The organism is Cryobacterium sp. Y62 (assembly GCF_002929785.1).
Lineage (GTDB): Bacteria > Actinomycetota > Actinomycetes > Actinomycetales > Microbacteriaceae > Cryobacterium.
On the sequence record NZ_PJJK01000116.1, the window covers coordinates 112,933 to 164,049 of the forward strand.

General features: G+C 62.9%; 59 protein-coding genes, 1 tRNA gene and 1 other RNA gene. 33 read left to right on the plus strand and 28 right to left on the minus strand.

Translation table 11 applies throughout. The annotated features are described in order from the left end of the window. Positions 1–43: 43 nt before the first annotated feature. The 17 genes from CXY71_RS15510 to CXY71_RS15580 form a co-directional block, all read right to left on the minus strand. Positions 44–544, minus strand: coding sequence for a single-stranded DNA-binding protein (locus CXY71_RS15510; protein ID WP_104137275.1), 501 nt, complete (start codon positions 542–544; stop codon positions 44–46). A gap of 2 nt (positions 545–546) precedes the next feature. After that, entirely contained in the window at positions 547–1,026 is a 480-nt protein-coding gene (locus CXY71_RS15515; protein ID WP_104137278.1) for a hypothetical protein, read from the minus strand. Then, complete coding sequence (locus tag CXY71_RS15520; RefSeq protein ID WP_104137281.1) at positions 1,023–1,208, minus strand: hypothetical protein; 186 nt, start codon at positions 1,206–1,208, stop codon at positions 1,023–1,025. The genes CXY71_RS15515 and CXY71_RS15520 overlap by 4 nt, the downstream gene beginning before the upstream one ends. A 183-nt stretch (positions 1,209–1,391) precedes the next feature. After that, the gene (locus CXY71_RS22160; RefSeq protein ID WP_104137284.1) at positions 1,392–1,754 is read right to left on the minus strand and encodes a hypothetical protein; all 363 of its coding nucleotides are present in this window, start codon (positions 1,752–1,754) and stop codon (positions 1,392–1,394) included. Continuing rightward, positions 1,735–2,181 carry an HNH endonuclease gene (locus tag CXY71_RS15530; protein WP_104137287.1) on the minus strand — a complete coding sequence of 149 codons (447 nt, stop codon included), beginning with the start codon at positions 2,179–2,181 and terminating at the stop codon, positions 1,735–1,737. Before CXY71_RS15530 ends, CXY71_RS22160 begins: the two co-directional genes overlap by 20 nt. Beyond that, complete coding sequence (locus tag CXY71_RS15535) at positions 2,178–2,588, minus strand: hypothetical protein (RefSeq protein ID WP_104137290.1); 411 nt, start codon at positions 2,586–2,588, stop codon at positions 2,178–2,180. The genes CXY71_RS15530 and CXY71_RS15535 overlap by 4 nt, the downstream gene beginning before the upstream one ends. Then, positions 2,585–3,181 carry a hypothetical protein gene (locus CXY71_RS20755; protein ID WP_146072852.1) on the minus strand — a complete coding sequence of 199 codons (597 nt, stop codon included), beginning with the start codon at positions 3,179–3,181 and terminating at the stop codon, positions 2,585–2,587. Before CXY71_RS20755 ends, CXY71_RS15535 begins: the two co-directional genes overlap by 4 nt. Beyond that, the gene (locus CXY71_RS15540; protein WP_104137293.1) at positions 3,178–3,543 is read right to left on the minus strand and encodes a hypothetical protein; all 366 of its coding nucleotides are present in this window, start codon (positions 3,541–3,543) and stop codon (positions 3,178–3,180) included. The genes CXY71_RS20755 and CXY71_RS15540 overlap by 4 nt, the downstream gene beginning before the upstream one ends. Further along, positions 3,536–4,576, minus strand: a complete 1,041-nt coding sequence (locus CXY71_RS15545) for a hypothetical protein (protein WP_104137296.1) — start codon at positions 4,574–4,576, stop codon at positions 3,536–3,538. The genes CXY71_RS15540 and CXY71_RS15545 overlap by 8 nt, the downstream gene beginning before the upstream one ends. Beyond that, positions 4,573–5,244 (minus strand): hypothetical protein, encoded by a 672-nt coding sequence (locus tag CXY71_RS15550; protein ID WP_146072853.1) that lies wholly within the window; start codon positions 5,242–5,244, stop codon positions 4,573–4,575. The genes CXY71_RS15545 and CXY71_RS15550 overlap by 4 nt, the downstream gene beginning before the upstream one ends. A gap of 157 nt (positions 5,245–5,401) precedes the next feature. Further along, positions 5,402–5,725: a hypothetical protein gene (locus CXY71_RS15555; protein ID WP_104137303.1), complete on the minus strand. Its 324-nt coding sequence runs from the start codon at positions 5,723–5,725 to the stop codon at positions 5,402–5,404. Continuing rightward, entirely contained in the window at positions 5,722–6,978 is a 1,257-nt protein-coding gene (locus CXY71_RS15560; RefSeq protein WP_104137306.1) for a hypothetical protein, read from the minus strand. The genes CXY71_RS15555 and CXY71_RS15560 overlap by 4 nt, the downstream gene beginning before the upstream one ends. Then, positions 6,975–7,136: a hypothetical protein gene (locus CXY71_RS21205; protein ID WP_158253129.1), complete on the minus strand. Its 162-nt coding sequence runs from the start codon at positions 7,134–7,136 to the stop codon at positions 6,975–6,977. Before CXY71_RS21205 ends, CXY71_RS15560 begins: the two co-directional genes overlap by 4 nt. Before the next feature lie 159 nt (positions 7,137–7,295). Further along, positions 7,296–7,562 (minus strand): hypothetical protein, encoded by a 267-nt coding sequence (locus CXY71_RS15565; RefSeq protein ID WP_104137308.1) that lies wholly within the window; start codon positions 7,560–7,562, stop codon positions 7,296–7,298. 405 nt (positions 7,563–7,967) lie between these two features. Continuing rightward, the gene (locus CXY71_RS15570; protein WP_104137312.1) at positions 7,968–8,723 is read right to left on the minus strand and encodes a phage antirepressor KilAC domain-containing protein; all 756 of its coding nucleotides are present in this window, start codon (positions 8,721–8,723) and stop codon (positions 7,968–7,970) included. Then, positions 8,720–8,914: a helix-turn-helix domain-containing protein gene (locus CXY71_RS15575; protein ID WP_104137315.1), complete on the minus strand. Its 195-nt coding sequence runs from the start codon at positions 8,912–8,914 to the stop codon at positions 8,720–8,722. The genes CXY71_RS15570 and CXY71_RS15575 overlap by 4 nt, the downstream gene beginning before the upstream one ends. Then, positions 8,914–9,150, minus strand: a complete 237-nt coding sequence (locus CXY71_RS15580; protein WP_104137318.1) for a helix-turn-helix domain-containing protein — start codon at positions 9,148–9,150, stop codon at positions 8,914–8,916. The genes CXY71_RS15575 and CXY71_RS15580 overlap by 1 nt, the downstream gene beginning before the upstream one ends. A gap of 95 nt (positions 9,151–9,245) precedes the next feature. Here CXY71_RS15580 and CXY71_RS15585 point away from each other — a divergent pair, with 95 nt between their 5' ends. Next, positions 9,246–9,488 (plus strand): hypothetical protein, encoded by a 243-nt coding sequence (locus CXY71_RS15585; RefSeq protein ID WP_146072854.1) that lies wholly within the window; start codon positions 9,246–9,248, stop codon positions 9,486–9,488. Between the two features lie 159 nt (positions 9,489–9,647). After that, entirely contained in the window at positions 9,648–10,781 is a 1,134-nt protein-coding gene (locus CXY71_RS15590; protein ID WP_104137324.1) for a tyrosine-type recombinase/integrase, read from the plus strand. 80 nt (positions 10,782–10,861) lie between these two features. On the opposite strand, the gene CXY71_RS15595 is transcribed toward CXY71_RS15590, so the two are convergent. After that, positions 10,862–10,934: transfer RNA gene (locus CXY71_RS15595), tRNA-Lys, on the minus strand. 125 nt (positions 10,935–11,059) lie between these two features. Here CXY71_RS15595 and CXY71_RS15600 point away from each other — a divergent pair. Then, on the plus strand, positions 11,060–11,884 hold the full coding sequence (locus tag CXY71_RS15600) for an inositol monophosphatase family protein (protein ID WP_104137327.1): 825 nt from the start codon (positions 11,060–11,062) through the stop codon (positions 11,882–11,884). 131 nt (positions 11,885–12,015) lie between these two features. Here the strand turns inward: CXY71_RS15600 and CXY71_RS15605 are convergent, their stop codons facing one another. After that, the gene (locus CXY71_RS15605) at positions 12,016–12,759 is read right to left on the minus strand and encodes a trimeric intracellular cation channel family protein (protein WP_233198408.1); all 744 of its coding nucleotides are present in this window, start codon (positions 12,757–12,759) and stop codon (positions 12,016–12,018) included. 52 nt (positions 12,760–12,811) lie between these two features. Here CXY71_RS15605 and CXY71_RS15610 point away from each other — a divergent pair, with 52 nt between their 5' ends. The 13 genes from CXY71_RS15610 to CXY71_RS15670 all read left to right on the plus strand — a co-directional run bounded on the left by CXY71_RS15610 (position 12,812) and on the right by CXY71_RS15670 (position 27,721). Continuing rightward, entirely contained in the window at positions 12,812–13,255 is a 444-nt protein-coding gene (locus CXY71_RS15610; RefSeq protein ID WP_104137333.1) for an Rrf2 family transcriptional regulator, read from the plus strand. 114 nt (positions 13,256–13,369) lie between these two features. Beyond that, on the plus strand, positions 13,370–14,533 hold the full coding sequence (locus tag CXY71_RS15615) for a globin domain-containing protein (RefSeq protein WP_104137336.1): 1,164 nt from the start codon (positions 13,370–13,372) through the stop codon (positions 14,531–14,533). Positions 14,534–14,572: 39 nt separating this feature from the next. After that, positions 14,573–16,099, plus strand: a complete 1,527-nt coding sequence (locus CXY71_RS15620; RefSeq protein WP_104137339.1) for a CYTH and CHAD domain-containing protein — start codon at positions 14,573–14,575, stop codon at positions 16,097–16,099. Positions 16,100–16,224: 125 nt separating this feature from the next. Further along, positions 16,225–17,412 carry a TerC family protein gene (locus CXY71_RS15625; RefSeq protein WP_104137341.1) on the plus strand — a complete coding sequence of 396 codons (1,188 nt, stop codon included), beginning with the start codon at positions 16,225–16,227 and terminating at the stop codon, positions 17,410–17,412. Positions 17,413–17,544: 132 nt separating this feature from the next. Continuing rightward, positions 17,545–18,447 carry a xanthine dehydrogenase family protein subunit M gene (locus CXY71_RS15630; protein WP_104137344.1) on the plus strand — a complete coding sequence of 301 codons (903 nt, stop codon included), beginning with the start codon at positions 17,545–17,547 and terminating at the stop codon, positions 18,445–18,447. A gap of 12 nt (positions 18,448–18,459) precedes the next feature. Continuing rightward, positions 18,460–18,975, plus strand: coding sequence for a (2Fe-2S)-binding protein (locus CXY71_RS15635; RefSeq protein WP_104137347.1), 516 nt, complete (start codon positions 18,460–18,462; stop codon positions 18,973–18,975). Continuing rightward, positions 18,972–21,365 carry an aerobic carbon-monoxide dehydrogenase large subunit gene (locus CXY71_RS15640; RefSeq protein ID WP_104137350.1) on the plus strand — a complete coding sequence of 798 codons (2,394 nt, stop codon included), beginning with the start codon at positions 18,972–18,974 and terminating at the stop codon, positions 21,363–21,365. Before CXY71_RS15635 ends, CXY71_RS15640 begins: the two co-directional genes overlap by 4 nt. A 1-nt stretch (position 21,366) precedes the next feature. Next, positions 21,367–22,356, plus strand: a complete 990-nt coding sequence (locus CXY71_RS15645) for an XdhC family protein (protein WP_104137354.1) — start codon at positions 21,367–21,369, stop codon at positions 22,354–22,356. 48 nt (positions 22,357–22,404) lie between these two features. Next, positions 22,405–23,244: a MoxR family ATPase gene (locus CXY71_RS15650; RefSeq protein ID WP_233204666.1), complete on the plus strand. Its 840-nt coding sequence runs from the start codon at positions 22,405–22,407 to the stop codon at positions 23,242–23,244. Next, the gene (locus CXY71_RS15655; RefSeq protein ID WP_233198406.1) at positions 23,237–24,571 is read left to right on the plus strand and encodes a VWA domain-containing protein; all 1,335 of its coding nucleotides are present in this window, start codon (positions 23,237–23,239) and stop codon (positions 24,569–24,571) included. Before CXY71_RS15650 ends, CXY71_RS15655 begins: the two co-directional genes overlap by 8 nt. Before the next feature lie 19 nt (positions 24,572–24,590). Then, a complete protein-coding gene (locus tag CXY71_RS15660) occupies positions 24,591–25,460 on the plus strand; it encodes an SRPBCC family protein (protein ID WP_104137361.1) in 870 nt (289 codons plus the stop codon). 29 nt (positions 25,461–25,489) lie between these two features. Beyond that, the gene (locus CXY71_RS15665; protein ID WP_104137364.1) at positions 25,490–26,722 is read left to right on the plus strand and encodes an XdhC/CoxI family protein; all 1,233 of its coding nucleotides are present in this window, start codon (positions 25,490–25,492) and stop codon (positions 26,720–26,722) included. A 267-nt stretch (positions 26,723–26,989) separates the two neighbouring features. After that, on the plus strand, positions 26,990–27,721 hold the full coding sequence (locus CXY71_RS15670; protein ID WP_104137366.1) for a PIG-L family deacetylase: 732 nt from the start codon (positions 26,990–26,992) through the stop codon (positions 27,719–27,721). A gap of 78 nt (positions 27,722–27,799) precedes the next feature. Here the strand turns inward: CXY71_RS15670 and ssrA are convergent. From ssrA to prfB, 5 genes are all read right to left on the minus strand, one after another. Then, positions 27,800–28,174, minus strand: a transfer-messenger RNA (tmRNA) gene (gene ssrA / locus CXY71_RS15675). Between the two features lie 124 nt (positions 28,175–28,298). Then, positions 28,299–28,775: an SsrA-binding protein SmpB gene (smpB, locus tag CXY71_RS15680; protein WP_104137369.1), complete on the minus strand. Its 477-nt coding sequence runs from the start codon at positions 28,773–28,775 to the stop codon at positions 28,299–28,301. Between the two features lie 125 nt (positions 28,776–28,900). Next, a complete protein-coding gene (gene ftsX, locus CXY71_RS15685) occupies positions 28,901–29,815 on the minus strand; it encodes a permease-like cell division protein FtsX (RefSeq protein WP_104137372.1) in 915 nt (304 codons plus the stop codon). Then, complete coding sequence (gene ftsE / locus CXY71_RS15690) at positions 29,812–30,963, minus strand: cell division ATP-binding protein FtsE (RefSeq protein ID WP_104137375.1); 1,152 nt, start codon at positions 30,961–30,963, stop codon at positions 29,812–29,814. The genes ftsX and ftsE overlap by 4 nt, the downstream gene beginning before the upstream one ends. Before the next feature lie 76 nt (positions 30,964–31,039). Beyond that, positions 31,040–32,152: a peptide chain release factor 2 gene (gene prfB, locus CXY71_RS15695; RefSeq protein ID WP_104137378.1), complete on the minus strand. Its 1,113-nt coding sequence runs from the start codon at positions 32,150–32,152 to the stop codon at positions 31,040–31,042. Between the two features lie 116 nt (positions 32,153–32,268). Between prfB and CXY71_RS15700 the strand changes: the two genes are divergently transcribed. From CXY71_RS15700 to CXY71_RS15710, 3 genes are all read left to right on the plus strand, one after another. Further along, entirely contained in the window at positions 32,269–33,558 is a 1,290-nt protein-coding gene (locus tag CXY71_RS15700) for an MFS transporter (RefSeq protein WP_104137381.1), read from the plus strand. A 55-nt stretch (positions 33,559–33,613) separates the two neighbouring features. After that, complete coding sequence (locus CXY71_RS15705; RefSeq protein WP_104137384.1) at positions 33,614–34,048, plus strand: nitroreductase family deazaflavin-dependent oxidoreductase; 435 nt, start codon at positions 33,614–33,616, stop codon at positions 34,046–34,048. Between the two features lie 178 nt (positions 34,049–34,226). Continuing rightward, positions 34,227–34,709 carry a pentapeptide repeat-containing protein gene (locus CXY71_RS15710; protein ID WP_104137390.1) on the plus strand — a complete coding sequence of 161 codons (483 nt, stop codon included), beginning with the start codon at positions 34,227–34,229 and terminating at the stop codon, positions 34,707–34,709. Between the two features lie 97 nt (positions 34,710–34,806). Here the strand turns inward: CXY71_RS15710 and CXY71_RS15715 are convergent, their stop codons facing one another. The 4 genes from CXY71_RS15715 to CXY71_RS15730 form a co-directional block, all read right to left on the minus strand. After that, on the minus strand, positions 34,807–35,691 hold the full coding sequence (locus CXY71_RS15715; protein WP_104137392.1) for a DMT family transporter: 885 nt from the start codon (positions 35,689–35,691) through the stop codon (positions 34,807–34,809). Between the two features lie 653 nt (positions 35,692–36,344). Next, positions 36,345–36,791 carry a pilus assembly protein TadG-related protein gene (locus CXY71_RS15720; RefSeq protein ID WP_104137395.1) on the minus strand — a complete coding sequence of 149 codons (447 nt, stop codon included), beginning with the start codon at positions 36,789–36,791 and terminating at the stop codon, positions 36,345–36,347. Continuing rightward, entirely contained in the window at positions 36,788–37,261 is a 474-nt protein-coding gene (locus CXY71_RS15725) for a hypothetical protein (protein ID WP_104137398.1), read from the minus strand. Before CXY71_RS15725 ends, CXY71_RS15720 begins: the two co-directional genes overlap by 4 nt. Beyond that, complete coding sequence (locus CXY71_RS15730) at positions 37,236–37,658, minus strand: TadE/TadG family type IV pilus assembly protein (protein ID WP_368665894.1); 423 nt, start codon at positions 37,656–37,658, stop codon at positions 37,236–37,238. Before CXY71_RS15730 ends, CXY71_RS15725 begins: the two co-directional genes overlap by 26 nt. Positions 37,659–37,779: 121 nt before the next feature. Here CXY71_RS15730 and CXY71_RS15740 point away from each other — a divergent pair, with 121 nt between their 5' ends. The 14 genes from CXY71_RS15740 to CXY71_RS15805 all read left to right on the plus strand — a co-directional run bounded on the left by CXY71_RS15740 (position 37,780) and on the right by CXY71_RS15805 (position 51,040). Further along, the gene (locus CXY71_RS15740; protein ID WP_104137404.1) at positions 37,780–39,135 is read left to right on the plus strand and encodes a recombinase family protein; all 1,356 of its coding nucleotides are present in this window, start codon (positions 37,780–37,782) and stop codon (positions 39,133–39,135) included. Between the two features lie 82 nt (positions 39,136–39,217). Beyond that, positions 39,218–39,574 (plus strand): hypothetical protein, encoded by a 357-nt coding sequence (locus tag CXY71_RS15745; RefSeq protein ID WP_146072855.1) that lies wholly within the window; start codon positions 39,218–39,220, stop codon positions 39,572–39,574. A 528-nt stretch (positions 39,575–40,102) separates the two neighbouring features. Next, positions 40,103–40,324, plus strand: coding sequence for a hypothetical protein (locus CXY71_RS15750; RefSeq protein WP_104137410.1), 222 nt, complete (start codon positions 40,103–40,105; stop codon positions 40,322–40,324). Next, on the plus strand, positions 40,324–40,737 hold the full coding sequence (locus CXY71_RS15755) for a hypothetical protein (protein WP_104137413.1): 414 nt from the start codon (positions 40,324–40,326) through the stop codon (positions 40,735–40,737). Before CXY71_RS15750 ends, CXY71_RS15755 begins: the two co-directional genes overlap by 1 nt. Beyond that, positions 40,734–42,074, plus strand: a complete 1,341-nt coding sequence (locus CXY71_RS15760) for a DUF3631 domain-containing protein (RefSeq protein WP_104137416.1) — start codon at positions 40,734–40,736, stop codon at positions 42,072–42,074. Before CXY71_RS15755 ends, CXY71_RS15760 begins: the two co-directional genes overlap by 4 nt. Beyond that, positions 42,071–42,325: a hypothetical protein gene (locus CXY71_RS15765; RefSeq protein ID WP_104137419.1), complete on the plus strand. Its 255-nt coding sequence runs from the start codon at positions 42,071–42,073 to the stop codon at positions 42,323–42,325. The genes CXY71_RS15760 and CXY71_RS15765 overlap by 4 nt, the downstream gene beginning before the upstream one ends. A 2-nt stretch (positions 42,326–42,327) precedes the next feature. Further along, positions 42,328–42,852: a hypothetical protein gene (locus CXY71_RS15770; protein WP_104137422.1), complete on the plus strand. Its 525-nt coding sequence runs from the start codon at positions 42,328–42,330 to the stop codon at positions 42,850–42,852. Continuing rightward, positions 42,849–43,136, plus strand: a complete 288-nt coding sequence (locus CXY71_RS15775) for a hypothetical protein (protein WP_104137425.1) — start codon at positions 42,849–42,851, stop codon at positions 43,134–43,136. Before CXY71_RS15770 ends, CXY71_RS15775 begins: the two co-directional genes overlap by 4 nt. 194 nt (positions 43,137–43,330) lie before the next feature. Then, complete coding sequence (locus CXY71_RS22710; RefSeq protein ID WP_368665896.1) at positions 43,331–43,546, plus strand: helix-turn-helix domain-containing protein; 216 nt, start codon at positions 43,331–43,333, stop codon at positions 43,544–43,546. Positions 43,547–43,575: 29 nt separating this feature from the next. Then, positions 43,576–44,850, plus strand: a complete 1,275-nt coding sequence (locus CXY71_RS15785) for a phage major capsid protein (RefSeq protein WP_104137431.1) — start codon at positions 43,576–43,578, stop codon at positions 44,848–44,850. Between the two features lie 554 nt (positions 44,851–45,404). Beyond that, positions 45,405–45,767 carry an HIRAN domain-containing protein gene (locus CXY71_RS15790; protein WP_104137434.1) on the plus strand — a complete coding sequence of 121 codons (363 nt, stop codon included), beginning with the start codon at positions 45,405–45,407 and terminating at the stop codon, positions 45,765–45,767. A 1,280-nt stretch (positions 45,768–47,047) separates the two neighbouring features. Beyond that, complete coding sequence (locus tag CXY71_RS15795) at positions 47,048–47,659, plus strand: tyrosine-type recombinase/integrase (RefSeq protein ID WP_368665895.1); 612 nt, start codon at positions 47,048–47,050, stop codon at positions 47,657–47,659. A gap of 388 nt (positions 47,660–48,047) precedes the next feature. Further along, positions 48,048–49,433 carry a hypothetical protein gene (locus tag CXY71_RS21210; RefSeq protein WP_233204667.1) on the plus strand — a complete coding sequence of 462 codons (1,386 nt, stop codon included), beginning with the start codon at positions 48,048–48,050 and terminating at the stop codon, positions 49,431–49,433. Further along, entirely contained in the window at positions 49,430–51,040 is a 1,611-nt protein-coding gene (locus CXY71_RS15805) for a tyrosine-type recombinase/integrase (protein WP_104137444.1), read from the plus strand. The genes CXY71_RS21210 and CXY71_RS15805 overlap by 4 nt, the downstream gene beginning before the upstream one ends. The last annotated feature ends 77 nt before the right edge of the window (positions 51,041–51,117 follow it).

Below are 51,117 nucleotides of genomic sequence, written 5' to 3' on the forward strand. Positions count from 1 at the left end.
CATGGTGTCCCTTTCGTCTGCGTGGTGGTGGATGGGCGGCTGGTCAAAATGGTGTCTCGTCGCTGAAGTTGCCCGGGGAATTCCAGACATCGCCACCGGTGGCCGGTGCGTTCGTTGGCGCGGTCGGCGCCCAGGGCTCGTCATTTCCCGCCCCGCTCGATGTGGGAGCACGGTTACCGAACTGAGCGCGGGTCACGGCAGCAGTCGCATAGCGCAGATCCGGGCCGATGGCTTCGATCTGCAGTTCCATGCTCGAGCGCTTCTCGCCCTCTTTCGTTTCGTACTGGCGCTGTTTGAGCGCGCCCGAAGCGATCACTCGACTGCCCTTCGTGAGGCTGCCCGCGATGTGCTCAGCAAATTCGCGCCAGGCACTCGCTCGCATGAATACCGGGTCGCCGTCCTTCATCGCGTTGGTCTGCTTATCAAAGACCTTCGGGGTGCTCGCAATGGTGAAGTTCACGACCGCCAGGCCGTTCTGGGTGTACCTGAGCTCAGGATCTGCCGTGAGGTTGCCCACGACACTGATTTGAATTTCGCCAGCCATGGTTAGTTACTCGTTTCTACGGCCTCAGCCGTGTTGGGTTCGGTGGTCTTGCTCGCCGCAATCTCTTCGGCGGTTTCAGTGCGGATTTGCTCGGGGTCGATGCCACGAGCGGTCATCCAGTCCCAGATCACTTCCGGGTAGTAGTCGCCCGATTCAGAGTGATCCACAAAGTTGGACGCGATGGCGTCTGCCTCATCCGGGGCCACCCGCTGGATCGTGCTGAACAGGTCGGCGACGATTGACTGGGTAATGAAGTTCATCGTGTGGATCATCGTCTTCGCGACCGCCGCTTTGTAGGCGTCGGTCCCGCGTTCGAGTTTCATGTCGACGTGCATCGACTCGTGCATCCATTCGAGCTGATGCTGTGACGATACCAGCGCAGACCGGATGACTTGATCCGCCGTGATGCCGTCGTCTCCCCAGTGCGGGGCGGGCGCGATCGTGTCGGCGTAACTCTTCGGCTTGTCGTTTGACGTGCTCATGTCGTGCTCTTTCCCATGCTTACTTTCGCCTGCGCCCGGATGAGCAGCAGGTTTTTCTGTGTGTCGTGGTCGTACTCGCGAGCCAGGGACACCTCGATCCGTTCCGTGAAGCGTTCTTTGCGAACCTTCGCGACGTTGCGAGTCGCCATGAACGCGGCAAAGTCCAGATCGGACTCAAACATTCGGCATCACCGCTTCACAATCGAGAGAAGAAATTCCCACTTTTCTCGTGCGCGTTACGTAACAGAAACCGATATTAAGTAGGTGGTTGGCCCGTTCGTAAGTACGTCCGTTCGTACGTGCTATTAGCTGGGCCATAGCCAAACCCGATTTAGCTATGTAGCTAATCCATAGCCCCGGCGTGTTTACCCGTCTCCTGACCATCGCTTTTCAGCTCCTTTTTTCCCCTTGGATACCGCCATATCGTGCAGCACTTGAGACTCCGCACCGACGAGATTTCGGGTGCCCCAGTTGTGAATTTGCCAGCCACCCTCGACCACTTCCCACAGCCTCACTTCCGCTAAAAGACGGGCATCTGCGGTAGTCCCATGAACGAATGGCAGAGCAGCTCTGGCGATGAATCCTGAGGTCTCATGCCCTGCCGAGTAGGCCATGGAGCAGACGTAAACGAACGCTGCACCTTTGCCCTTCGGTGACACTCCAACGAGTTTCAGAATTTTGTCGTGCGTGGGTAAATTTGTGTCCGCTCTAAACCACGGAAGCGACATCGTTTTTTGCCTCCTTTTTCATTTCTGAGAGAAAAATGTGTGGATTTTCGTCTCCGCTCCTGGCCGCTTTCGCTTGCTCGTCGGTGATGACTTTCCACCCGCCGATGTTGTCGTATTGGACCCACTCAAAGACGCCGTGAACGCTGCGCCGAGCGGGGAATACGAGCGGGTCAGCCCATCGAGGAACCGCCCAACCCATATCGATAGCCCAGCGCGGATGCTCGCCCTTGTAGAGGTGGCAGCTCGGGCACAGGCATTGCAGATTTTCCACGACCGTGTTGCCGCCCTGCCGGTTCTGCCTGTGATCCCGCTGGACCTCGCCGGGCTTCTTGCACATCTGGCACGTCGCGTTATCTCGCAGCGTGGCGAGCTCGTACGCCGTTGTCTCGTCAGCCTTCGAGGGGCGCGGGACCTTCGGGAGGATCATTCGATCCGCTCCACTCGCAGCGTCATGTGCGCGACGTGCCCGGCCTTCTTATCGAGCCAGACGATCGTCGGCATTGGTGTGTCCATGAATTCGGCGGTGTCGTCGCGAACAACGCCAGCGTCAACCAGCCCGTCACATAACGGCTTGAAGGTCGCGCACGTGTTGATACCGTCGCGCCGTATTCGGTCGGTCACGAACCATGTCAGCGTCGCTCTGCACTTGCCAAGATCGGGGATGCGTTTCCCGGTCGCGGCCATTTTGCCGGCCAACCGAATGTCCTTGATCCGCTTGCGTTTCGTGAATCGATCAACGCTGTCATTCATCGACAGCGGCGGGCTCGTCCAATCGAATTTCATGGTCACGTCAAACGGGACGAACCCGCCTTCGACGCCGGTAGTTCCGATCATGCGGCGTTCCTTTCTGCGTTGCGTCGGTTCTGATATGCACGCCGAACTTCGAGGCACGACGGTGATTCGGGACAGTTGTCCGTGCAGCCTCGATCGGCCCCCACTGCTGTGCCGTGAACCCATTTCGGATTCTCAGGTACGGTGCGAGCCGAGAGTGTCCCTGCCGCTTTCCGGGCGGCGTAGCGCTCCTTCTCATAGCGACTGCGCGCCTCTCGACACGTGCCGCCTTCCATGCCCTCGTTCGGGCAGTTTTCCGAGCAGCCGTAATCCGCCATGCGTTTCGTGCCGTGAAATCGCGGCGCAGCTACAGGGCCGGTCTTGCCCCCTTTGGCGGCGTGAGCCTTGACGGTCACGATTCGAGTCGCCCGTTTCTTCGCCGCAGCCGGCGTCTCCAGGACGATGTGCGCAACCGGTTTCGGATACGTTTCCTTATCCGCCGTCGCCGTACCTGCGTCCACTGCTAGCCGGTAGGTGTAATCGCCTTGATAGCGCGTGTGAGCTTCGGTGCAGGTCATGAGGTCCGTGTGCCAGTTGGGGCATTCGGAGCCGCGACAGCCTGCCTGGTGGCCAGCGGGGTGGCCGTGGGTGATCATGGGGTGCTCCTGTCCTGCGAGTAAATCTGAGCCTCGGCGCGTTCGGTGGACACCTCAGAGCGGAGCGCATCAGCGACCGCCTGGCACCAACGCAACCGCGCCTTGATCGCCTCGACAGTGGCCTCTGATCCCCGATATTCCAGGTGCAGGGTGTTCGCCTCCGCGTCGGCATCTGCGAGAGTGTCGAGCCATGCCACGGCGACCTTCTCCACAGAGTTCTTTGCCGTGATCTTCACGATTGCGACGCGGTGCTCATAGCCAGCTTTTGACTTGCCGTAGTCGTGCACGGCCGCGTCGAACCGACGAATCTCTGCGTCCCATTTAGCAAGGTGTTCGTTGAGTCGTAGCTGCGCGCTAAGCACCGGTCACGGCTTGCTCTGCGGCGTACTCCTCTGCGCTCTCGCGCTCGTACTTGGCCAGCTCGGACTCTTCGTCCTCGGGCTCGGGTTCCGGGACTGCAGGTGCTTCGGCAGGTTCGTCGTCGAGCACGACCTCCGCGTCGACGACGTTCTCATCCGGCTCGGGCACGACGGCTGACTCGGCCGCCGGCGGGGGAATGTCCCGCGAGTCCTTCGTGAGCGTCGAGGCATGCGTCATGATGGCCGTGCGGAGCGCCTCAGTCATCTCGGAGTCGCGCACTCGTGTGCCGTCCTTAGCCTCGAACCCTTGGATGCGCTGGCTCAGCACTGAGAGGTCGTACTTATCGTCCGTCGCCTCGATGAGCGCGAGCCAGTCCTCTGTAGGTTCGGATTTAGTGTCGGCCGTTGAGATCATTTCGCCGGCGTCGGTGACGAGCCCGCCGATCTCATCAGGGGTGTGCATGCCCATGATCACGTCCTGTGCGCCCTCGCCGCACACTTCGCCGACAGCGCGCCACTTGCACATGTTCTCGGTATAGGCCTGCCACGGCTTCACGCCGCCGCCCTTCCCGGTAGCTGATACCTTCCACACGCCGCCGACCTTCGTGTACGTGCAGAGCTCCGCGCGCATCGCCCGATGAGGGGTCCACGTCGACTTGTAGGTGAACTCAAGGTCGTCGGAGCGGGTGAGCGTTGCGGTGGCCGTGAAGTCACCACCCTCCACCGTTCCGTCAGTCACGACGCGCAGCGTGTGGCCGGCGCCACGCACGAGCGCTGACATCAGCGCCGGGCTGATCGACGGTTTGCCTTCGATGATGTTCACGCCCGACAGTGCGGCCACCGGGTGAATGCCGAGCATCGCACCCGTCTCCATGACGAGCAATACTTTGCCGGGTGAGGGCGCCGGGAGGACACCGCCGCCAGGGCTGGACCAGAGGCCCTTGGGGATGAGGTCGCCCGCGCTGGCCATCGTGCGGGCGTAGCCCATGCGAGCCTCGAGCGATTCGTTTCTGTAGACGGTCACGTCTGTACTCATAGTTCAAGCTTCTTTGCGAATTTGAGTGCGGCGCGAACTCGCGCCAGCACGGGGGTTGCGATGTCGATCATCGGTTGCAGCAGGTGCTCGACGTCCTTCGGGAAGATGCGCAGATGCTTCGGCTCGATCGCACCGTTTCGTAGCTCGCCGTTGACGACCTCGCCCCACACGAACTCCGTGTAGAGGACGCGGTCCCAATCGGCACAGAACATCTGCCAGGCGACCTGTCGAAATTCTCGCGGCGTCGGGCCGTGCACGATCTTGTTGTGCTTGACCTTCGCCTCGCCGAGGATGATTCCTCCGGGCGTGGATTTCATGGCGTCGGGTGTGGCGCCGAAACCCATTTCGCCGGGCGCATGAATCAGCACCGTGCTCTGCTGCAGGCCACGAGATGCGAGCAGGCGCGGCTCCCATTCGTGGCCCGCCTCGGTGTAGGCGTTTCCGTGGAAGCTCGACGGTTTCAACTTCGCGGCTGTGTAGGCCTCGATGGATGATGCCTTCACGTAGCCGGCGGCGTCACTCGCACCGATGACGGCGTTTGCGCGGGCCGCCAGCCAACGCTCACGGTCCGTTCCGTCGTCGAGAATGCGCGAATGCCATGGCGGGACGAGTAAGCCCCGCTGCACGTCATTCTCAGCGGGGCCAGTAGGTGCTTCTGTGGGGGTCACTGCACGACCTCTAGTTCGTCTTTCCGAACCCAGTCAGCCACTCCGTCATCGAACCGGACCGTCGCCGATTGCGCCCGGACTTCGAGCACCGTTCCTCGCTGGCCGTCGTGTGAGTTGCCACCGAATGAGTCGGTGAATACGACTCGTGCGCCGACGATCACAGGCCCAGCCCCTTGCGGATTGGTTCGATCAAGGCGTCGAAGTCGTCTATGTCGGCGGGGTGAAGCTGGCCGCCGTCCGTGGGGTGGCTGCTCAGCTTGACGATCCACGCGATCATGTTGGCAACCCGCAGCTGCTCCGTCTGCGCTCTGATTGCAGCGACTTGCGCGTCTGCTGACTCGGCGAGAGCGAGGGTTGCGTGGACTTGAGCGAGGGCGAGCATGTCCGATTTCAGTTCGCCGGTCATGGCCTCCCAATTACGGGACACGTCCATGTCGGACTTCTCGATACCCTCAATGGCCAGTGCCTTGTGATTACTCATGCGGTCACCTCTGCCGTCTGGATGCGGAAGCCGACACCATCGGCGTCGCCGCGGTACCGCTCCATGAGCACGAAGTAGCCGCGCTCATTGGCGAGCTTCTGCACGGCCGCGAGACTCACGTCATCGAGGTCGTTGCCCGACTTCATCACCACGATCTTCAAGTCCGGGTTGCCGCTCGTTGCCAGGTCGAAAGCAATCGAATCCTGACGGGCCGTGTTCAACTGCTTGAACGTGACGTCGCCGAACATGATCGCGTCGTCGCTCACGCTGAGGCCTGCAGGGAAGTCGGCGGCGGCAAGGCCGTCAGCCTTCACCTTGTCAATGTCGGCGATACTCGCGGTCAGCGCGGCCTCTTCGGCGCTGCGATCGTCAAGCTCGGCGGCGAGGGCGGCCCGGGTGAGCTGTGCGCGCACCTTCACATTGGTCTCGTCGATGCTGGCCAGCTGCGCGGCGACGGCATCCGGTGACTTGACCTCCCCGATTGCGGCGTCGGCGGCGATCTTCTCGGCAGCTGCGGCGGCTTTGTGGTCGGCACGTGCCTTGTCGAGCGCAGCGGCAGCGTCACGGCCCGCCTGGTCTGCCGCAATGCGGGCGTTCGTCGCGATGGCGTGCGCGCCGGCGAGCCGCTCGACCTCCACGTTGTGCTTGCGGATCTCATCCATCTCCTCGTACAGCGAGGCCGCCGACACCTCGGCATCCGGCACGCTCGCATCGGCCGGGGCGCATCCGTCGAGCTGCGCAGCCAGGCGCTTCACCTCGCGTGTCTTGTCGGTGCGTCCGTCGAAGAACCCTTTGCGTTTCGCTTCGATCTCGGCGAGATTGAAGGGCAGCGTCACCTTAGACAGCAGCGTTTGGCGCTGCTCCTTGTCGGAGAGTTTCACGAAATCGACCGGGTCGAACAGCACGCCGCCAGTGATACCGGCAACGAACTCTTTCCCGCTGGGATACTTGGCGCCGTCCAGCGCGTATGCCGTGAGCGTCCCGGGTCCGTCCTTCGGGTATTCGCGGACAATACGGCCGTCCGTAAGCAGTATCTCCACCCGGGCGCGCTTGGCCTTGTTGTTCACCGGGTTCGGGATCAGCCTCGTGCCGGCCGGGTCGAAGCATTCCTCGACGGCGCTCATGAAGCTGGACTTGCCAGACCCGTTCGGTCCGGCGATCACCTGCAGGTAACCAGTGGGGAACATCTCGATCGTTCCCTCGATCCCCATGAAGTCGGTAACGGTGATCTTTTCGATTTTCTGCGATGTCATTGCATATTCCTTAGCTGGATGAAAGCGAGTACGACCATCGGCGCCATGAAGGCAAAGCCGAGGAAGGTGATGGGAAGAGGCCAGAGCAGCCAGCACCCGATGAAAATGAAGATGACGCCGAACACGAGCAGGACCTGCACCCAGCGCGAGACGGTCATAGCTCGACGTTCCGCTTGTTGCACTTCGGGCAGTCCCACAAGCCGACTGAGTTCGGGCCGTCAAACTCGACATCGGCAGCACCTTCGCGACCACACCAGATGCAGGTGACCCACGTCACGCTCACGGTGACGTTCTCGCCAGAGGTAGCCATTAGGCGTTCACGACCAGATCGCAATCAATCGGCCGCCCACCACGAGCAGGGCGAGGATGAGGCCGACGAACAGCCATTCCATGATCAGCTTGCGCCGTGCACGACGCGCCACTCGCTGGCGCCGGTCGCTCATGATGATCTGCGAACCATGCGTCGGTTCAGGCGGGTACGGGGATGAAGGGCGGCGGCCATCGAACTTGGGGAGGTGGCTGAGGTCGTCGTCCATCCAGTGCGGATTGGGAATCTTGCGGTATCCGGTAGTCTGATTGGGCATTGGATCTCGTTTCTGTGTCATGGCCCCCGACTGAACCTCGGGGGTCGTTTTCGTTAGGTGAGCGCGACGCCCGGATCCACCCCGGGACACTCCTCAAGGGACGCGCCGCCGACTGGGTTATGCGGGCCAGTCCCCGTGTTGTGCAGAGCCAGACCGCACTCGGCCAGTCAGGCTCCCGATCAATAACGGTTCCCCCCCATCCACCGCGATGAGGTCCTAGCCAGTTCGGCCCGATTCCGTTCTCTGTTCGATCTGCTCCGGCGCATTGACATCTGGTATGCCGTCCGTCTACAGGATTGGGTTTGCACCCCCACCGAGGGAGATCCGCAGGTCCTGCGGTCGAACCATTGCGCTGGGGCACGCCGGCGGATTCCCCTCAGAGCGAGGGGAAAGAATGAAGGGGTGTTAAGGGGTGAGGATCAGCGCGCCCAACCGGACACGCAATCGCTCAAGCCCCTTGACGGTGACGCGCACCTGAGGCGGGTCTAGAACGACCTCGCCCGTCTTGGGATGGAAATGCTTCACCGGCTTTTCGGTGAGGTAGCCGCTATCGACTGTCGATTGGTACGCCTTCCAGCTACCGTGACCGCCGCGCAGAATCCATCCGAGGTCGCGCATCTGAGTGAATAGACGTTGACGGCCGGTCTCGATGCCAGCACGCGCCAGGATCTTCGCCGCATCGGCGACTTCATAGTCGCCGGATGCAGAGGCGAGTTCGTCCCAAGCGGTAGCTGCCGGCTCAAGCTCGGCGACCTTCGATTCAAGTGCCGCGGTCTTCGCCACGAGAATGGTGAGCGCCTGCTGCACGATCTGGTCTTCGGTGAGCGCAGGGGCGGTGGAGTAGCTGCCGGTCTTGCGGATCGCGGGCAGGACCACTTCCGTCAACCATCTCTGGAAGTCGATCGCCCCGTCAGTGTTGCTGCGCATGATGAGGCGGTAGACGCCCGAATCACTGAGAATCGTGGAATCCTGGTCGCCAGAGGATGTAGCGAAACGCGACACCCCTCGCTGCGCCGGCTCAGTGTGTCTCGCAATGGCGGCGCGGCCGTTCTGGAATCCGAGGATCGCGGTCACGTCGCCGGCCACGAACCACGGCTCGCCGTCGATGAGTACGGTTCTAACCTGCTGGCCGCTGTAGGTGAAGATGTCGAGGGCGGTCATGCTGCCACGGCCACTTCTTGCGACTTCATGTAGGCGTCAATGGCTTTATCGTCGTAGCGAACGAGCCGCCCGATCTTCGAGAAGGGAATGTGCTTTTTGGTCTTGCGCCACACGCGAAGAGTTTCAACGTTGATACCGGTCTTCACTGCGACGTCGTGCTCGTTGAGCCAGTCGGCTGGGAGGGTACACATCAGATGGCCAGTGCCGTGGTGTTGCCGCTTAGAATTTCATCGAAATCGCAGTTGAGAACCCGGGCGATTGCACTGAGTTCTGCCAGCGTGAATTGTTCTGGAGCGGCGAACCGGCGGCTCAGGGTTTTCTCGGGGATCCCTGAGTTCGTGGAGAGCCAGATTCCGGTTCGGTCAGCATCTTTTCGGGCCTTCGTGATGCGTGCTGCTACATCTGCCGCGGTGTTGTGAATGGTCATATGACTAGGTTATATGGTCGTATGACCAACCGCAAGCCTAAAAAACGGCCAATTTCATATAGACAATTGGTCGTTTAGTCCATATGATGGTGCTCATGACCAAAGAAGATGACGCGCTCCAGTCCGCAATCATTGACCAGATCAATGCCGAGCTCGGAGCATCGGGCATCAGCATGAAACAGCTTGCCGCGCTACTCGGCAAGCCCTACGACTCCACGCGCAACTATTTGAAAAAGGAGCGGTCCATGCCGCTCGGATTCTTTTTGGAGATCGCCGGCGCACTGAACTTAGATGTCACCATCATTGTGGAGCGAGCGAAGCAGCGACTTGAGCAATGATGACTTCGAGCGCCACTCCGTTCCGGCGAGCCTCTTCGATCGCCTGTATCAATGTCGAATTTGCATTCATTGCCACGTCATTCCCCTATCTCTTTCCGAACATACGTTCGAGCCTATTGGGAACCGCGGACACCGTCTACCCAATGATGGAAGTGACTTATGCCCAGACCTCCTCTTGACCTCGATGCGTGGGGGAAGATCACCCGCAGCACCGTAAACGGTCAGGCTCAGGCGTCTGCCTACTACCGCAACTCCACCGGGCGCCGGAGCAGAATGCAGCGGAACGGCCGCAGCGAGCCTGAGGCCGCACGCATTCTCGAGAAAGCACTCAAGGCCAAGATCGCAGAGCAAACGGGAGGCGACCTCTTGTCCCCCGAATCAACCATCGAAGAACTGGCCGGGAAGTGGATCGAAGAACTCAAGATCAAGGAGACCGTAGCGGGAACACTCACGACCTACCGCAGTAGCATCCGGAGCAAGATCGTTCCCGGCATCGGTGAGGTTCGCTTGAGAGAGGCGACAATCCCCCGGCTCGACCGATTCCTCAAAGGGCTCATGGTTACGCCTACAGCCGCGCGGACGGCGCGCACGGTTCTACTTCAGATGTTCGCATTAGCTACGCGCCAAGGCGCGGTCAGTCGCAATCCTGTCAAGGAGACGATGTCGATCAGCCCAAAGAGACGCGAGGTGAGGGTGATCGCGATTTCGGATATCCACGCCATGCGGTCGCTGTTCGTTGCCTACGATTCAGACCACACGTCAGAGCTGCACGAGCTCAGCATGCTCTTGATGGCTACCGGATGCCGTCAGGGTGAGGCGCTCGCGATCCGATGGGAAGACGTTGAAGTCGATACGGGCGTGCTCAGGATCACAGGGACGCTCGTGGTGCACGACGTAACCGGGAAGTTACAGCGCCAGGCACACCCAAAATCCGAGGCAGGCCACCGCGGACTGACGCTGCCGGCTACCGTGCTGGGCATGCTCACGCAGCGCCGTGTCGAATCCGTCTACCCTATGGTTTTCCCGTCTAGCACCGGCACCTACCGCTGGCCCAACAACTCTCGGCGACAGTGGCGTCAGGCAATCGACGGGACCATCTACGAGGGCAAGACTCCCCGGGATTTCCGCAAGGCAGTAGCGACCCATCTGGACAAGCAGGTCGGTATCGAGGCGGCTCAGGCGCAGCTTGGTCACGGCTCGTCGGACATTACTGTGAAGTATTACGTGGAGCGCCAGCGGGAGGTTGCGGACTTTGCAGGAGTCATTGAAGGCATGTTTGAAAGTCGCGAGTAAGTGGCGAATTTCGCACCGCGATTGACTCAAATGGGCATAAAAAAATGGCCTGATCAACTGTCTGACCAGGCCTTCTATTGTGCACCCCCCCGGACTTGAACCGGGAACCCACTGATTAAGAGTCAGTTGCTCTGCCAATTGAGCTAGAGGTGCATATAAAACAGCGGAACAACCCGCGGCAACGTGTAACCCTAACACCCTAGGAGGGCAGGATGCCAATCGAGGCGAAAAAGCGGCGGTGACCAGCATCCGCTCCTGAAATTACTATCCTTGAACCCGTGACCGAACCGCGAAACTACGCCCTTTCAGACGACCTGCAGCTGGCTCTTGTCCTCGCCGATGCTGCCGATTTGATCTCCCGTGCCCGCTTCTCAGCCCTTGATCTCGTCGTCACCACCAAACCCGACCGCACCCCGGTGACGGATGCCGACCGGGCGGTCGAGCGCGCCATCCGCGACCTGCTGGCTGAACGGCGCCCCGATGACGGCATTCTCGGCGAGGAATTCGGCACGGCCGGATCGACCACGCACCAATGGATCATCGACCCGATCGACGGGACCGCCGGGTTCCTCCGCGGCATCCCGATCTGGGCCACCCTCATCGCCCTCGCCATCGACGGCGTCCCCGTGCTCGGCGTGGTCAGCGCCCCCGCGCTCGGCAAACGCTGGTGGGCCGCAACCGGCAGCGGCGCCTGGTCGAGCGATACGAGCGCCGCCGACAGCAGAGAAACGGATGCCGCTCCCACCCGCCTGCACGTCTCCGGCATCGAGACGCTCGCCGAGGCATCCATCAGTTATGGCAGCCTGCAGCAGTGGGACGCGGCCGGTCACCTCGATGAACTCATCACGCTGTCGCGCCAGGTCTGGCGCACCCGCGCCTATGGCGACATGTGGTCGTACATGCTGCTCGCCGAAGGGCACCTCGACGTCGCCGGCGAATTCGACCTACAGCCCTACGATATGGCTGCCTTGGCCCCGATCGTGCAAGAAGCCGGCGGCACGTTCACCTCGGTCGACGGCCGGTCGGGGCCATGGCACGGCAGCGCCCTGGCCACCAACGGGCTGCTGCACGCGGCAACCCTCGCTGTGCTCAACCCGGCCTAACGGCATCCACTCACCGGACCGGACCGTCCGAAGAGTGCGCCCGAAAGAGCGGTTTGCGTCCCCTCCTCACAGCGAGACACCTCATCCGGTGCCCGCCGAACCACCCCGACCGGCTGCCGGTAGCACTAAAACTAGACACCGGCACCCGGATCGTCGGGATATAAACCGTTGCGGGCGTTGCGCGCATCGAGCCGGCGCTGCCGCCAGGCCCGAGGATTCAACAGCAGAATCGGCTTCGGGATGCGCAGCGCGTACCCGGTCGGCAGAATCCAGCCGTAGCGTTTGGCCAGCAGCGACAGCGCAGCTCCGCTGAGAATTGCGACCCCGCTGCCGATCGCGACGAAACCGAGCTTGCTCAGAATGACCATTTCGGTGCTCGCCAGCAACGCGCTCGTGGCATAGAGCGTGTTGCCGCCGAAGATCGTCGGCACCTTGAGCAGGGAGATGTCCCGCACCATACCGCCGCCGACTGCGGTGATGATGCCGAGCAGAATCGCCGGGAGCCAGCCAAGATTAGCCTCGAGCGCCTTCTGCGCGCCGACCGCCGACCAACAGCCCACGGCGAGCGCGTCGAGCAGCAGCAGTACGCGGCGGGTCCAGCGACCATTGAAAGTCACGAAGTAGGCGATGACCCCGCCGAGGATGGCGCAGATCAGGTAGGCCGGGTCGAGCAGAGCGGCCGGCGTACCCTGCTGCAGCAGCGTGTCGCGAATCATGCCGCCGCCAAGCCCACTCATGATCGCGAGCACCACGAAGCCGACAATGTCGAGGCGTGCGGTGCGCGCGGCGACGCCGCCGAGAATGGCGTTGGCGAGCACGCCTGCCAGGTCCACGAAGCGGATTACCTCAAACAGCGTCTCCGACTCAGTGTTCACTTGCTCCATTCTCCTACTCTCGGGGTGTGAGCCGCGCACCTACAGTTAGGGAATGAGGATCAACGCTTTTTCCGACGTGTGTCTGCGGGTCGTCATGCTGCTGGCAGCGGCGCCGGAGAGCGCCACCTACACCTCACGGGTCGTCGCCGCCGAGGTCGGCACGCCGTACAACCATGTCACCAAGGCCATCAGGCGGCTCGGCGAGCTCGGTCTGGTCGAGGTCATCCGGGGGCGCACCGGCGGTGTCCGCAGCAACATGCTCGGGCGCGAGGCCACCGTCGGGGCGCTCCTGCGCCAGCTCGATACCCGCACCGATCTGGCAGCGTGCGACTCGCCCAATGGCCCCTGCCCATTATTGAGTGGATGCGGCCTCCGCGGCGCCCTGCGTCGGGCGCGGGAAGCCTTCTACCGCGAGCTCGACGGCATCGTCATCGCGGCTCTTCCACACGGAAAACCGGGAGGACCGGTTCTGGTCGAACTCGGTCTGGTGCGATAGGACTAAAGTCCCTAATTTCTACGACTTGTAGAAAACATCCGTTTAACTGGTATATGAAATGCTACTTTTGCTAGAGACCCCACAAACGGGCGTCGCCACGCAGAAGGAGTATTTATGCTTTCGCCCCAGTCTCTCCCCCTCATCGAAGCCACCCTGCCGCTGGTCGGCGAGCGGATGCCCCAGATCGCGAAGAACTTCTACAACCGCATGCTCACCGCTCACCCCGAACTATTCGACGAGCTGTTCAGCCGCTCCAACCAGAAGAACGGCACGCAGCAGCAGGCCCTTGCCGGCAGCATCGCCGTCTTCGCGACCCATATGGTGGCGAACCCCGATATCACGCCGGAGGCCATGCTCTCCCGCATCGCCCACAAGCACGTCTCGCTCAATATTCAGCCCGAGCAGTACGACATCGTCTACAAGTACCTGTTCGAGGCTATCGCCGACGAACTCAGCGACGTCATCACCGCCGAGATCGCCGCCGCCTGGACCGAGGTCTACTGGCTGATGGCCCACGCCTTGGTCAAGATGGAGAACGGCCTCTACGCCGGACTCGCCAGCGACAAGCCGCTCGCCCCCTGGATCGTCGTGAAGAAAGAAGCGGCCGGAACCGACGCTGTCACGTTCACGCTCGAACCGGCCGATGACACCCCCGTGACGCCCGCCCTGCCGGGCCAGTACGTCAGCGTAACCGCCGTCATGCCCGACGGTATCCGCCAGGTGCGTCAGTACTCGCTCTCGGCCGGCACGGCCACGACCCGAGTCTTCACCACCAAACTCGACGCCGACGGGGAGGTCTCCCCCGTGCTGCACCGCGATGTGCAGGTCGGCGACACGCTCATCCTCTCCGTGCCGTGCGGCGACATCACCCTCGATGCGGGCACCGGCCCGTTGATCCTGGCCTCGGCCGGAATCGGCTGCACGCCCAGCGCCTCCATTTTGCGTTCCCTGGTCGACTCTGGCTCGAAGCGTGCGGTGCGTGTGCTGCACGCCGAGAGCAACCTCGAGCGCTGGGCGCTGCGCGACCAGATGAACGAGGACGTCGCCTTGCTGGAGGCGGCCGAACTCGAGCTCTGGCTGGAGATCCCGAGCGAGGGCTACCACGAGGGCTTCATGTCGCTGGAGAACGTGACCATCCCGGAGGATGCCTCGGTATACCTTTGCGGTCCGCTCCCGTTCATGCGCAGCCTGCGCTCCCAGGCGCTGCAGTCCGGCATACCGGCCGACCGCATCCACTACGAGATCTTCGGCCCCGACCTCTGGCTCGCCAACGCCTGACCTCGGCAGCCTGGCGCGGGTCCCGCGCTAGGCTGAGTCGTGGATACTAACGGCGGCATCGAGACCGAGCTCAAGTTTGACGTCGACGAAACGACGCTGCTGCCCCGCTTATACGATCTTCCCGGGGTGCAGATGATTGCCGCGCCGGTCACCCATGATCTCGAGGCCATCTACTTCGACACGGCCGACCTCGTGCTGGCCGCCCAACACGTCACCCTGCGTCGCCGCACCGGCGGCGATGACGCCGGGTGGCACCTGAAACTGCCGCTTACGGCCGGGCGCCGACGCGAAATCCACGCACCGCTGGGCAAGCACACACTCGATGAAGCGGATACCGTCCCCGAGTCGCTCGCCCAGCTCGTGCGGTTTCACGTGCGGGACGCTCCACTCGTTCCCGTGGCCCGACTGAACACCAAGCGGGTGGTGCATGCCCTGATCGGCGTGGGCGGCGATACCCTCGCGGTGTTCTGCGACGACCACGTTCAGGCCGAGCGCCTCACCCCCGATCCGGCCCTGGCGGGTTGGCGTGAATGGGAGCTCGAACTCGTGGATGGTCCGAACGACCTGCTCTACGCCGGGGAGTCCCTGCTCGCGTCGAGCGGCGTCCACTTATCGCTGCATGCCTCAACGCTGGCGCGCGCGCTCGGCGACCGATTTCCCGATCAAGCCGGCCAGCTAGGTGCGGTGCCCCGTCGGCCCCGGTCTTCCGGGTGGGCCGGCGACGTATTGGTACTGAGCCTGCACGAACAGTACGAGGTGCTGCGCACCCAAGATCCACACGTGCGGCAGACAACGGCCAAAAGCGTGCACGCCATGCGCGTCGCCACTCGTCGGCTGCGCTCGGTTCTCGCCACCTATCACTCCCTGCTCGATGCGACCGTGGTGCCACACCTGCGCAGCGAACTCGCCTGGCTCGCGACCGTTCTGGGCGGCTCGCGCGACGAAGAGGTGCTGCAGCGCCGCTTCACCGGCCACCTCGACCGCGAACCTGAGGGGCTGCTGCTCGGCCCGATTCGCCAGCGCCTCGGCAGTCGCGCCAATACGGACACCGACACGGTGTATCACGCGCTCCTGACTGCCCTCAACAGCCACCGTTACTTTCGGCTGCTCGATGCCCTCGCGGCGCTCGTGACCTCACCACCATTCACGGGCGTGGCCAGGCAGGAAGCACGCACAGTCGTGCCGGCACTGATAAATAGGGAATGGAAGAAACTGCGCCGTGCGGTGCGAGCCGCCACCAAGACAGTGCCGGGAGCCGAACGCGACCTCGCCCTGCACAAGGTGCGCAAACGAGCCAAGCGGCTGCGCTATGCGGCCGAGACGACGCATCCGCTCAGCCGCAAGCGCGCCTTTGCGGTCAGTGCGTTCGCCCAGAAACTCCAGACTATTCTCGGCGACCAGCACGACAGCGTCATCGCCCGCGAGCGTCTGCTCAAGCGCGGCGCGGTCGACGCCTACTTACGCGGCGAAAACACCTTCAGCTACGGTCGCCTGCACGCCCTGGAGCAGCAGAAGGCAGCCGAAGTGGAGTCGAAGTTTTGGAAGTCGTGGAAGAATCGCCCGTGATTGCCCGGGCACGGACGAAACGGTTAACGTAGGGAAAACGCAAGCCGCCATTTTGCCGCCAAGAGTCACGCAACACACCGCAACTGGGCTAGGCTCGCTGCCGCCACCTTAGGAAAGCAGAGTTCATGACTGTTTCACCCCTCATCTGGGTCATCACCATCGTTGTCATCCTGGCTTTGCTCGCCTTCGACTACTTCTTTCATATTCGCAAGGCGCACGTTCCCGCGCTGAAGGAAGCCGCCCTGTGGTCCTCCATCTACGTCGGCCTGGCCATCCTCTTCGGCATCCTGGTCTTGTTCTTTGGCGGCAGCACGATGGGATCGGAATACTTCGCCGGCTACATCACAGAGAAGGCGCTGTCCGTGGACAACCTGTTTGTCTTCCTGATCATCATGGCGAGCTTCCGAGTCCCCCGCGAGGACCAGCAAAAGGTGCTGCTGTTCGGCATCGTCTTCTCCCTGATCGCTCGCACCGGGTTCATCTTTCTGGGCGCGGCGCTGATCAATTCCTTCGCCTGGGTATTCTACATTTTCGGTCTGATTCTGCTGATTACGGCGGGTAATCTGCTCAAGCCCGAAGCACACGGCGATAACCAAGCGGATAATTTCATGATCCGCCTGGCCAAACGGAGCTTTCACACCACCGAGCACTACGACGGCGACAAGCTGTTCACCATGCACGAAGGCAAGAGGGCACTGACGCCCATGCTGTTGGTCATGGTGGCGATCGGCGGTACGGACATCCTGTTCGCATTGGACTCCATTCCCGCGATCTTCGGGCTGACCCAGAACGTCTACATCGTCTTTACCGCGACCGCGTTCTCGCTGATGGGACTGCGCCAGCTGTACTTTCTGATCGACGGGCTCCTGGACCGGCTGATCTACCTCTCGTACGGCCTCGCGTTCGTCCTGGCGTTCATCGGCGTCAAGCTGGTGCTCCACGCGCTCCACGAGAACAATCTGCCGTTCATCAACGGCGGTGAACCGGTCCCGGTCGTGGAAATCAGCACGGGGCTGTCCCTGAGCGTCATCATCGGAGCACTCACGATCACCGTCGTGGCCTCGCTGCTGAGCAAGGCGGGTAAAGCCCAAACCTCCATCAACAACGCGCGTCGCCACGCGGTCAGCTACCTCGATCTGGATTACACCGCTGATCTGGCCGAACGCGAACGGATCTACCGAATGCTGACCGAGGAAGAAGAACAGGTTCTGGCCATGGACCTGAAATACCGCAACAAGGCCAAGGACATCGACCGCATCCGAGAGCAGGTAGCTGAGGCGCACCGGCAGCACGATGACTATCTGGCCCGGTAGAGCGCGCCGGAGCGCCTAACTTCGCCGAGCTCGCTGTTGACAGCAAGTGGGCGCGGGGAGCAAGCTGTGGCACACAACGGTGTCGCGCGTTGATGCGCGGCGCTATGGAAACTTCTCAGTGAGGAGAAGCCCGTGCAGATTCCGGCTCCGTTTGAATATGTCCGTGCCAGTTCGGTGGACAACGCCCTCGCCCTGCTCGATCGTCACGGGCCCGAGTCCCGGGTGGTCGCCGGCGGTCACAGCCTGCTGCCCATGATGAAGCTACGCCTGGCCCGGCCGGACTGGCTCATCGACATCAATGACCTGTTCGAGCTCGATTACCTACTGGTTGACACAGTGCCTAACAACGGCCGTGTGTTGCGTATCGGCGCCATGACCCGGCACACGACACTACTCGAATCCGACGATATCAAGCGGCTCTTTCCCATCGTCATCGATGCCGAACGGGTCATCGCCGACCCGATCGTGCGCAATCGCGGCACCATCGGCGGCTCGCTCTGCCAAGCCGACCCGGCCGAAGATCTCTCCACGGTGTGCCATGTGCTCGAAGGGGTCGCCGTCGTTCGCGGGCCGGCCGGTGAGCGGATGCTGTCGATGGCCGAATTTCATCGCGGCCCGTACGAGACTGCGGTCGCCCAGAACGAACTACTAATCGAGGTGCGCGTGCCGATTCGGGACGACTCCGGCAGCGCCTATGAAAAGGTCGAACGCCGGGTCGGAGACTGGGCCGTTGCTGCGGCCGGTGCGAGCGTGACGCTTGCGGCCGATGGCACGATCAGCCACGTGGCTGTCGGCCTCACGGCGGTCGGACTGGACCGCAACGTCACCGAGGTTGAGGCCGTGCTCGTCGGCCAGGCCCCCACCGAGCAGCTCTTCGTTGAGGCCGGCCGCCTGACGTCACTAGCCTGCGATCCCCTCGCCGACCAACGCGGACCGGTCGACTACAAGCGGCACCTCGCCGACGAACTGACTCGTCGGGTGCTGCGGGCGGCCTGCCGCCGCGCTGCGGCATCCATTTCAGACATCACGATTTAGGAGTTGAGCCCGATGCAGATCAGCATGACCATAAACGGCACTTTCGTCACCCGCGAGGTCGAACCGCGCGTGCTGCTCGTACACTTCATTCGCGACGACCTGCGGCTCACCGGAACGCACTGGGGCTGCGACACCACCAACTGTGGCACCTGTGTCGTACTGATGGACGGCCAACCGGTGAAATCGTGCACCGTGCTCGCTGCCATGGCTGACGGACACACGATCACAACCGTGGAGGGACTCGCCAACGGCGCCACCCTCGACCCCGTGCAGCAGGGCTTCATGGAGGAGCACGGCCTGCAGTGCGGTTTCTGCACCCCCGGCATGATGCTCACCGCCCGCGCCCTGCTCGACCACAACCCGCACCCCGAACCGCTGCAGATTCGCGAGGCCATCTCCGGGCAGATCTGCCGCTGCACCGGCTACGCCACCATTGTGCGATCGATCCAGTGGGCCGCCGAGCATCCCGCCGGTGCAGCCCCGGAAACGACCACGTCCGAATCAACCGAGCAAGAGGTGCACGCATGACCATCCTCGAGGACCGCCCGTCGAACCCGGCCGCCGGCGACCACGATCGGCCCATCGGCCACGGCCGCATGCAGCGCAAGGAGGACCCGCGTTTCGTGCGCGGCAAGGGCCACTATGTCGACGACATCGTATTGCCCGGCATGCTGCACGGCGCCATTCTGCGCGCTCCCGTTGCCCACGCCCGGCTGGTCTCGATCGATACGACCGAGGCGCTTGCGCACCCCAAGGTGCTCGCTGTGATCACCGGCACCGACCTGCAGGCCCTCGGCCTCGCCTGGGCTCCGACCCTCTCGATGGATGTGCAGGCCGTGCTGGTCACCGACAAGGTGCGCTTCCAGGGCCAGGAGGTCGCTTTCGTCGTCGCCGAAGACCGCTACGCCGCCCGAGACGCCCTTGAACTGATCCAGGTCGAGTACGACGTGCTACCGCCCGTCGTCGACGCCCGCAAGGCGATGGATCCGAGTGCTCCCATCATTCGCGACGACCTTGCGGGCCGCACCGACAACCACATCTTCGACTGGGAAGCCGGCGACAAAGCCGAAACGGATGCCGTCTTCGCGAGCGCCGACGTCGTGGTGAAGCAGGAGATCGTCTATCCGCGCGTGCATCCGGCGCCGATGGAAACCTGCGGCGCCGTCGCCGACTTCGACCCCATCGACGGCCGCCTCACCCTGTACGAGACGACGCAAGCGCCACATGCCCACCGCACCCTGTTCGCGATGGTCTCCGGCATTCCCGAGCACAAGATTCGGGTGGTCTCCCCCGACATCGGCGGCGGGTTCGGTAACAAGGTCGGAATCTACCCGGGCTATATCCTCGCCGTCGTCGGCTCCATCGTCACCGGAAAACCGGTGAAATGGGTCGAGGACCGCTCCGAGAACCTCATGAGTACATCGTTCGCCCGCGACTACATCATGCAGGGCGAGATCGCGGCGACCAAGGACGGCAAAATCCTGGCCCTGCGCACCAACGTGCTCGCCGACCATGGCGCGTTCAACGCCACCGCCCAGCCCACCAAGTATCCGGCCGGGTTCTTCCACATCTTCACCGGCAGCTATGACCTCGCCGCAGCGCATTGCACCGTCACCGGCGTTTACACCAACAAAGCCCCGGGCGGGGTGGCCTATGCCTGTTCCTTCCGCGTCACCGAGGCGGTCTATCTGGTGGAGCGGATGGTCGATATCCTGGCCCGCAAGCTCGACATGGACCCAGCCGAGTTGCGCCTGAAGAATTTCATCAAGAAGGAGCAGTTTCCCTACGCCAACAAGACCGGCTGGGAGTACGACTCGGGCGATTACGAACCCACCATGCGGCTATCGATGAAGATGGCCGGCTATGACGAACTGCGCCGCGAACAGAAGGAGAAACGCGAACGTGGTGAGCTCATGGGCATCGGCATCTCGTTCTTCACCGAAACGGTCGGCGCCGGCCCGCGCAAAGACATGGACATTCTCGGCCTCGGAATGGCGGACGGCGCCGAACTGCGCATCCACCCCACCGGCAAGGCCGTCGTGCGCATCTCGGTGCAAAGCCAGGGCCAGGGCCACGAAACGACGTTCGCGCAGATCGTGGCGGAGGAGATCGGCATCCCGCCGGAAGACATCGATGTGGTGCACGGAGACACCGACCAGACGCCGTTCGGCCTCGGCACCTATGGCAGCCGGTCCACTCCGGTCAGCGGCGCAGCCGTGGCGCTCGTCGCCCGGAAGGTGCGGGAGAAGGCCCGGTTCATCGCCGCGGCCATGCTCGAGACCCGGCCGGAAGACCTCGAGTGGGAGAAGGGCCGCTGGTTCGTGAAGGGCGATCCGAGCGTGGGCAAGACCATCGCCGAGATCGCAATGGGCGCCCACGGTACGATCGCGCTGCCCGAGGGTATCGACGGCAACCTCGACGCCGAGGTCACCTACGATCCGCCCAACCTCACGTTTCCGTTCGGCGCCTACATCTGCGTCGTCGACGTCGACCCGGGTACCGGCCATGTCAAGGTGCGCCGCTTCATCGCCGTCGACGACTGCGGCACCCGCATCAACCCGATGATCATCGAGGGCCAGATTCATGGTGGCCTCACCGACGGTGTTGGCATGGCGCTGATGGAGATTATCGAGTTCGATGACGAGGGCAACTGCCTCGGCGGCTCGTTTATGGACTACCTCATTCCCACCGCCATGGAGGTGCCCGACTGGGAGACCGGCTTCACCGTGACCCCGTCGCCGCACCACCCGATCGGGGCGAAGGGCGTTGGCGAGTCTGCCACGGTCGGCTCGCCGCCGGCCGTCGTCAACGCCGTCGTCGATGCCCTCGCCCCGTTCGGGGTCGTGCACATGGATATGCCCTGCACGCCCGCCCGGGTGTGGGAGGCCATGCAGGGCCGCACGAGACCGCCGGTGTAGCATGCCCGAGATACAGTCTGTGCTGGAGCGGGAGCTCGAGGCGCGCCGCGAACCGTTCGTGCACGCGACCGTGGTGCGCGCGGTGCGTCCGACGAGCGCGCACGCGGGCGATACGGCGCTCGTGCGCTCGACCGGCGAGATCGAGGGTTTTGTCGGCGGAACCTGCGTGGAGGCATCCGTTCGCCTGTACAGCCTGCAGGTACTCGCAAGCCGCCAGCCGCTGCTGCTCAAGGTCGTCGCCGGTGTGCCGTCGAGCACTGTGGAGGACGGCGCGGTCGAGGTCTCCAACCTGTGCGTCAGCGGCGGGGCGATCGAAATCTTTCTCGAACCGCGCCTTCCGCTGCCACGACTGATCGTGGTTGGGTCGACGCCCGACGCCCAAGCCCTGGCCGCCCTCGCACCGCTGGTCGGCTTCGACCTCGTGCAAGCGGATGGCGCCTCTGCCGCCCTGCAGGCCGGCGACGCTGCGCTGATCGTCGCGTCCCATGGCCGAGACGAGGAGTCCGCGCTGCTGGCGGCGCTGGCTGTGGGAGTGCCGTACGTGGCGCTCGTGGCCAGTCCCAGGCGCGGTGCCGCGGTGCTCGCATCGCTCGACGTATCGCCGGAGCAGCGCGCGCGGGTTTTCAGTCCGGCGGGCCTTGACCTCGGGGCGCGAACGCCCGGGGAGATTGCGGTGTCGATTCTGGCGCAGCTGGTACAGGAGCGGGCCGGACGGGGGCATCCGCTTGGCGCGGCTGGTGCTGGCGCGGCGGTGGGAGCGTCGGTGGGAGCGTCGGATTTGGCGAGCGTCGCCGAGGCGCGTGCTGCCGAGGCGCCTGCCGCGGAGCCGAAGAACACCGGCGTCGTCCTCGACCCGGTCTGCGGCATGTCTGTGGCCGTGATGTCGTCGACTCTGCAGGTCGAGTTCAACGGTGAGACCGTCTATTTCTGTGCGGCTAGCTGCCGCAAGGCGTTTCTGGCGAATCCAAAGCAGTATGCACCCGCGCGGTAGGCACCCGCGCGGTAGACGCCCGACTGACCGATGGGGGTGGGTGCGTTGGTGACTTTGCCCGAGATCGTGCCCGACGTGGCCGCGCTGCAACGTGCCCTCGACGCCGAAAATTATCTGGCCGACGAAGGGCTCGCAACGGCGGTGTTCTTGGCCGTGCGCATGCGGCAGCCGCTGCTGCTCGAGGGCGAACCGGGGGTCGGCAAAACCGAGATCGCCAAAGCTCTCGCCCGATTGCTCGACACCGAACTGTTTCGGCTGCAGTGCTACGAGGGCATCTCTGCCGGTGAAGCACTGTACGAGTGGAATTACCCCCGTCAGCTGATCGGCATCCGTTTGGCCGAGGCGCACGGGGTCGAACTAGCCGAGACCGAGCTGTTCGGCCGCGACTACTTGCTGCGTCGCCCGCTGTTGCAGGCGATCGAGTACGCGGGACCGCGGCCGGCCGTGCTGCTGCTCGACGAGATCGACCGGGCCGACGCCGAGTTCGAAGCCTTCACCTTCGAGCTGCTCGCCGAGGCGGCGGTCACCAGCAATCGCACCCGCGACCTGCACGACGCGCTGACCCGGCGCTGTCTCTATCACTGGATCGATTACCCGGGGCCGGAGCGGATCGCGCAGATCGTGCGCCGGCGGGTGCCGAGCAGTTCACAGGCGATTGCGACCGAGGCCGCACAGGCCATTACCCGTCTGCGTTCGCTTGACCTAATCAAGCCGCCCGGAATCGCCGAGGCCATCGATTGGGTGGGAGCGCTCGGGGCGCTCGGTATCGAGCAGCTCAGCCGCCGGGCGGTCGAGCAGACCTGGGGTTTCGTGCTGAAGAATCGTGACGATCTAAATCTCGCTGCCGCTCGCGGCGGCGCCTGGGTCGCGCAGGCTGCCGATGCCTGAGCGCGAAGAACGTGGCAGCGAGCCTGGCGGCAGCGCACCGGCACTCTGGACCGCCTCAAGCGGGTCGACGCCGAACCTGATGACCACAGGCGGGAATCCGCTGATCGAGGCGGCGTCCCTCGCCGCCGGTTTCAGTACCGCTTTGCACCGCGCCGGACTCCCGGTGTCGCCCGACCGGGCAGCCCGGCTGGCCGAGGCGCTCCGCCTCGTCCCTCCCACCGACCGAGCCGCCCTGTACTGGGCCTGCCGGATCGTGTTCATCTCCCAGCAGCAGCACCTCGCCCGGTTCGACGCGGTGTTTAGCGCCGTCTTCGACGGCCGACTCGACCCGGTCGAAAGCCGCGGCGATCCCAACGCTCCCCCGGCGATCGGCTCGGAAACCCGTTCCAAGGCCGCCCCACCGACCAATCGTCCGGCCGCTACTCCCGAGTCTGGGGACGAACGCCCGCCGGCCCCGTTGCCGGGCACCGACTCGAGCGACACCGATACCACGGGCCCGGAACGCGACGCCATCCTCGCCCTGGCCTCAAACGACGAACACCTGCACGACATGGCGTTCGCTGACCTCGCCCCCGACGAACTTGCCCGACTGCGCCAGCTCGTCGCTCGCATCGTGCTGTCGACGCCAACCCGGCGCAGCCGCCGCCGGCATCCGTCGCCGCACAACCGTGACCGGCTCGATCTGGCCCGCACCGTGCGAGCAGCGCAGCGCAGCGGCGGCGATCCTATCGCCCTGCACCACGCCCGCCGCCGGTCGAAACCGCGCCGACTCGTGCTGCTCTGCGATGTGTCGGGCTCGATGGAGCCGTACACGAGGGTCTTCCTGTCGCTGCTCCAAGGCGCGGCGTCCGGTGCGCGGGCCGAAGCCTTCGTGTTCTCCACCCAGCTCACCCGGCTGACCCGCCAGCTCGCGCTCCGTGACCCGGACCAGGCGCTCGCGCAGGCGGCCGCCACCGCGACGGACTGGGCCGGCGGTACTCGGCTGGCCGCGAGCATCCGTCGATTCATCGATGATTTCGGGCGGCGCGGCCTGGCCCGGGGAGCGGTGATCGTGGTGTTCTCCGACGGTTGGGCGCAGGACGACCCGGCCGACGTCGACGCCCAGATGGCACGCCTGCGCCGACTCGCGCACCGCATTGTCTGGGTGAATCCACGCAAGGTCGCCGTCGATTACCGGCCGCTCGTGGGCGGTATGGCAGCCGCGCTCCCCTACTGCGATGCCTTCGTCAGCGGCCACAGCTACGCGGCCCTGATCGAGGTGGCGGCCGCGATTCGCGGTGACCCGCCAGCATCCGATCAACGTGCAATCTCCCACCAACCGACCTGACCCAGCAGAGGACACCCTGATGCAAATCGACACCACTTTCACCGTCATCGCCCCCGTCGACACGGTGTGGAACACCCTGATGGACTTCGAACGCGTCGCTGGTTGCGTGCCGGGCGCACAGATTCTGAACAAACTCAGCGACGACAACTACCAGGTCGGCATGAAGGTCAAGCTCGGCCCGATCACCATGCAATACCGCGGGCAGATGAACGTCGACGAACGCGACGTCGAGGGGCACCGCGCAGTCTTCTCCGGCAAGGCCCAGGAAACCCGCGGTCAGGGCACCGCGCAGGCCACCGTCACGCTCGAACTGGTCGAAACCGACGGCGTGACCCAGGGCACGGTCAGCGCCGACCTGTCGCTTTCCGGCAAGGCGGCGGCGATGGGCAAGGGGGTCATCAGCAGCGTCACCGAGCAGATGATAGGTCTGTTCGCCGGCAATCTGCAGGACCTGATCGAGGGCAGTACCCGTGCTGATTCAGACGGTGAAGCGGATGCCGCAGCCACGGCCGCCGACAGTGCTGCCACCCGCGTAGGCGAGCACGTCGACGACCCGGGCGCCCTCGCCCAGGGCTCCCCCCGTGCCGTCGCCGATATGAGTGAGATTCCACCCGGTGATGCCCCGGCCACCGACACCCACCCCGACGTCACGCCGGATGTCCCCGCCCGGCCCGCCACGCCGCCGGGCCCCCTTCCGCCGCGCACGACTCCCGCTGGTGGGCACCGCGGGGCCCCGTACCGGGCAGCGCCGGCTCCGAGCCTCGACGCTCTGAGCCTGGTCAAGGGCGTCATCGCCGACCAGCTGAGCGACCCGGTGAAACTTGTAGGTCTGCTGGCCACGGTAGCGTTCATCGCATACCGAATCGGTCGGCGGGCATCCGGCCGCTAGAGTCTACCGACGACAGAAGGGAGCCCGGCATGCGTGAAGTTCTCAATACCCTCTTCGCTGGCTGGCAGGGCGGCGCGACGGCGGGCCTCGCTACCGTCGTGCGCACCTTCCAGTCAGCACCTCGGCCGGCCGGCGCATCGATGCTGGTCAACGCTGACGGCACGGTGGCCGGATCGGTCTCGGGCGGCTGCGTCGAGGGCGCCGTCTACGAACTGGCCACCCAGGTCGCCGCGGATGGCGTACCGGTGCTCGTGCGCTACGGTATCAGCGACGACGACGCCTTCGCGGTGGGGCTGACCTGCGGCGGCATCCTCGACGTCTTCATTGAACCCGTTTCCCGCGGCACCTTCGCACTGCTCGAGGGGGTGCACGACGACGTGGATGCCGGGCGCCCGGTGGGGGTCGCCACGGTGATCGAGCATCCGGATGCCAGCTGGATCGGCCGCCATCTCGTGGTGCGCCCGCATGGATTCGAGGGCGATCTCGGTTCGGACCGCGCCAACCACGCCATCGGCGACGACACCCAGGGGTTGCTCGCCGCCGGCCGCAACACAACGCTCACCTACGGTCCAGACGGCGAGCGTCGTGGCGCGGGCATGCGGGTGTTCTTTGCGAGCTACGCGCCCCGGCCCCGCCTGCTCGTCTTCGGAGCGATCGATTTTGCCACCGCTCTGGCCCGGCTCGGAACCTTTCTCGGCTACCGAGTCACGGTCTGCGATGCCCGTGGCGTGTTCGCCACCGCCGCTCGCTTTCCCGGGGTCGACGAGATCGTGGTGAGCTGGCCCGACCGTTACCTGCGCGAACAGATCGCGGGCGGCCTCATCGATCCCCGCACGGTCATCTGTGTGCTCACCCACGACCCGAAATTCGACGTTCCCCTGCTCGCCGCCGCCCTGCACGGCCCACCGGTGGCGTACATCGGCGCCATGGGATCCCGCCGCACCCACCTCGACCGGCTGGAACGGCTGCGCGCAGTCGGAGTGACCGACACGCAGCTGGCCCGGCTGCGCAGCCCGATCGGCCTCGACCTCGGCTCGCGCACGCCCGAGGAGACGGCGGTCTCGATTGCGGCCGAGATCATCTCGCTGCAGTGGAGCGGAAGCAACGCTCCCCTGCACACGCGCGTTGACTCGATTCACCACGACGATCTGGTCGACCCGAACCCGCCGCTGGCGCCATCCCTGCCGTCATCGTCATCGTCATCGTCATCGAATCAGGCTGTGGATAGCGCGTCCAATCAACGAACCGGCCTGCGCAGCTAGCCATCGGCAGCGCCCCCAATTCGACCCGAAACTGCCCGGCCCCTTCCCGGGTTTTTCGCAAGAAGCCAACTCTGGTCCCTTGGGCAAGCATCAGACCTGCGAGATGCTCGCTTTCCGCCCCATGAACAAGCGCCAGTCACAAGATGCCACCTTGACCCGATGGCATGCCCTGGGCGCCACAGGCTGGCAGCGATAAGCTCGACGGATGGCTCTCGCATCCACTGTCCCCGTGCAGTTTGCACAAAGCACTGACCGACCCGGAGCCCGATGAGCATTCTGGACGCCGTCAGGTCAGTGCTGTTCGTGCATGCCCACCCCGACGATGAGACCATTGGCACCGGCGGCCTCATCGCGCATCTCGCGAGCCGCGGTATTCGCATCACCCTGGTCACGGCCACGCGCGGTGAGCGCGGTGAAGTCATCGTCGGACCGCTCTCGAATCTCGCTGGCACCGCGGCCCTAGCCGAAGAGCGCGAGCGTGAACTCGAGCGCGCCGCCCGCACGCTCGGCGTCCACGATTGCTTTTGGCTCGGCGAGGTACCGGTTCGCGCGCCTGGGCTGCCCGAACGCCGTTACCGCGACTCCGGCATGGAGTGGATTCGCTCCGGCTTGGCCGGCCCAGCCGCCGATTCCGAAGAGGATGCCCTTGCCCGCGCTCCGCTCGACGAGGTCACCACCGACCTCGTCGCCGTTCTCCAGCACGTGCAACCGAGCCTCGTCATCAGCTACGACGCCACCGGCGGCTACGGCCACCCAGACCACGTGCGCGTGCACGACGCCGCGCTCGCCGCCAGCCGAGCACTCGCCATTTCGTACGCCGAAATTCTCGACACGCCCACAGCGGATGCGGAGTGGTTCGATTTTGAGACCCAGCGCGCCACCGTCGTGGCTGCCCTGCGCTGCCACGCCAGCCAGCTCAGTGTCGACGGCGACGACATCGTGCACTCCGGCGGCCAGCGGCAACCCATCCGCCCATCGATCGGTCTCCGCCTGCGCTGACCATAGCATCCGCTTAAACCAGATGAGGCCACCCAGGGGTGGCCTCATCCAAGACAAAACAGCGTGTGACAGAACCGATGGTGGAGATGCGGGGAATTGAACCCCGGTCCACTGCTGTGGTCATATGCCTTCTACGGGTGTATCCAGTGAAATCGCTTTCTCGGCCCCGGAATTTGCCACTGGCATCTACTCCGACAGGCCCAGCCTTCGTTTAAGTCCCTCTACATCCCGTGGCTCAATGTAGAAGCAATCTCTCTAAATGGCGTCAGGATCCGGGTAGAGAGCATTCCCGGTCTGGCGGACTTCTTTAGTGCTTTCGCTTAGGCAGCGAGAGCGAAGTCAGTGCGCTTTGAATTGGCACTTATTGTTTTGCAGAGATCGTTTACGAGATAACCCTGCATCCTCGACCCGCTTCTCACAATTGCGCAAACAATGTCGAAACCGATCATCCCCCTACACATCACACGCTTTACAAATTGAAAGCTCATGCGATGGGTTCGTGTCACACGCTGTTGAATTACCAATCTGCACCAGTTGCGGGGCAGCCCTCCATACTACTACAGAAGTCCCTAGTCGCCTAGTCGCCGAGGTGCCGTTGTGCCGATATCGCGCGGTCCGATTCGCGCTTGTCGGTGCGTTCCCGCAGCGTCTGGCGCTTGTCGTACTCTTTCTTACCCTTGGCGACGGCGATCTCAACCTTGGCCCGACCATCCGCGAAGTAAATCCGCAGCGGAATGAGCGTATAACCGCCCTCCTTGGTCTTGTGGCTGATCTTGATGATCTCCTTCTTGTGAAGCAGGAGTTTGCGCTTGCGGCGCGGCGGGTGGTTGGTCCACGAGCCGCCGGAATACTCCGGGATGTGCACCGCATCCAGCCAGGCCTCGCCGCCCTCGATGAAGGCGTAACCATCGACCAGGGTGGCCCGGCCTGCGCGCAGCGATTTGACCTCGGTGCCGCTCAAAACCATTCCAGCCTCGTAGGTGTCACTGATGAGGTAATCATGTCGGGCCTTACGGTTGGTCGCCACGACCTTTTCGCCACGTTCCCTGGGCATGTACCTCACCTCAATTCGTAGTCAGTTCAGATACTGTAAGCGGATGCCGTCGGCCGAACCGGCAGGCAGCCTACTAGTCTACCGGCCCCGCGCCCGATCGCTGTGCGCGGGCCTGCACTTGAGGTTCAAACCTTGAGGTAGCGGGTGATGGCGAAGTTGGCCGAGAACGCGGCGAGCACCGCGCCGACCACGAGCAAGATGGGTACCACGACGAGCGCGTCGTCCATACCGACCAGGGCGAAGCCGGTGAGTCTGGCCCCGAGATACCCCTGCACGAAGAAGTAAACGAGGGCCAGGATCGCGCCGCCAGCCAGCAACGAGCCGAGCAGCGCCGCGAAGACGCCCTCGAGAATGAACGGCGTTTGAATGAACCGGTTGCTCGCGCCGACCAGTCGCATAATGCCGAGTTCGCGACGTCTGGAGAACGCCGACAAACGGATGGTCGTTGCAATCAGCAGCGCTGCCGCGATCAGCATCAACCCGGCAATACCAATGGCCGTGTAGCTCGCTACGTTGAGCACCGAAAAGATCTGATCAAGATATTTACGCTGGTCAGCGACATTTTCTACGCCGACTACCCCGGATAGGCTCTCCACGAGCACGGCGGACTGAGAGGGATCGTTGAGGTTGACCCAGAAGGTCTGGTTCAACTGATCCGCGGTGACATAATCGGCGACCGGGTTGCCGGCGAACTGCTTCTTGAAATTCTCGAAGGCCTGCTCGTGCGTCTCAAAGTAATAAGTGTCGATGAACGGCGCCAGGGTCGGCGATTCGAGCAGGGCCTCGACGGCTGCAATCTGCTCCTTCGAGGCGTCGCCGCCGGTGCAGGTTTCGCCCGGCGAGATGTCAGAACACATGTAGATGCCGACCTGCGCCTTGTCGTACCAGAAGTTCTTCATCTGGCCGATCTGCATCTGCATCAGCACGGCCGCACCAACGAAGGTCAGCGAGATGAAGGTGACGAGCACCACAGAGACGACCATGGATGCGTTGCGTCGCAGGCCGTTCGCGGCCTCGGAGAGCACCAGTCCGAGCCTCATCGGTTCGGCCCCACGTTCTGTTCGCCGGTTTGGTCTGGTTTCTCTCCTGGTGCTCGCAGGCCGAGTTTCTCGGCGAGGGTGAGCTGTTCGGGGGCGTCGTCAGGGGCGTCGTCAGGGGCGACCGGAAGAACCGGGCGCGCCATCGGCGGCGTGGCCCCTGCAAGACCGGCCTCTTGCGCAGCAGGAGATTCGGCGGCGGGAGCCGGCACAACCGGTGTCGGAACAACCGGTGTCGGATCAACCGATGTCGGATCAACCGATGTCGGATCAACCGATGCGGCCGCTGCTGCAACCGCGGCTGCCGCCGCCTGGTGCAGCGATACGGAGGTTTCGGGAACCGGCGCCGACGGATGCGTCAACGAGGGTTGGGCCGCGGCCCGAGCCGCGACGGTGGCCGACGCGACCGGTACGGGTCCGCCCGCTGCGGCATCCGCTTCAGAACTGGGCACGATGGTCGGGATGGACGCGGTGGCGTAGCCGCCTTGACGTTCGTCACGCACGATCTCGCCGTTGACGAGTTCGATCACGCGGCGCTGCATCTTGTCGACGATGCCGGCCTCGTGGGTGGCCATGATGACGGTGGTGCCTCCCGCATTGATGCTCGCGAGCAGCGCCATGATCTCGGCGCTCGTGGTGGGGTCGAGGTTTCCGGTGGGCTCATCAGCCAGCAGAATCTGGGGCTTGTTCACGATGGCGCGGGCAATGGCCACGCGCTGCTGTTCGCCACCGGAGAGTTCATGCGGCAGGCGCTGCGCTTTCTCGGCCAGGCCGACCATCTTTAAGGTGTCGGGTACGGCTTCCTGAATGAAGCCGCGGCTTTTACCGATGACCTGCAGGCTGAACGCGACGTTGTCGAACACGGTCTTGTTCGGCAGCAGCCGAAAGTCCTGGAAGACCACGCCCATGTTGCGGCGAAAGTACGGCACCTTGCGGTTCGAGATCGACCGCAGGTCCTGGCCCAGCACGTGAATGCTGCCGCTGGTGGGCTTCTCCTCCTTGAGCACGAGCCGCAGGCAACTCGATTTTCCCGATCCGGAGGCGCCGACCAGAAAGACGAATTCGCCTCGCAAAATCTCGACGTCGATCGAGTTCAGTGCCGGCCGAGAGGTGCCGGGGTATTTCTTGGTTATGTGATCAAAGCGGATCATAGCTCTTAGAGCCTAGGCATCCGCGGCCGTTTTCCCTACAGCGACATACCCGCGGGCCCTAAGCCCCAGCAAGCCTTTAGCCTTCGGGTGCCTTCTTGCGCCAGCGGATGCCCGCCGAAATAAATCCGTCCAGGTCACCATCGAAGACGTTGCTCGGGTTGTTGACCTCGTACTCGGTGCGCAGGTCCTTGACCATTTGGTATGGCGCGAGCACGTAGCTGCGCATCTGGTCTCCCCAGCTCGCCGTGATGTTGCCGGCGAGTTCCTTCTTGGTCGCGGCTTCCTTCTCGCGCTCTAGCACCAGCAGCCGGGACTGCAGCACGCGCATGGCGGCTGCCCGGTTCTGAATCTGGCTTTTCTCGTTCTGACAGCTCACCACGGTGCCGGTGGGCAGGTGGGTGATGCGCACGGCGGAGTCGGTAGTGTTGACGGACTGGCCGCCGGGGCCGCTCGACCGGAACACGTCGACGCGAATGTCACCGTCGGGCACCTCGATCGACTCGGTCTGTTCGATCAGCGGCACGACTTCGACGGCGGCGAACGAGGTCTGGCGTTTGCCGGCCGAGTTGAACGGGCTCATTCGCACCAGGCGGTGCGTACCGGCCTCGACGCTGAGCGTGCCGAAGGCGTATGCGGCGTCAACCTCGAAGGTCGCGCTCTTGATGCCTGCCTCTTCGGCGTAGCTGATGTCGAGCACTGTGGTGCGGTAGTCGTGCTGTTCCGCGTAGCGCAGGTACATGCGCAGCAGCATTTCGGCGAAGTCGGCGGCATCCACTCCCCCGGCACCGGCGCGAATGGTGATGACGGCGTTGCGTTCGTCGAATTCGCCGTTGAGCAGGGTCTGCACCTCGAGCTCGCCGAGCAGTTTCTGCAGACTGGCGAGTTCGACGGTGGCCTCGTCGGCCAGTTCCTGGTCGCCCTGGCCGTCATTGGCCATCTCCACGAGCACCTCGAGGTCGTCGAGGCGGGCTCCGATGCTTTCGATGCGGGCCAGTTGCGACTGCCGGTGGCTGAGGTCGCTCGTCACCTTCTGGGCGTGCTCGGTGTCGTCCCATAAATCGGGCATGCCGGCCTCGCCGCTGAGGTCGTCAATCTCCCCGCGCAGTCGATCAATGTCGATTACCGAGCGGATGTCGCCGAACGTGGTCCGCAGCGCGGCGATCTGTACTGAGAAATCCAAGTCAATCATGTTCTGTTCAGCCTACCGGGCGACGGCTCGGTGATGCCTGGCTCGTGGGAGCACCGGGTGAACGGCACGGTCAGGAAAGCACGAACGGGATCGCTCTGCGAGTAGCATCGAAACCGATGAGCAACCACGAGCGCCCCTTCAGCCTGCGCTCGGTCGCCCTGGTCGCGTTTCTGCCGACCCTGCTGTTTTCGATCGGCGAAGGCGCGATCATCCCGCTGATCCCCGTGCTCGCAAGTGACCTTGGAGCTTCCCTGGCCATCGCCGGCGTGATCGCGGCGATGGTTATGCTCGGTGAGCTGGTCGGCGATATTCCCAGCGGCTGGATCGTTTCGCACATCGGGGAACGCAACGCGATGATCTGGGCATCCGCTCTCACAATCGGTGCCGTGGTCGTCTGCATTGTCGCTCCCAATCCGTTCGTGCTCGGTCTCGGCATCTTTCTAGTCGGCCTCGCCACGGCCATTTTTGCACTCGCCCGGCATGCCTTCATGACCAACTATGTGCCGTTGGTCTACCGAGCCCGCGCGCTGTCGACCCTCGGCGGCGTATTTCGAGCCGGCTGGTTTGTCGGCCCCTTTCTCTCGGCCGGCCTGATCCGTCTCACCGGCGGTACGCAGGCCGTATTCTGGGTGTTCATCATCTGCTGCGTCGCCGCATCAGCAACGCTGCTGTTGTTGCCAGACCCGTCAAAAACCTTCGTCACTCCCTCGGGTGATACTGCCATATTCGACGCCACCGACACGAGCACCGGCGCGATCAGCAGCACCGGAACGGCGCGACCGGCCGTGCCGGTGCAGGGATTGTTCCAGACCATTTGGAGTCACCGCGGAGTGCTTGTACGGCTCGGTACCGGAGCCGGCCTGATCGGTGCTATGCGCGCCAGCCGCACGGTGATGCTGCCGCTCTGGGCGGTCAGCATCGGCATCAGCGCCCCCGACACGGCATTGATCATCGGCATCGCCGGCGGCATCGATTTCGCCCTGTTCTATGTCAGCGGCCAGATCATGGACCGGTTCGGCCGCATCTGGAGCGCCCTGCCCTCGATGATCGGTCTCGGCGCCGGCCATCTGGCGCTCGCGTTCACCCACGACCTGCCGAGCAACGTCGAGTGGTTCATCGGCGTGGCCATGTTTCTCTCGCTCGCCAACGGGGTCGGTAGCGGCCTGTTGATGACGCTCGGCGCCGACCTCGCTCCGCGGCCGAATCCCGCACCGTTCCTGGGCGCCTGGCGATTCACGGCCGACTTCGGCAGCGCCGCAGCTCCCTTGGCGGTCGCCGGCATCACCGCTCTGGTCTCACTCTCGGTCGCCAGCGGGATGATGGGGACGATCGGCCTCTGCGGCGCGGTGCTGCTGCGCCGCTACATCCCGCGCTACGCCCCGCATCGCCCCGGCCGTCTGCTCTAGCCCTACAAACCCGACTGAGGGGAATGTTCACGGGGGCGCGCGTGTTGGGGCAGATATGCCCCTCATCGGAGAATACGAACCAAGCACCGCCCAGTGGGTGCGCGACCAGGTCGACCTGTACGAGAAGTCCGGCGGCACCGAGGGCACCACTCTGCGTGGTATGCCCGTGATCGTACTGACCACCGTCGGCCTCAAGAGCGGCAAGCTGCGCAAGGCGCCGCTCATGCGCGTCGAACACGACGGCCACTATGCGGCCGTCGCCTCGCTCGGTGGCAGCCCCAAGAACCCCGTCTGGTACGCCAACGTCATCGCGCACCCAGAGGTCGAGCTGCAAGACGGGCCACAGAAGTGGGACATGCGCGCCCGCGAGGTCACCGGCGAAGAAAAGGCCATCTGGTGGGAGCGCGCCGTGGCAACATTCCCCGACTACGCCGCCTACCAGGTCAAGACCGAGCGCGAGATTCCTGTTTTCGTGCTCGAACCCATCTAATAAGGGTGGCGAAAGCAACCACCCGCAAGGCGTCGATCGACCGGATCACGCTGCCCGACCTCGACGACGACGACGGGGCGCTGCTGCGCTCGGGTGACGGTCGCGAGGCCGAGCGCTACACCGGCGTGAGCCTCGACGGCCGCGACCTGACCGGCATCTCGTTCGGGAGTGTGAATTTGTGGGAGTCTCCCTGCATGAGACCAAGCTGCGCGGAGCATCCTTCTCGGAATGTCTCGCCACTGACCTGCACGCCCCGGTGTTCAGCGCACCACGCTCGAACTGGCGTGACGTGCCGATCAACCATGCTCGACTGGGCTCGGTCGAGGTCTACGAAGCGACGCTGCGCTCGGTGTACCTTAACGGGTCGAAGCTCGATTTCGTGAACCTGCGCAACGCCACCCTGACCGATGTGCTGCTGAGCAACTGCATTATCGACGAACTCGACCTCGGCAGCGCCACTGTACAGCGCCTCGAACTGCAGAACTGCCGCATCGGCACACTCGACGTCGGCGGCGCCAAGCTCATGGACGTCGACCTGCGTGGGGGCGACTTCGCGGCCATCCGCGGTCTCGAGGGCCTGCATGGCGCCACTATCGACGATGCTCAGCTCAGCTTGCTGGCACCGCTGCTCGCCGCCCACCTCGGCCTGCGCGTCGAATAGGCCCGGCTCGATAAGCGGATGCCCGGCGCCAGCCTCGCAGCACCGTGCCGCGCAGTCAACGGCGCAGGGTCAACGACACGGGTTCAGGTGCTCAGAATCAGGGGATCGCGACCGCGATCAGCTCGAGGTCGGACTTCGGCCGGTCTCGCTGCGTAGCGATCGCGGCCCCGGCGGCCACGCAGACCACGACGATCGCTATCTGCTGCAGCAGCGTGAAGGTCTCGCCGAGCACGAGCGCGCCGAACCCGGCGGCGATCACCGGGCCGAAGCTCGTGATGATCGCGTACAGGCGCGGGCTGATCCGTCGCAGAATGTAGGTGTCGAGCGTATACGGAAAGGCCGAGGAGACGACTCCCACGAGTAGGAGCAACCCGACGACGCCCCAGGTGAATGCCGACAGGTCGAGGGTGAACACGGCGAACGGCACCACGATCACGAGGCTGACCAGGCTGGCGATGGAGATGCCCTCAAGGCCGGAAAATTCGGTCGCCACTCGGCGGGTCAGCAAAATGTAGCAAAACCAGGAGGCCGCTGCGGTCAGGGCGAGCGCGATGCCGAGCAGGTTGAGCGTGCCATCCGACCAGGTCAGCAGAAACACTCCCCCGGCGGCGGCCGCGGCGCAGATGAAGTCTAGGATGCGGCGGCTGGTGACGAGGGCGAGAGCGAACGGGCCGAGAAATTCAATGGTCGCCGCAACGCCCAGCCCGAGCATGCTCACGGCCTGATAAAAGCTGAGATTCATCACGGCGAGCACGACGCCGAGGGCGAGCGGCGGCCAGATGCGGCTCCAGGTCAGGTTTTTGAGCTTGGGCCGGGCCAGCGGCAGCACGACGATCACCATGACGATCTGCCGGGCTGCTACGACGACGGGTGAGCCGACGAGGGGAATGAGCAGTCCGGCCAATGACGACCCGAAATTGATGCTGACTTCGGTGGCGAGCTGAGCTCCCGCACCGCTCAATTGGTCTCGCTGGGTGCGCACTCTGCTCCTGTCGGCGCCGTCGGGGCACCTACCGACAATACCGCGTGCGGCATCCGCTCTCAGAATGCGCGAGCGGGGCGACTTACGGCTGCAGTGGAACGAACTGGTATTCGCTTGTGAGATGTTCGTGCTGGCAGGCACCGCAATAGAGCACTCCGGAGACACGCATCGCGTCGACCCGTGAGGAGCATTGAACGACCTTGGGCCCACAGCATGGCGAAATCACCATGAAACCACCCGATTCGGCCGGATCGTGACCGCTCAATCCGCGGTCATGGTGCATTCCCTCGCAGGGGAGAAGAGACTCGAAGTCGAGCTGCTCCACACTGCGCTCATCAACTTCGTATCGGTCTACTAGTGCATGCATGATTTCACAGCCGTTCTCGGAGGTACTGAGCCGCCATGCTGGGCTACGTCAACCGGTGGCGACCAGCCCGGTTGAACGACGACCCGAGGTCGCCGGCGCTACCAACCGGGGACCGGGGCTGGAACGAGTGTCGACTGCGGTATAAAAATGCGGGGCTTCCTACGGGGAGGAGGCCTCTGTGTCGACTACGTGTCTGTGCATAGTACGCTTTCACCCTGAATACGCCAGTGTGATTGTGTGAGGCTCATTTCCCTCGTCGTGCACCGGCTCCGGCAGCTACAAACGCCTAGTGGAACACTGCCCGGGACACCGCAGTCACCTCGAGCGGGACCCCATCGGGAACCACGAGGGTAAGCACGGGTGGGCGCCACCACGACCGCAGGGTCACCGACGCGCTCTGCCCGTCAGCGGATGCCACACTCGTCACGCCGAGCGCCTCGAACGAGGGATGGGGAACGAGGCGCAGGTATTCATCCACCGCGGCTGAGACATCACCCGAGCGCAGCTGCGGACGTGGCCCCACCACGCCGACCTGCACCTCGCTGAGAGTGAAGGCCTCGGACCCGGCGAGCGCGGCCCCGTCGGCGAGGGTCAGCAGCCGCTTGTGCTCGAGGTAGAGCGAGGTTGCGGACAGCGCCACCAGCACGAGGCTGAGGGCGAGAAAGCCGTAGAAGATGATGAGCAGCAGGGTCGACCCGTCCTCGGCCCCGGCGTGCGGCAGACGGCGGGTCATTCGAGGCTGCCAAACCGGGACACGATCTGCGTCGATGCCGCGGTCATCGGTACGCTCGCACTCTGGCTGAGAGCGAGCAGGTTGGGCATGAGCGGCAGGGCGATGCCGATGCGCACGGTGACCGTCACGAGAGCCTGGCGGGTGAGGCATTGGCTCGGCCCACCGGAGCACTCGATCTGCACCTCGGCATCTCCGGCATCCAGTCCGTAGTCTTCGAGCGCGAAGGCCACTGCCCGCCGAGCGCGCTCGGTCCCCGTGGCTTGGTCCGGGGACTGCACGTAGACCCTGGCTGCCTGCCGCGCGGCGCCCTCCACGGCGAGCGCACCGCCCTGCAACGACGACAGGGCGAGCACGAGGTAGACCAGCGGAACCAGCAGGATCATTCCCGCTGTGATGAACTCCAGCGATGCCGAACCGGCCTCGCTCCCGGGCGCCCCGGAGCGACTATTCCAACGTCTCGACCGCGGCATGCGCGACCACCTCCAGTCCGCGCGGGGCACCGAGTAGGCCCATCAGCGGCAGTGGCGCCACCACGCGCACTTCGACGCTCGGGTAGTCAGTACTCAGTCCGTAGCGGGCGACCACGTCGGTGGCATAGGTCGCTCCGATGGCGGTCGTGATCAGATCGCGCGTTCGCGCAGCTCCGGCGGGCAGGCTGCTGTCGGCGAGCGTGGCATAGCGGGCGCCCTCGGCCGCCGCATCGAGCACGGTGTTGCGAATGTGCAGCGCGAGCGCCAGCTGCATGACCATGAGTGTGAGAAAGGTCAGCAACGACACCACCATGACGAACTCGGCCACGGCGGAACCCGCCTCGTCGCGCAACGTGGGAAAGCGCAACCAGGCGAGCCACCGCATTCGCTTGTGCACGGGTCGGTCAGAAACTGCTGACGCGATCCATGGCCTGCTGGAAGACCCCGCTGAGGGCCGGACCGGCAAGACCCCAGATGATCAAAACCAATCCGGTCGGAACGTGTGTAGGGTAATCAATATGAACACAATCATTTACGTGAGACAGTCCCTCGATCGGGACGGGGCAGGTGCAGCCGTAGAGCGCCAACTCACCGAATGTCGCGAGTTCTGCAAGGCAAAAGGGTGGAAGGTGACCACTGTCCTCGAGGACAACGACATCAGCGCGACGAGCGGGAAACGTCGACCCGCATTCGAGGCGCTGCTCGTGAGCAATCCTGGGCGCATCGTCGTGTGGCACGTCGACCGCCTTATTCGGCTCTCTCGTGAACTCGAGCGCGTGATTGACCTCGGAGTGAACGTGCACGCCGTGAAATCCGGCCATGTCGACCTGAGCACCCCAGCCGGCCGCGCAGTAGCCAAGACCATCACCGCGTGGGCGCAGTATGAGGGGGAGCAGAAAGGTATCCGCCAAGTCGCCGCGAACGTGCAGCGCGCAAATGCAGGCGTGTGGCAGTTCTCGAATCGGCCGTATGGTTACGAGCGTGTCGGGGGGAAGGTTCAGATAGTGGAATCAGAAGCCATCGTGCTGCGCGAAGCCTACAACCGCTACCTGTCGGGCGAGTCCTATTACGCCGTCGTGGAGGACTTCAACGCTCGAGGCACGCTGACCGTAACAGGGAAGCCGTGGAGCATCACGACGCTGCGCGCTCGCCTGCGGAATCCGGCCTATGCGGGCATCCGTGAGTACAAGGGCGAAGTCGTGGCAGAGGGCGACTGGGAGCCGATCATCACGCGGGAAAAGTGGAACGAGTACACCCGGCTCCGCACACACCGAAAGACGCCACACGACTGGAGCAACAAGACCAAATATTTACTGTCTGGACTTGCCCTCTGCGCAGTGTGTGGCGGTCGAATGCTGGCCCGCCCAGACTATCCGCGCAAGGGCGTAGACAGACCGCCACGGATCGCTTACGCCTGTACCGACAAGTGGTGCACTCAGCGCGACCAAGAGCGCTTAGATGGGCTCGTGGAGGGCGTCATCATCGCCCGATTCTCCCGGCCGGACGTGCTTGAACTTATGCGCGTAGACCAGGACATCGCGCCGCAACAGGCCGAAGCGCTCGTGCTACGTGGACGGTGGGATGACCTTGCCGAGCTCGTGGCAGATGGAACGATGCGCCCGGCCGCGGTGCGCGAACAGGTTGCGACTATCCAGGGGAAGCTCGCCCGGATTCAAGCCGTCATCGACGCTGCTCGCGGTGGATCCACAATGACCGATTTAGCCCTAGCAGAGGATACGGCCAGCGCGTGGGCGCTGCTCGGCTTGCCTCAAAAGCGGCAGGTGATCGCCTCGCTCATGACAGTTACCGTGTCCAAGCAAAAGAACACGAGGGTATTTGATCCCGAAGATGTGGCTATCGCGTGGCTGTCATAGGCGCGTAGTCCTGAAAGTGCCCCCGAGCTGATACAACAACTCGAGGGCAAGATCCGCAACACCAAGCAAGGAGAAACGAATCATGAACACTGTAACCAATGTTGGAACCACCATGAACGACGCATCACGCACCGAGATCGACAGCCTATGGACCGCGGCGCAAAACACGCCGTGCAAGTATGCCGAATGCACCGGTGAAGGCCATGAATATATTTTGCCCGAATCTGAGTGGTCCCACGAGGCCATGAATACCAGTTTTGACGGAAAAATCGTGCTCGGCTCCATCTCTGATCATCTAGGCACATTTACCGGATATATCAGCTTTGAGGGAAACGGCGAGATGACGGCCGCGGAGTTTAGAGACGCAGCTGATACCTACGAGGCGTTCCCCGAATGGCTTCGCGCTATGGCTGATCGCATGGACGCGCTCGCAGCGTAACCAATCGACACCCCGGGCAGGTCGGTAATCGTTACCGACCTGCCCCCAGAAGGGAAGAACCATGAAGCAAACAATCCTGGCCCTATGCGACCGCGGAAGCGGTGCCCACGTTCTCGCGCGCCTCGTGCACGACGATGGGGAAGCGAAGATAAGCGTGGCAGTTGGCATCCCAGGTCCAAAGAAAGCACTATCGACGCCGCGCACTCTGTCCAATCAGTCTGAGACTTGGGGCACCATAAGTCTCGCGTCCATCGAGTCCTCAGATGTCGATGAAGGTGTTAGTGCGTTCTGCGGGAACTGCCGTCGCGCGTATCGATTACGATTTCGCGCCATCGTCGCCGCATATCGAAATGGAGAGCCACCTGTAATTCTTGCCCGCATCGAAACCTAGATTCCGGCGTGTCGCGCCATATGCACCATGCAATGCAGTAGCATAACAACCAGCTTCAAAGAATGCCCCGCCTATTGCTGGCGGCATACCGTTATCACCTTGGGCAAGGATGACATCACCGAAAAGGTGTTGTTATTTTGCTATCCGAAAAATCGTCCAAGCGCCAAACTGTCGCCAAGATAGCCGCTGCGGCTCGCTGGGGTAATCCTTCCCCCGAGATCGCAGTCGCACACCGTGACCTAGCCGCCGAGCGCCTCGCTGACTACATCACCAAGGTTGTCAGCAAAGCCCCGCCGCTCACCCCCGAGCAACGCGATCGGCTCGCCTCGCTGCTGCGCCCCGTTGGGCGTGCAGCCTAGTGGCAGAGCAAAACCGGCCCCTGGCAACGGGACCGGCTCAAATTCTCACTCGCGGCTCGAATACTTCTACAGTACCGCCCACCGAGCCGACCTCAGCAGAATCCGCGCCCCTGATCGGCGCGACCGTCGAAACCCGCCTCGCCGTCGAGCTCGTGCGCCTCGTGGCCGACGAAATCAAGCTCGACGACCTCACGCCCGCCCTGCAGGGTTACGTGCTGCACGGTCACCGGCTCGCGCTGGCATCACTGCTCCCCGAGTACACCCGGCTCGAGGCTGCGCTCGATCAGGCAACCGCCGACCGTGATCGGTATTACGCGGCCGCATTCAACCCGCGCTCGCCTATCAAGATCGGGCCGAGCTACGCGGAGTTGGAAATCACTAGGGCCGAGATCTACTCAGGCGGCGCCAAGTGAGCGCGGATGCCGTCATTCTCGACGGCTCGACGGTTACAGACGGTTCAAGCGGTTCATTACTGGGGTCTACCCTGACCGAAGTTCGGGAATGGCTCGCCCGGTTCATCTCGGTGCCCGACCCCCTCGACCTCGACCTACTCGCGCTCTGGGCTGCGCACACTCACGTTGCACTCGAAACGTATTCCACCCCTCGGCTCGTGCTCGACTCGACGATGCCAGGGAGCGGTAAGACCACCGTTCTGGAACATCTACAGAGGCTCTGCCACGACCCGATTCAGGCCGCGTCGATATCCTCCCCCGCATTGCTCGCCCGGATGCTCTCAAAGGGAATCCGAACGATCCTGATTGACGAAGTGGACCGGTCTCTCGACCCGAAGAAACCGGGAGTGGAAGACCTCATTGCCATTCTCAATAGCGGGTACAAGCGCGGCGCCACTCGCCCCGTGCTCGTGCCGGCCAAGGGCGGCGAGTGGGACGTAGCAGAGATGTCGACCTACGCTCCGGTCGCAATGGCGGGCAACTCGCCCCACCTGCCCGACGACACCCGCTCACGGTCGATCCGCGTGCTGCTCATGCCTGACCTGTACGGAGTAGTTGAATCCTCCGACTGGGAAGAGATCGAAGCGGATGCCCGCGACCACGCCGAAGCGCTCGCGAGTGCAATGGACGCCGCCCGGGAATTCATCCGCACCGCTCGCCCCGACCTGCCCACCGGCTGCGTAGGCCGCATGAAGGAGAAGTGGAACCCGCTCAAGCGTGTTGCTGCTGCTGCGGGCGGTACGTGGCCCGAGGTCGCAGACCGCCTGATCGACCGAGACATTCAAGAGGTAGAGATGGAACGAGAAGAGGGTCTTATGAAGCTCCCGCCCCAAATGGTAATGCTCATGGACCTGTACGCGGTATGGCCCGAGAGTGAGCCGTTCGTGAACACCAACGAGCTCGTGAGTCGGTTGATCCAGACTAACCCCGACTACTGGGATGCCGGGAGCGCCTACGGTCGCGCGCTCACCGTGCAGCGACTCGGCAGAACGCTCGTGCTTATCAAGATCAGGTCTTCGAAGAACTCGCGGGACCAGCGCGGATATGCTCGCGCCGACTTCCTCAAGTCGTGGCGACAGTCCGGCATCACCCCCCGACAGGAACCGTCTAAACCGTCTGAGACTGTCGAAGTGTCTGCCGATACCCCTGTAATCAAACCGCTTGAACCGTCGCAAACCGTCGAGCCGTCTACAACCTGCCGAGTCTGCGCCGCTCCCCTGCTCGCCCCGGCCTCGCGCGCTGCGGGTATCTGCGGGAAGCGCAACCCCGAGCACGACGCCGAGCGGGTCGCAGCATGAGCCGCGCCACCGAGGCATTCATTCGCCTACAGGTCGCCATGCTCACCACGGACCCGGCGTGCCAGAGGGATGACCGTTTCACCGACGACGACCAGGCGATAGGCGAACTCGCGCCCATCTGCCGAGCCTGCCCGCTATACGACCTCTGCGCCACCTATGCCGAGCTCGACCGGCCGATCGGTGGAATCTGGGCCGGCAAGCGGTACCGAAACAACATCAAGTCCAACACGCACCACGAAAAGGAGAACTAATCATGGCTCAGTACCACACCCCAGACGGACCCGGCCTAGAACCGCTCATCCGCGAGCTCAAGGACATCCGCACACAGCTGCGAGACTTGCAGCGTCCGTCTGGAACGAACATCGGCAACACGGCCGCCCAGGTGCAACTGTTGGTCGCCAAGGTAGAGCTGCTCGTTATCAAGGTCAACGAAACCCTCCTGACCATCGATGCGGACGTGCAGGCTTCCATCAGCGCGAACTCGTATACGAAGACGGTCATCGACCAGAGGATTGCGGATAAGGTAGCCAGCCCACCGAGCGGCTCGGCAGTAACCGGAAACATCAGCGCGACTGGCGGAATTACTGCTGGCAGCAACGTAGGTGCGACGGGCAACGTGAGTGCTGGCGGGAGCGTGAGCGCTGGTGGTGCGGTATCTGGAGCCACCGGGACATTCAATTCAGGGATTAATGCGCTCTCCGTGCACAGCACCCTGCTGACATCGGACTACAGGTCGGTCTACGTCGATAGCACCGGAAAATTCGGGTACCGACTGTGACCGCGGCATATGGCAGCGATGAATGGACAGAGAACGTGGCCGGCACGGTCTGGCAGCTGATCGCTGCTCGTGGCGATGATGCTCAACGTTCCAACATCATGGAAGACGCTCTGACCGGATTTAGCCCCGCCGAGGTCGGTCTGTTCACCGGGCACGTGCTGGGGGAAATTCTCTCCACTGTCGATGGGCTCGTGGTTGACCACCCCCAGACCGAAGATCTGATGCTGGTGATCGAGTCCAAAGCGGAGTTGGCGAGCATATTCCAAGGACTGGGCACGCTGTGAAGCCGTCGCCGCGCCCGGCAGCGCACTACCTCCATGCTGGCGGTGGTGTTGTCATCGTCCCAGCCAGGGTGGCCGCGTACCTCAATCGGTACGCCGGTCTAGAGCAATTTCGGCGGGAACACCGCGGGCAAGACCCTGAGGTTGACGAGGTACTCGTCGCGTTACTGACATCCGAAAAAACTTGGCGCAGTTCCGTGCTCGGAACCCGCCCTGCAGCCCTACCGGACCCCGAGCCACACTGTGAATGGCTCACAACGACACAGGCTGCGAACCGGCTCGGAATGACAGACCGCGGCATCCGCAAGGCAATCGCAACAGGTCGGCTCCAAGCCGAGTCGGTAGATGGCCACTGGCGGATAAGCCGCGAACAACTACAGCACTTCCGAGCAACCCGACCACGCGCAGCGTGACCGAACCAACACACCAGGAGAAACTAGATATGAGTGAAATGAAAGTGCGGCTCCTCGAGTCGCGAAAGTCCCAGCACGCCGAGGCGCAGCGCATTGTCGACCGTGCCAAGGGTGAGAAGCGGAACCTCACTAAGATCGAAGACGGAAAATTCGAGGATCTGATGGACAACGTCCGGTCTCTCGATGGGACGCTTGACCGGCTCGAGTCGGATGAAGCTTCTGCCGCCTCCGCGGTCGCGTCCATGCGACAGCTTATGGGCGGGCGAATTCACGCCTTGGGAACGGGCGCAGACCGCGACCTCAACGACCGATTCCGCAACTCGATCCGCACCCGTTCATTCGAGCCGATCGAAATTCACGTCCCCAGCGACGAACTGCGCTCCGGCTACCAGCCCGGCATTGAGCAGCGCGCCCTCGCCACGTCCTCGGGCTCCGGTTTGGTGGGAACCAGCTTCTTCAACCGGCTCACTCGTCATTTGGTTGAGTCCAGCTCGATTCTCGCGGCCGGCGCCACGGTCCTGCAAACTGAAAGCGGCGAACCCCTCAAGGTGCCGAAATCCACGGCGTACAGCGCAGCGGCAATCGTCACCGAAGGCTCGCTGATAGGCACAAGCGACCCGAGCCTCGGATCAATCACCCTCGGCGCGTACAAGTACGGCTTCCTAGTTCAAGTCAGCTACGAGCTGGCCGAAGACGAGAAATTCGACCTGCTCGGCTTCCTCGCCGAACAGGCCGGCGTCGCGATCGGTAACGCATTCGGCGCCCACGCGATCACCGGAACGGGCACCGGACAGCCCCGCGGCATCCTTACCGATGCTGTGCTCGGCGTGACAGGCCCGACCGGCACCGCAACATCATTCGGTACGCAGACCACGGCTGGGCAGGGTGGCGACCTGCTGCTTGACCTTGCCGCATCGGTAGCCGAGCCGTACGCCCGCAGCTCGTCCGCCGCGTGGCTCATGCGCAGCGCAACGCTCAACGCGATCCGCAAGCTCCGCGACAGCACCGGCCGCTACGTGTTCTCAACGGACATCATCCCCGGCTCTGGCTCCGCAGGAACCCTGCTCGGTCGCCCGGTCTATACCGACCCGACCATGCCTGCCATGGCTGCAGGGGCCAAGTCGGTCGCATTCGGTGACATCAGCCGCTACTGGGTGCGACAGGTCAACGGACTCCGCTTCGAACGGTCCAACGACTACGCATTCGCTAACGACCTCGTGACCTTCCGTTGCCTAACTCGACTCGACGGCAGCATGGTCGACACTTCCGGGGCAATCAAGTACTTCGCCCACAGCGCTACCTAACCAGCACCATCAGGGAGCCGCCTGCAGCCCAGTAGGCGGCTCCCCACCCCCACAGCTTGCGTCAACCTCACCGCCTGGGGACCGTGCAGCGAGACACGCACACGGGCCATGGACCAGGACAACGGATTGGATGGCCGGATAGCGCAATTCCTTTCATGCGCAATGACCCGACCAGCGCACCAGGTGTGCCCGTCAATGGCGACGGACTGCACCGACACTATGCACCAAGCAATTCCCGCCGAAACGGGCGATATGCCGCCCAAAGCTGCGGATTTTCTTAGGAATTTAGGGTAACGGAAGACCGCCCTCTGTTCCGTTTTTCTCCCCCCGTCACGGTTACCGGGGTCGCGCGCGAAGCAAGGGACAGAACCCGCGAAAATCCCCGATTTTTTCAGAGAATTGGCAGAGCGGCACACCGCCCCCTCTTCCAAAAAAAATAGAGATGAACCCCCCACCCCATCACGCGCGCGAAGCAACCGTCGTCGCGGCCCTCGGATTGGGACAGGAACTCATCCCCGGCTCATGCGAAGATCAAAACAATAGGGAGCTGGGCTATGGGATTCTTCAGTCGAAAGCGCACAGTAACCTTCCTTCCGAATGCGACGGACACGATGCCTGTGGCCGGGGTGAGCTATCGGCAGTCGGCCATTCGCGGCAGGGGAATCGGACCGTTCCAGCTAATGGCGGATCCTGGCAACAAGTTCGACGAGAATGCGGTCGCCGTTTATCAGGACAAGAGACAGGTAGGCTTCGTGCCCGCTGACGAGGCGAAGCTATGGTGCCGTCTGGTCAAGAAGCTTTCTAAAGAGGGCACAGGCGTCTGGGTTTACGGCGCCGTGCGTCAAGACGGCCGAGACCGGTGGATCCTGCTGAACGTGCCGGCAGAGGAGCAGGTCAGAGCTTGGCTCAAGCCTTAACCTGAGTGGTCCTACCGCTGCTCGGGTCTAGCCCCGACGACTTGCCCGACAATCCCGAACTCGTGCGTTAGCGGGCATCCTCGCACCGCTGAGATGGGATCACCGCCACCTATCGGCTCGCAGCGGGGAGTTATCGGTGTACCTGCCACCAAGCCAAGCGCCCCGACCGCCAGGACACGTGCTCGCGGTCCCTCGATGTCGAACGGCGCCAATCACCGGAGTACTCATTCCGGAGTACCCCTGTCGATGACCCACCTACCGCGTAGGTCATCCGCAATTTATACCTCTATTCATGTTTTGTTAGGTAAACCGGCCGTCATCAACGTGATCAGCACCCAGCCGGTTACGTTGCAGTGTTGGTTGTGCCTCACTTTGCGCTGAGGCACCATCCAGAGACTGAAAATAGTGCACTGTTGAACGTGCCTCACGTGAACGACTGCACCCCGTCGCTTGCGGAAAGGATCTTCGCGGCTGGTTTCAGCCCTTATGCCAGAAGGCACCGCCATGAAGCTCTACTTCTTGGACGCTCAGCTCGCTAAGCGACATATAACAACTATTGCTCCTGAGCTAGAAGCGGAACGGGTGTTTGACACCCACCGAGCCCTAGTCAAGGAACGCCTCTGTTTTTCAGTGGAGTCCGACCGGCCCCAATCTGGTTCGAGTACGGAGTTCATCTCGGAAACGGATGGGAGGGCTCCACGCTGCGCCAGTACGCGTATGTGGCTCTCCGGCTCGCCAGGTTTCTTGAATCGCTAAATATAGACCTGACCGAAGTTACAGAGAGTCATCTCGCGAACTATCGCGAGTCTCGAACCACTAATGGACCTCGGCCCATCTCAGCGGTTTCTTGGAGAGTTGAGGCTGTTGCAATCCGCGTGCTCTTCACCTATCTCGTTGACGCCCAAGTCATAGGCCGTTTTCCCTGGATATCACACGGGAATCGAGACGTGCTTAGACAACCAGTTCGCACTCAGCCAAACGTCCGCCACCTTTCCGAACGCGAGTGGCATATCTTCTTCAACGTCGGGCTTCAAGGGCGACTAGCCAACGGCGGAGCAGACATAACCTTTCGCGGACAACTGGCAATGCGAAATGCGATCGGGGCGCAGGTTGCCCTCACCACTGGAATGAGATTGTGCGAATTTCACAGCCTCCTCCTCTGCGAGATCGGCGCAGATGAGCAGGGCGATTTCGGATCCCATGTCACTTTGCAAGCATGCGCGAAGGGGGGCAGGGAAAGGTCGGCCTACATTCCGCCTCGCGTCTTGGCAAGGATAGGTTTGTACGTCGCAACCGAACGTCAAGCGATGTTTGCCGCCTCGTCAAGATTGAAAACCAGCTCACATGCATCACTGTTTATCGTCGACAACCAGTGTCCTCACGGAACGTGGCTGTCCGGTGAGCTCGACGGCGTTCGGGTACGCCGGACCGTGAAAGCAATGAAGCCGGCACTTCGTGCTCGCACCTTCAGAGACACGGGAGACGGCCTCGAGCCGATGTCGCTCTTCGTGAACTTCGGCGGTCGGATGCCATCCAAGGACTCCTGGCATCGAGCCTTCCGCGAGGCATCTGCACGGATGTCGGTCGTGCTTGGACCGACTCGATCCACTCGTCCAATCACGCCCCATATGCTGCGGCATACCTTCGCAACAACAATGCTGAAGAACTTACAACAAACGGACAGTACACGCGGAGTTTCCTTAGACCCCATCGTGGAGGTGCAACGTATGTTGGGCCATGCCAGTCTCGCAACGACGTCTATATATCTCGGTGCTCAGAATGAACTTTCCGATGAAGTTGAGGCCGCCTTCGCAAGTTGGACCGAAGAGTCGCAAGACTACGGGAGCCTCATCGACCAGTTTCGGCTAGAAAAGTTCTCCCACAATGACTAGTCGCAGTAAGCATTCGAAGCGATCGGTTTCCGGGCCGGTACGCGGTCGTGTGGCCACCCATTTCTTGGATCCGTTTGATTTTGAGTGTGCCAATCTAGCCGCGGAACTTGGCGACCTTTGGACTGATCAGGTGAAAGCCAGCGGGGTAACCATCAGTACAGCTGGCGGGTACAGGGCCGCCATCGTCCTCTTCTGCAGGTTTGCAGATACACGAGGCGCGCCGAGGAAGGCGTCCATCTACAGGCCCGACGACGACCTCGTATTCACGCTCTACGAATGGCGATCTTCGCTTTCCACTGCAGGTCAAAGCCAGGCCTACTCGCGAGTCGTCGCTCTGATTAGGCGAGCCGTATTGTCGAGCCGAACGGCGAACGCATCACTCGCAGCCATGGTGACCAGCCCGTTCTCGGCATCGCGACCGGAGGACACCCCGCTCGACGAGTTCTCGAACGCCGAACGGATCCAGCAGATGAGGGCCGCTACACGCGACGCGGCGATCACGGAATTGCGCATTCAACACGGGCAGATGCTATTTCGCGATAGCGCCTCGTTCCGATCATTGATCAGAACAGCCCTCGAAGGTGCTGGAGCCGAGGAAGTGAAGCGCCAGCTTTGTGCGGATGGAGATCTGATGCGTGCCATAGTTTCTACGCTGTCTGCTAGCCAGCTTGGCGTTGTTGGGCGGGATTTTGAAGGCCCCGCAAGCCGTGTATTGCGAGCGATTGCATCTCTCGTCGCGCCGAGCGAAACAGAGATGATGAGCTTTCAACTCCTACTGATGTGGTCCACAGGTATCGCACCGGAACAAGTCCGCGAAGCAAAGGTGGGGGACCTCGTATTCTCCGACGGCGGATTGGATTGGACGACGTTCAAAGCGCGGTCCCACGTACTCATGCGGCTCAATTTCACGGGACCCGCGTCCCAAGAGACTTGGGGAACGGCCGGTCTATTCAAACGGGCTATCGCCGTCACGGCTCTCGCGCGCAGCTTAGTCGACGACGATCAAACCCTTTGGATGGTCCACAAACTCACGAGAGTCAAACTCGTCATTAACCAGCAAAACTTTCAAAAGATTAAGCTCGGAGACTGGGCGTTAGTCCACGGTGTTCAGCTGTCGTTGCCGATCGACCTCCGAAGAATTCGCAAAGCCGTAAAAGCGGTACGCGCCGGGATTAGCGGATCGGCCGAAGCGGCCGCGGGCACGGATCATACGGAGACAACTTTCAATCGGTACTACCTACCTGTCACTTCCGTAATTTCAGCCTCGGCGCGCACGATTGCGCACGCTCAGGAGCGAGTCTTCGGACAGGCCCTTGCCTCAACCCCCACGCTGATTGCCCGCTCTGCGAGCTCGGTATTGCGCGATGAGTCGACAGAGGTCCGTGCTCGTCAACTGGCAGCACTTGTTGCCGATGAAACTCGGACGGAACGTGCACTCGGCGTAAGTGCTTGCGCGGACCCGACCAACGGTCCTAACACGGCCGCGGGAGAACTCTGCATGGAACGGCCTTTCGCCTGCTTGACTTGCCCCAATGCTGTGATCTTCACAGATCATCTCCCGCAGTTGCTTCTCATGTCGGATCACATCGAAGCCCGAAGACAGGACCTGTACCCGCCTCGCTTCATCGAGCAATGGGGAGAGCGACGAGAGAGTCTAAACGCAGTCCTAGAACAGTTCAGCAGTTCCGAAAAGGATGTTGCCCGAGGTACTATCCGAAGCGATGCCGAGCACCTTCATCTTCCGCTTGCCTCGCGAGCGGAGTTAGACAGATGAGCGCCCTTTCGCACCTGAGGGGCGTCGCGACTGCCGCCTTCCCTGCCAACACCTCTGTCGCCATGGAACACTCGATCCGCAGGGAGACAGAACCTATTCCGGTGTTCGGTGATGACTCAGTTCTGGTTTGGAACCTCAATTGCTTGGGGCGTCCGGCCAATGCCAATGGTGCGTGGGGACGCATCAGCTTCATAGGCCTAGAGAACACGTGGCTTACATATGCGAAAGAGATTGCGATGATATTACTCAACCCATCGCACCCGCTCTTGCTAAACCGCGGGGTCTTTCTTTCCACTCCCCCACGACAGCCGCGAACCGTTCGCAGCTTTGTGAAGTGCATTGCCATACTGCAGGACTTAGCCAAGGACAACGGATATCCTGCGAGCCTCACCTGGTGGAGCCGAGACGATTTCATCAACTCGATCCGACACTTGCAGCAGGTCCCGCAGCCGAGCCCGCAAGTAATTGCGGGCGTCGGGAAGATCGCGGCGCTCCTATACGTATGCAGATCCGTCTTGAGTGAAGGCGGCATCGCTCAACATCCTTGGCCCAATCCTGAGAACAATCCGCTGCGAGGAACGCAGCGGCGCAAGCCGTTGGCAACTCAGCCTGTGTCGCCAGAATTGTTCTATCCGCTCATACAAGCGGCGTGGGCCTATGTCTCTGTGTTCTCTGTCGACATCATCGCCGCCGGCGAGCACAGCGCGGTCTTCAAAGAGATGCCACGACAGCCTGCGAACACGGGAAGCTTGGACACATCGTTCGACCAATATATGGATCGCGACGATGAGCCAATCCTGCTCAAGAGAACTCGTCATCCGACCCAAAAGGAACAAGAAAATGTGAACTGGAGACAGCTCTCGGCTCGAATCACCGACGGCGCCACTTTAGACCTGTTCACGAATGGAAATCAGTCAGGACGACGGCGGCGCGACGTAGTCACCCAAGCACTCCAGTCGGGGCGCATCTCCGTTGTTGGCGGGGTGTTCGCCCCGGTGCAGGCGCTGCCAGGGCGAGACCGTCCTTGGCATGACAGCTTTGATTCCCATTCGGCTGGGGTAGAGAGCCGGATGCTGCGGGAGGCTTGCTACGTCGTCATCGCCTCGATGACGATGATGCGAGATTCAGAAGTGCAGGAGCTGCAGCGCGGCAGTGTTACCACTCACTACGGGGTAGCAGCCCTAAAATCTCCGCTGATAAAACATGAGCCTCATCGCCCCCTCAAATACTGGTGGATCACCGATCCTGTTCAGAAGGCTGTCGAGGTGCTCGAAAGTACCAGCCCACATGAGACTCACCTCTTCAGCAGTTCCCGCGCGTCTACCGCACGGTCCAAGGTTGCCGATCAACGCGGGTTCCACGTGACCAACGCACTTCAGCGATTCCGAAAGCGAATCAACGAGACGGCGCTCAGCACGGGGCTGAGCCCGATCCCCGCAGGTCCAATCACGCCTCATATGCTCCGACGAACGATGGCGCTCCTGACCGAATACGAGCACGGCGGACAAATCGCCGCGGGGCTGCAGTTAAAACACTCTCAAGCCACCGGGACCTCCAACGCCTTGACCGCGAGCTACAGCCGCGAGACTGAACGATGGGCGAAGTGACCTGCCGCGGATATCTCGGACAGTGGGCCCTCTTAAAATGAGGGATCACTGAAAGTCGAGATCAGCATGACCGCAGC

What these genes read in the sequence shown, in the direction of transcription:
- CXY71_RS15785 (WP_104137431.1), top strand. Translation starts at nt 43,576, where the DNA reads ATGAGTGAAATGAAAGTGCGGCTCCTCGAGTCGCGAAAGTCCCAGCAC.
- CXY71_RS15590 (WP_104137324.1), top strand. Translation starts at nt 9,648, where the DNA reads ATGCCCAGACCTCCTCTTGACCTCGATGCGTGGGGGAAGATCACCCGC.
- CXY71_RS15805 (WP_104137444.1), top strand. Translation starts at nt 49,430, where the DNA reads ATGAGCGCCCTTTCGCACCTGAGGGGCGTCGCGACTGCCGCCTTCCCT.
- CXY71_RS15705 (WP_104137384.1), top strand. Translation starts at nt 33,614, where the DNA reads ATGCCCCTCATCGGAGAATACGAACCAAGCACCGCCCAGTGGGTGCGC.
- CXY71_RS15700 (WP_104137381.1), top strand. Translation starts at nt 32,269, where the DNA reads ATGAGCAACCACGAGCGCCCCTTCAGCCTGCGCTCGGTCGCCCTGGTC.
- CXY71_RS15575 (WP_104137315.1), bottom strand. Translation starts at nt 8,914, where the DNA reads ATGTGTACCCTCCCAGCCGACTGGCTCAACGAGCACGACGTCGCAGTG.
- ftsE (WP_104137375.1), bottom strand. Translation starts at nt 30,963, where the DNA reads ATGATCCGCTTTGATCACATAACCAAGAAATACCCCGGCACCTCTCGG.
- ftsX (WP_104137372.1), bottom strand. Translation starts at nt 29,815, where the DNA reads ATGAGGCTCGGACTGGTGCTCTCCGAGGCCGCGAACGGCCTGCGACGC.
- CXY71_RS15645 (WP_104137354.1), top strand. Translation starts at nt 21,367, where the DNA reads ATGCCCGAGATACAGTCTGTGCTGGAGCGGGAGCTCGAGGCGCGCCGC.
- CXY71_RS15660 (WP_104137361.1), top strand. Translation starts at nt 24,591, where the DNA reads ATGCAAATCGACACCACTTTCACCGTCATCGCCCCCGTCGACACGGTG.
- CXY71_RS15580 (WP_104137318.1), bottom strand. Translation starts at nt 9,150, where the DNA reads ATGACCATTCACAACACCGCGGCAGATGTAGCAGCACGCATCACGAAG.
- CXY71_RS15515 (WP_104137278.1), bottom strand. Translation starts at nt 1,026, where the DNA reads ATGAGCACGTCAAACGACAAGCCGAAGAGTTACGCCGACACGATCGCG.
- CXY71_RS15545 (WP_104137296.1), bottom strand. Translation starts at nt 4,576, where the DNA reads ATGAGTACAGACGTGACCGTCTACAGAAACGAATCGCTCGAGGCTCGC.
- CXY71_RS15790 (WP_104137434.1), top strand. Translation starts at nt 45,405, where the DNA reads ATGGGATTCTTCAGTCGAAAGCGCACAGTAACCTTCCTTCCGAATGCG.
- smpB (WP_104137369.1), bottom strand. Translation starts at nt 28,775, where the DNA reads ATGCCCAGGGAACGTGGCGAAAAGGTCGTGGCGACCAACCGTAAGGCC.
- CXY71_RS21210 (WP_233204667.1), top strand. Translation starts at nt 48,048, where the DNA reads ATGGTGACCAGCCCGTTCTCGGCATCGCGACCGGAGGACACCCCGCTC.
- CXY71_RS15585 (WP_146072854.1), top strand. Translation starts at nt 9,246, where the DNA reads ATGACCAAAGAAGATGACGCGCTCCAGTCCGCAATCATTGACCAGATC.
- CXY71_RS15570 (WP_104137312.1), bottom strand. Translation starts at nt 8,723, where the DNA reads ATGACCGCCCTCGACATCTTCACCTACAGCGGCCAGCAGGTTAGAACC.
- prfB (WP_104137378.1), bottom strand. Translation starts at nt 32,152, where the DNA reads ATGATTGACTTGGATTTCTCAGTACAGATCGCCGCGCTGCGGACCACG.
- CXY71_RS21205 (WP_158253129.1), bottom strand. Translation starts at nt 7,136, where the DNA reads ATGACCGTCTCGCGCTGGGTGCAGGTCCTGCTCGTGTTCGGCGTCATC.
- CXY71_RS15635 (WP_104137347.1), top strand. Translation starts at nt 18,460, where the DNA reads ATGCAGATCAGCATGACCATAAACGGCACTTTCGTCACCCGCGAGGTC.
- CXY71_RS15665 (WP_104137364.1), top strand. Translation starts at nt 25,490, where the DNA reads ATGCGTGAAGTTCTCAATACCCTCTTCGCTGGCTGGCAGGGCGGCGCG.
- CXY71_RS15725 (WP_104137398.1), bottom strand. Translation starts at nt 37,261, where the DNA reads ATGCCGCGGTCGAGACGTTGGAATAGTCGCTCCGGGGCGCCCGGGAGC.
- CXY71_RS15555 (WP_104137303.1), bottom strand. Translation starts at nt 5,725, where the DNA reads ATGAGTAATCACAAGGCACTGGCCATTGAGGGTATCGAGAAGTCCGAC.
- CXY71_RS15560 (WP_104137306.1), bottom strand. Translation starts at nt 6,978, where the DNA reads ATGACATCGCAGAAAATCGAAAAGATCACCGTTACCGACTTCATGGGG.
- CXY71_RS15770 (WP_104137422.1), top strand. Translation starts at nt 42,328, where the DNA reads ATGGCTCAGTACCACACCCCAGACGGACCCGGCCTAGAACCGCTCATC.
- CXY71_RS15670 (WP_104137366.1), top strand. Translation starts at nt 26,990, where the DNA reads ATGAGCATTCTGGACGCCGTCAGGTCAGTGCTGTTCGTGCATGCCCAC.
- CXY71_RS15765 (WP_104137419.1), top strand. Translation starts at nt 42,071, where the DNA reads ATGAGCCGCGCCACCGAGGCATTCATTCGCCTACAGGTCGCCATGCTC.
- CXY71_RS15720 (WP_104137395.1), bottom strand. Translation starts at nt 36,791, where the DNA reads ATGACCCGCCGTCTGCCGCACGCCGGGGCCGAGGACGGGTCGACCCTG.
- CXY71_RS20755 (WP_146072852.1), bottom strand. Translation starts at nt 3,181, where the DNA reads ATGATCACCCACGGCCACCCCGCTGGCCACCAGGCAGGCTGTCGCGGC.
- CXY71_RS22160 (WP_104137284.1), bottom strand. Translation starts at nt 1,754, where the DNA reads ATGTCGCTTCCGTGGTTTAGAGCGGACACAAATTTACCCACGCACGAC.
- CXY71_RS15610 (WP_104137333.1), top strand. Translation starts at nt 12,812, where the DNA reads ATGAGGATCAACGCTTTTTCCGACGTGTGTCTGCGGGTCGTCATGCTG.
- CXY71_RS15535 (WP_104137290.1), bottom strand. Translation starts at nt 2,588, where the DNA reads ATGATCGGAACTACCGGCGTCGAAGGCGGGTTCGTCCCGTTTGACGTG.
- CXY71_RS15615 (WP_104137336.1), top strand. Translation starts at nt 13,370, where the DNA reads ATGCTTTCGCCCCAGTCTCTCCCCCTCATCGAAGCCACCCTGCCGCTG.
- CXY71_RS15625 (WP_104137341.1), top strand. Translation starts at nt 16,225, where the DNA reads ATGACTGTTTCACCCCTCATCTGGGTCATCACCATCGTTGTCATCCTG.
- CXY71_RS15510 (WP_104137275.1), bottom strand. Translation starts at nt 544, where the DNA reads ATGGCTGGCGAAATTCAAATCAGTGTCGTGGGCAACCTCACGGCAGAT.
- CXY71_RS15530 (WP_104137287.1), bottom strand. Translation starts at nt 2,181, where the DNA reads ATGATCCTCCCGAAGGTCCCGCGCCCCTCGAAGGCTGACGAGACAACG.
- CXY71_RS15565 (WP_104137308.1), bottom strand. Translation starts at nt 7,562, where the DNA reads ATGCCCAATCAGACTACCGGATACCGCAAGATTCCCAATCCGCACTGG.
- CXY71_RS15520 (WP_104137281.1), bottom strand. Translation starts at nt 1,208, where the DNA reads ATGTTTGAGTCCGATCTGGACTTTGCCGCGTTCATGGCGACTCGCAAC.
- CXY71_RS15740 (WP_104137404.1), top strand. Translation starts at nt 37,780, where the DNA reads ATGAACACAATCATTTACGTGAGACAGTCCCTCGATCGGGACGGGGCA.
- CXY71_RS15745 (WP_146072855.1), top strand. Translation starts at nt 39,218, where the DNA reads ATGAACACTGTAACCAATGTTGGAACCACCATGAACGACGCATCACGC.
- CXY71_RS15640 (WP_104137350.1), top strand. Translation starts at nt 18,972, where the DNA reads ATGACCATCCTCGAGGACCGCCCGTCGAACCCGGCCGCCGGCGACCAC.
- CXY71_RS15655 (WP_233198406.1), top strand. Translation starts at nt 23,237, where the DNA reads ATGCCTGAGCGCGAAGAACGTGGCAGCGAGCCTGGCGGCAGCGCACCG.